Source organism: Bradyrhizobium sp. UFLA05-153 (assembly GCF_054185185.1).
Window position 1 is genome coordinate 1 of the sequence record NZ_JBBIAM010000033.1, and the last position, 55,334, is coordinate 55,334.

General features: G+C 64.8%; 56 protein-coding genes (1 of these 56 running past the window's edge). 21 read left to right on the plus strand and 35 right to left on the minus strand.

What is annotated here, in order from left to right; all coding sequences use genetic code 11:
- Positions 1-297 precede the first annotated feature (297 nt).
- The 5 genes from Q2941_RS20660 to Q2941_RS20680 form a co-directional block, all read right to left on the minus strand.
- Entirely contained in the window at positions 298-1,200 is a 903-nt protein-coding gene (locus Q2941_RS20660; protein ID WP_254110887.1) for an alpha/beta fold hydrolase, read from the minus strand.
- Between the two features lie 151 nt (positions 1,201-1,351).
- Positions 1,352-2,635 (minus strand): phosphoribosylamine--glycine ligase, encoded by a 1,284-nt coding sequence (gene purD, locus Q2941_RS20665; RefSeq protein ID WP_458193569.1) that lies wholly within the window; start codon positions 2,633-2,635, stop codon positions 1,352-1,354.
- A gap of 125 nt (positions 2,636-2,760) precedes the next feature.
- Positions 2,761-3,060, minus strand: coding sequence for a winged helix-turn-helix domain-containing protein (locus Q2941_RS20670; protein WP_027523040.1), 300 nt, complete (start codon positions 3,058-3,060; stop codon positions 2,761-2,763).
- Between the two features lie 4 nt (positions 3,061-3,064).
- Positions 3,065-3,616 carry a hypothetical protein gene (locus Q2941_RS20675; RefSeq protein WP_458193570.1) on the minus strand — a complete coding sequence of 184 codons (552 nt, stop codon included), beginning with the start codon at positions 3,614-3,616 and terminating at the stop codon, positions 3,065-3,067.
- Positions 3,613-4,623, minus strand: a complete 1,011-nt coding sequence (locus tag Q2941_RS20680; RefSeq protein ID WP_458193571.1) for an alpha/beta hydrolase — start codon at positions 4,621-4,623, stop codon at positions 3,613-3,615. The genes Q2941_RS20675 and Q2941_RS20680 overlap by 4 nt, the downstream gene beginning before the upstream one ends.
- Before the next feature lie 139 nt (positions 4,624-4,762).
- Between Q2941_RS20680 and xseA the strand changes: the two genes are divergently transcribed.
- The gene (gene xseA, locus Q2941_RS20685) at positions 4,763-6,376 is read left to right on the plus strand and encodes an exodeoxyribonuclease VII large subunit (RefSeq protein ID WP_458193572.1); all 1,614 of its coding nucleotides are present in this window, start codon (positions 4,763-4,765) and stop codon (positions 6,374-6,376) included.
- Between the two features lie 226 nt (positions 6,377-6,602).
- Here xseA and Q2941_RS20690 read toward each other — a convergent pair whose 3' ends face one another.
- Both Q2941_RS20690 and Q2941_RS20695 read right to left on the minus strand, forming a co-directional pair.
- Complete coding sequence (locus Q2941_RS20690; RefSeq protein WP_458193573.1) at positions 6,603-6,752, minus strand: hypothetical protein; 150 nt, start codon at positions 6,750-6,752, stop codon at positions 6,603-6,605.
- Positions 6,753-6,971: 219 nt separating this feature from the next.
- A complete protein-coding gene (locus tag Q2941_RS20695) occupies positions 6,972-7,796 on the minus strand; it encodes a dienelactone hydrolase family protein (RefSeq protein ID WP_458193574.1) in 825 nt (274 codons plus the stop codon).
- A gap of 184 nt (positions 7,797-7,980) precedes the next feature.
- On the opposite strand from Q2941_RS20695, the gene Q2941_RS20700 reads away from it, so the two are divergent.
- Positions 7,981-8,208 (plus strand): DUF2093 domain-containing protein, encoded by a 228-nt coding sequence (locus Q2941_RS20700; protein ID WP_027525049.1) that lies wholly within the window; start codon positions 7,981-7,983, stop codon positions 8,206-8,208.
- A gap of 16 nt (positions 8,209-8,224) precedes the next feature.
- Here Q2941_RS20700 and Q2941_RS20705 read toward each other — a convergent pair whose 3' ends face one another.
- From Q2941_RS20705 to Q2941_RS20735, 7 genes are all read right to left on the minus strand, one after another.
- Positions 8,225-8,542 (minus strand): hypothetical protein, encoded by a 318-nt coding sequence (locus tag Q2941_RS20705; protein ID WP_458193575.1) that lies wholly within the window; start codon positions 8,540-8,542, stop codon positions 8,225-8,227.
- 161 nt (positions 8,543-8,703) lie between these two features.
- Positions 8,704-9,720, minus strand: coding sequence for a tetraacyldisaccharide 4'-kinase (gene lpxK, locus Q2941_RS20710; protein ID WP_458193576.1), 1,017 nt, complete (start codon positions 9,718-9,720; stop codon positions 8,704-8,706).
- Positions 9,713-11,047 (minus strand): 3-deoxy-D-manno-octulosonic acid transferase, encoded by a 1,335-nt coding sequence (locus Q2941_RS20715; RefSeq protein WP_458193577.1) that lies wholly within the window; start codon positions 11,045-11,047, stop codon positions 9,713-9,715. The genes lpxK and Q2941_RS20715 overlap by 8 nt, the downstream gene beginning before the upstream one ends.
- Complete coding sequence (locus tag Q2941_RS20720) at positions 11,010-11,723, minus strand: lysophospholipid acyltransferase family protein (RefSeq protein WP_458193578.1); 714 nt, start codon at positions 11,721-11,723, stop codon at positions 11,010-11,012. Before Q2941_RS20720 ends, Q2941_RS20715 begins: the two co-directional genes overlap by 38 nt.
- Positions 11,720-11,968, minus strand: a complete 249-nt coding sequence (locus Q2941_RS20725) for a DUF4170 domain-containing protein (RefSeq protein WP_027525044.1) — start codon at positions 11,966-11,968, stop codon at positions 11,720-11,722. The genes Q2941_RS20720 and Q2941_RS20725 overlap by 4 nt, the downstream gene beginning before the upstream one ends.
- Before the next feature lie 59 nt (positions 11,969-12,027).
- The gene (locus Q2941_RS20730) at positions 12,028-12,846 is read right to left on the minus strand and encodes a 3'(2'),5'-bisphosphate nucleotidase CysQ (protein WP_458193579.1); all 819 of its coding nucleotides are present in this window, start codon (positions 12,844-12,846) and stop codon (positions 12,028-12,030) included.
- Complete coding sequence (locus Q2941_RS20735) at positions 12,833-14,230, minus strand: TldD/PmbA family protein (RefSeq protein ID WP_458193580.1); 1,398 nt, start codon at positions 14,228-14,230, stop codon at positions 12,833-12,835. Before Q2941_RS20735 ends, Q2941_RS20730 begins: the two co-directional genes overlap by 14 nt.
- Positions 14,231-14,508: 278 nt before the next feature.
- Here Q2941_RS20735 and Q2941_RS20740 point away from each other — a divergent pair, with 278 nt between their 5' ends.
- On the plus strand, positions 14,509-15,027 hold the full coding sequence (locus Q2941_RS20740; RefSeq protein WP_458193581.1) for a DUF6101 family protein: 519 nt from the start codon (positions 14,509-14,511) through the stop codon (positions 15,025-15,027).
- Between the two features lie 78 nt (positions 15,028-15,105).
- Here the strand turns inward: Q2941_RS20740 and Q2941_RS20745 are convergent, their stop codons facing one another.
- From Q2941_RS20745 to Q2941_RS20755, 3 genes are all read right to left on the minus strand, one after another.
- Positions 15,106-17,325, minus strand: coding sequence for an outer membrane protein (locus Q2941_RS20745; protein ID WP_458193582.1), 2,220 nt, complete (start codon positions 17,323-17,325; stop codon positions 15,106-15,108).
- 314 nt (positions 17,326-17,639) lie between these two features.
- On the minus strand, positions 17,640-18,569 hold the full coding sequence (ubiA, locus tag Q2941_RS20750; protein WP_458193583.1) for a 4-hydroxybenzoate octaprenyltransferase: 930 nt from the start codon (positions 18,567-18,569) through the stop codon (positions 17,640-17,642).
- Positions 18,566-19,234, minus strand: a complete 669-nt coding sequence (locus Q2941_RS20755) for a hypothetical protein (protein ID WP_458193584.1) — start codon at positions 19,232-19,234, stop codon at positions 18,566-18,568. Before Q2941_RS20755 ends, ubiA begins: the two co-directional genes overlap by 4 nt.
- Positions 19,235-19,445: 211 nt before the next feature.
- Between Q2941_RS20755 and Q2941_RS20760 the strand changes: the two genes are divergently transcribed.
- The 6 genes from Q2941_RS20760 (at position 19,446) to Q2941_RS20785 (ending at position 25,387) form a co-directional block, all read left to right on the plus strand.
- Positions 19,446-20,201: a 16S rRNA (uracil(1498)-N(3))-methyltransferase gene (locus tag Q2941_RS20760; protein ID WP_254110863.1), complete on the plus strand. Its 756-nt coding sequence runs from the start codon at positions 19,446-19,448 to the stop codon at positions 20,199-20,201.
- Positions 20,202-20,315: 114 nt separating this feature from the next.
- Positions 20,316-21,470 (plus strand): ATP phosphoribosyltransferase regulatory subunit, encoded by a 1,155-nt coding sequence (locus Q2941_RS20765; RefSeq protein WP_027525035.1) that lies wholly within the window; start codon positions 20,316-20,318, stop codon positions 21,468-21,470.
- Complete coding sequence (gene hisG, locus Q2941_RS20770; protein ID WP_458193585.1) at positions 21,467-22,444, plus strand: ATP phosphoribosyltransferase; 978 nt, start codon at positions 21,467-21,469, stop codon at positions 22,442-22,444. Before Q2941_RS20765 ends, hisG begins: the two co-directional genes overlap by 4 nt.
- Before the next feature lie 120 nt (positions 22,445-22,564).
- Positions 22,565-23,611, plus strand: a complete 1,047-nt coding sequence (locus tag Q2941_RS20775; RefSeq protein ID WP_458193586.1) for a glycosyltransferase family 2 protein — start codon at positions 22,565-22,567, stop codon at positions 23,609-23,611.
- Positions 23,608-24,456: a ChbG/HpnK family deacetylase gene (locus Q2941_RS20780; RefSeq protein ID WP_458193587.1), complete on the plus strand. Its 849-nt coding sequence runs from the start codon at positions 23,608-23,610 to the stop codon at positions 24,454-24,456. Before Q2941_RS20775 ends, Q2941_RS20780 begins: the two co-directional genes overlap by 4 nt.
- A 124-nt stretch (positions 24,457-24,580) precedes the next feature.
- Entirely contained in the window at positions 24,581-25,387 is an 807-nt protein-coding gene (locus Q2941_RS20785; protein ID WP_027525031.1) for a DUF2076 domain-containing protein, read from the plus strand.
- A gap of 71 nt (positions 25,388-25,458) precedes the next feature.
- Here the strand turns inward: Q2941_RS20785 and Q2941_RS20790 are convergent, their stop codons facing one another.
- A complete protein-coding gene (locus Q2941_RS20790; RefSeq protein ID WP_458193588.1) occupies positions 25,459-26,259 on the minus strand; it encodes a L,D-transpeptidase in 801 nt (266 codons plus the stop codon).
- A 312-nt stretch (positions 26,260-26,571) separates the two neighbouring features.
- Between Q2941_RS20790 and Q2941_RS20795 the strand changes: the two genes are divergently transcribed.
- Positions 26,572-27,345 (plus strand): protein phosphatase CheZ, encoded by a 774-nt coding sequence (locus Q2941_RS20795; RefSeq protein WP_027525029.1) that lies wholly within the window; start codon positions 26,572-26,574, stop codon positions 27,343-27,345.
- Positions 27,346-27,506: 161 nt separating this feature from the next.
- Here the strand turns inward: Q2941_RS20795 and Q2941_RS20800 are convergent, their stop codons facing one another.
- Positions 27,507-28,028: a hypothetical protein gene (locus Q2941_RS20800; RefSeq protein WP_027525028.1), complete on the minus strand. Its 522-nt coding sequence runs from the start codon at positions 28,026-28,028 to the stop codon at positions 27,507-27,509.
- 341 nt (positions 28,029-28,369) lie between these two features.
- Here Q2941_RS20800 and Q2941_RS20805 point away from each other — a divergent pair, with 341 nt between their 5' ends.
- The 3 genes from Q2941_RS20805 (at position 28,370) to Q2941_RS20815 (ending at position 31,939) form a co-directional block, all read left to right on the plus strand.
- Positions 28,370-28,666 (plus strand): co-chaperone GroES, encoded by a 297-nt coding sequence (locus Q2941_RS20805; RefSeq protein ID WP_027525027.1) that lies wholly within the window; start codon positions 28,370-28,372, stop codon positions 28,664-28,666.
- Positions 28,667-28,854: 188 nt separating this feature from the next.
- Entirely contained in the window at positions 28,855-30,486 is a 1,632-nt protein-coding gene (gene groL / locus Q2941_RS20810) for a chaperonin GroEL (protein ID WP_458193589.1), read from the plus strand.
- 241 nt (positions 30,487-30,727) lie between these two features.
- The gene (locus Q2941_RS20815; RefSeq protein WP_458193590.1) at positions 30,728-31,939 is read left to right on the plus strand and encodes a hypothetical protein; all 1,212 of its coding nucleotides are present in this window, start codon (positions 30,728-30,730) and stop codon (positions 31,937-31,939) included.
- Positions 31,940-32,070: 131 nt separating this feature from the next.
- Here Q2941_RS20815 and Q2941_RS20820 read toward each other — a convergent pair whose 3' ends face one another.
- Positions 32,071-32,469, minus strand: coding sequence for an META domain-containing protein (locus tag Q2941_RS20820; protein ID WP_027525024.1), 399 nt, complete (start codon positions 32,467-32,469; stop codon positions 32,071-32,073).
- Positions 32,470-32,604: 135 nt separating this feature from the next.
- Positions 32,605-34,269, minus strand: coding sequence for an L-lactate permease (locus Q2941_RS20825; protein WP_254110852.1), 1,665 nt, complete (start codon positions 34,267-34,269; stop codon positions 32,605-32,607).
- A 296-nt stretch (positions 34,270-34,565) separates the two neighbouring features.
- On the opposite strand from Q2941_RS20825, the gene Q2941_RS20830 reads away from it, so the two are divergent.
- Entirely contained in the window at positions 34,566-36,329 is a 1,764-nt protein-coding gene (locus Q2941_RS20830; protein ID WP_458193591.1) for an ABC transporter ATP-binding protein/permease, read from the plus strand.
- 321 nt (positions 36,330-36,650) lie between these two features.
- On the opposite strand, the gene Q2941_RS20835 is transcribed toward Q2941_RS20830, so the two are convergent.
- From Q2941_RS20835 to Q2941_RS20850, 4 genes are all read right to left on the minus strand, one after another.
- Complete coding sequence (locus Q2941_RS20835; RefSeq protein WP_027525021.1) at positions 36,651-37,661, minus strand: TorF family putative porin; 1,011 nt, start codon at positions 37,659-37,661, stop codon at positions 36,651-36,653.
- Positions 37,662-38,044: 383 nt separating this feature from the next.
- Positions 38,045-38,410, minus strand: a complete 366-nt coding sequence (locus Q2941_RS20840) for a hypothetical protein (protein WP_035663387.1) — start codon at positions 38,408-38,410, stop codon at positions 38,045-38,047.
- Positions 38,411-38,500: 90 nt separating this feature from the next.
- On the minus strand, positions 38,501-39,814 hold the full coding sequence (gene glcF, locus Q2941_RS20845; protein ID WP_027525020.1) for a glycolate oxidase subunit GlcF: 1,314 nt from the start codon (positions 39,812-39,814) through the stop codon (positions 38,501-38,503).
- Entirely contained in the window at positions 39,811-41,046 is a 1,236-nt protein-coding gene (locus tag Q2941_RS20850; RefSeq protein ID WP_027525019.1) for an FAD-binding protein, read from the minus strand. Before Q2941_RS20850 ends, glcF begins: the two co-directional genes overlap by 4 nt.
- A 270-nt stretch (positions 41,047-41,316) precedes the next feature.
- On the opposite strand from Q2941_RS20850, the gene Q2941_RS20855 reads away from it, so the two are divergent.
- Positions 41,317-41,655 (plus strand): putative quinol monooxygenase, encoded by a 339-nt coding sequence (locus Q2941_RS20855; RefSeq protein ID WP_458193592.1) that lies wholly within the window; start codon positions 41,317-41,319, stop codon positions 41,653-41,655.
- A 269-nt stretch (positions 41,656-41,924) separates the two neighbouring features.
- On the opposite strand, the gene Q2941_RS20860 is transcribed toward Q2941_RS20855, so the two are convergent.
- Both Q2941_RS20860 and Q2941_RS20865 read right to left on the minus strand, forming a co-directional pair.
- Positions 41,925-44,114, minus strand: a complete 2,190-nt coding sequence (locus Q2941_RS20860) for a glycosyltransferase family 2 protein (RefSeq protein ID WP_458193593.1) — start codon at positions 44,112-44,114, stop codon at positions 41,925-41,927.
- A gap of 13 nt (positions 44,115-44,127) precedes the next feature.
- Positions 44,128-45,408 carry an HlyD family secretion protein gene (locus tag Q2941_RS20865; protein WP_458193594.1) on the minus strand — a complete coding sequence of 427 codons (1,281 nt, stop codon included), beginning with the start codon at positions 45,406-45,408 and terminating at the stop codon, positions 44,128-44,130.
- Positions 45,409-45,514: 106 nt separating this feature from the next.
- Between Q2941_RS20865 and Q2941_RS20870 the strand changes: the two genes are divergently transcribed.
- Entirely contained in the window at positions 45,515-45,826 is a 312-nt protein-coding gene (locus Q2941_RS20870) for a hypothetical protein (RefSeq protein WP_458193595.1), read from the plus strand.
- On the opposite strand, the gene Q2941_RS20875 is transcribed toward Q2941_RS20870, so the two are convergent.
- Positions 45,819-46,982 (minus strand): acyltransferase family protein, encoded by a 1,164-nt coding sequence (locus Q2941_RS20875; RefSeq protein ID WP_458193596.1) that lies wholly within the window; start codon positions 46,980-46,982, stop codon positions 45,819-45,821. The genes Q2941_RS20870 and Q2941_RS20875 overlap by 8 nt on opposite strands.
- Positions 46,983-47,010: 28 nt before the next feature.
- Positions 47,011-48,504, minus strand: a complete 1,494-nt coding sequence (locus Q2941_RS20880; RefSeq protein WP_458193597.1) for an FAD-linked oxidase C-terminal domain-containing protein — start codon at positions 48,502-48,504, stop codon at positions 47,011-47,013.
- Positions 48,505-48,733: 229 nt separating this feature from the next.
- Here Q2941_RS20880 and cycA point away from each other — a divergent pair, with 229 nt between their 5' ends.
- A complete protein-coding gene (gene cycA, locus Q2941_RS20885) occupies positions 48,734-49,144 on the plus strand; it encodes a cytochrome c-550 CycA (RefSeq protein WP_027525013.1) in 411 nt (136 codons plus the stop codon).
- Positions 49,145-49,180: 36 nt separating this feature from the next.
- Here the strand turns inward: cycA and Q2941_RS20890 are convergent, their stop codons facing one another.
- Positions 49,181-50,137 (minus strand): alpha/beta fold hydrolase, encoded by a 957-nt coding sequence (locus tag Q2941_RS20890; protein ID WP_027525012.1) that lies wholly within the window; start codon positions 50,135-50,137, stop codon positions 49,181-49,183.
- A 329-nt stretch (positions 50,138-50,466) separates the two neighbouring features.
- On the opposite strand from Q2941_RS20890, the gene Q2941_RS20895 reads away from it, so the two are divergent.
- Positions 50,467-50,649, plus strand: coding sequence for a hypothetical protein (locus tag Q2941_RS20895; protein ID WP_027525011.1), 183 nt, complete (start codon positions 50,467-50,469; stop codon positions 50,647-50,649).
- 6 nt (positions 50,650-50,655) lie between these two features.
- Here Q2941_RS20895 and Q2941_RS20900 read toward each other — a convergent pair whose 3' ends face one another.
- From Q2941_RS20900 to ykgO, 3 genes are all read right to left on the minus strand, one after another.
- Positions 50,656-50,910, minus strand: coding sequence for a hypothetical protein (locus tag Q2941_RS20900; protein ID WP_458193598.1), 255 nt, complete (start codon positions 50,908-50,910; stop codon positions 50,656-50,658).
- Between the two features lie 133 nt (positions 50,911-51,043).
- Positions 51,044-51,685 carry a tetratricopeptide repeat protein gene (locus Q2941_RS20905; RefSeq protein ID WP_254110844.1) on the minus strand — a complete coding sequence of 214 codons (642 nt, stop codon included), beginning with the start codon at positions 51,683-51,685 and terminating at the stop codon, positions 51,044-51,046.
- A 105-nt stretch (positions 51,686-51,790) separates the two neighbouring features.
- Complete coding sequence (gene ykgO, locus Q2941_RS20910; RefSeq protein WP_006611362.1) at positions 51,791-51,916, minus strand: type B 50S ribosomal protein L36; 126 nt, start codon at positions 51,914-51,916, stop codon at positions 51,791-51,793.
- 317 nt (positions 51,917-52,233) lie between these two features.
- Between ykgO and Q2941_RS20915 the strand changes: the two genes are divergently transcribed.
- From Q2941_RS20915 to Q2941_RS20925, 3 genes are read left to right on the plus strand one after another with little or no spacing between them, the layout of a single operon-like run.
- Entirely contained in the window at positions 52,234-53,118 is an 885-nt protein-coding gene (locus Q2941_RS20915; RefSeq protein ID WP_027525008.1) for an amidohydrolase family protein, read from the plus strand.
- 13 nt (positions 53,119-53,131) lie between these two features.
- On the plus strand, positions 53,132-53,872 hold the full coding sequence (locus Q2941_RS20920; protein WP_027525007.1) for a haloacid dehalogenase type II: 741 nt from the start codon (positions 53,132-53,134) through the stop codon (positions 53,870-53,872).
- Positions 53,869-54,336 (plus strand): YbaK/EbsC family protein, encoded by a 468-nt coding sequence (locus Q2941_RS20925; protein ID WP_254110842.1) that lies wholly within the window; start codon positions 53,869-53,871, stop codon positions 54,334-54,336. The genes Q2941_RS20920 and Q2941_RS20925 overlap by 4 nt, the downstream gene beginning before the upstream one ends.
- Positions 54,337-54,358: 22 nt before the next feature.
- Here the strand turns inward: Q2941_RS20925 and Q2941_RS20930 are convergent, their stop codons facing one another.
- Positions 54,359-54,709 (minus strand): hypothetical protein, encoded by a 351-nt coding sequence (locus tag Q2941_RS20930; protein WP_458193599.1) that lies wholly within the window; start codon positions 54,707-54,709, stop codon positions 54,359-54,361.
- Between the two features lie 96 nt (positions 54,710-54,805).
- Positions 54,806-55,334, minus strand: the 3' portion of a protein-coding gene (locus Q2941_RS20935; protein WP_254110838.1) for a tripartite tricarboxylate transporter substrate binding protein. It continues 458 nt past the right edge of the window; the window shows 529 of its 987 coding nt (coding positions 459-987); its start codon lies beyond the right edge, outside the window; it ends in the stop codon at positions 54,806-54,808.

The window sequence follows — 55,334 nt, forward strand, 5'->3', positions numbered from 1 at the left end:
CCGACTGCGCGAGGTTCTTCCCATGCAAGCCATTCGCCATGGGACGATGCAGCCTTCTCTTCAACGGAACGAGATCGTCGTTTCGCAGCTCAATGCTTGGCCCGTGGTCTCCCCTGTGAACGCTTCACGTCGGCCCTTGCGGGACGCCGCGCATCACTCGGGGTCGGGGTGGATGGCTAGTCCTTACCCCATGGGGGACTTTCACCTCCTATTCTTTGCCAGCTTTCCTGGCGCACTCCGAACAGGTGTCAGCCATGTCCCCGGACTAAACATCAAGCCGGGCGATGACAGTGTGGCTCAAGCCGAGAAAAACTCGCGCAGCGCCTTTGCGGTGACATCGGGGTTTTCCTCAGTCAGGAAGTGCCCCGAGTCCACCGGCATGCCCTCGACGTTGGTTGCCCATTGCTTCCAGGTGTCGAGCGGCGTGGCGGCGGCCTGCGCGATGCCGGCGTTGCCCCAGAGCGCGAGCATCGGGATCGTGATCTTCTTGCCGGCCTCGAAATCCGCCTTGTCGAGCTCGTAGTCGAAATAGGCACCGGCACGATAGTCCTCGCACATCGCATGCACGCGGGCGGGGTCGCGGAACGGGACGATGTAGTGCGCGAGCGCGCGCTTGTCGATCGCAGCCAGCGTCTTCGACTTGGTCTGGCTGGCCATCTTGAAGCGCAGGAAAAACTCGCCGTTGCTCGCGATCAGCGTCTCCGGCAATGGCGCGGGCTGCGCCAGGAAGGTCCAATGATAGATCTTCAGCGCATACTGCCGGTTCATGCGCTCCCAGTAATCATAGGTCGGCAGGATATCGAGCACGGCAAGACGCGACAGCCGGCCGGGATGATCGAGCGCCAGGCGATAGGACACGCGCGCGCCGCGGTCGTGGCCGGCGAGCGCGAAGTGCACGTGGCCGAGTTGCTCCATCGCCTCGACCATGGCGTTCGCCATCGCGCGCTTGCTGTAGGGCGTATGCTCCGCATCGCTGCCCGGCATGTCCGACCAACCATAGCCCGGCAGGTCGGCGATGATCAGCGTGAAGCGGTCGGCAAGCTGTGGCGCGACGCGGTGCCACATCACATGCGTCTCGGAGAAGCCGTGCAGCAGCAGGAGCGGCGGCCCCTTGCCGCCGACGCGGGCAAAGATGCGGCCCGAAGAGGTGTTGATCCATTCGGAGGCAAAGCCGGGATAGAGGTCGGCGAGATCGGACATGAGTTTCCTTCCCTCAAATGTCTTTTCCGGCCCGCTTTAACGAGCGGCCACGGCGCCCCCTAACCAAAATGACGAAAACAACCCCATGCAAAGTAGCACGGCGGTTGCCGGCACGCGCGCGTCCGATGCGCGCGTGCCGGAAAAACGACAGTCAGATCTTGGCCTTCTCCGCTTCCACCGCCTGCCAGCCGATGTCACGGCGGCAAAAGCCGTCCGGCCAGCTGATACGGTCGACGGCCTGGTAGGCGCGCGCCTGCGCCTCGGTCACGGTCTTGCCGAGTGCACAGACGTTGAGCACGCGGCCGCCATTGGCGAGGATCGCGCCGTCCTTCGCCACCGTGCCGGCGTGGAAGATCTCGACGGTGTCGATCTCAGCGGCCTCGTCGAGCCCGTCGATGCGGGTGCCCTTCTGGTAGTCGCCGGGGTAACCCTTCGCCGCCATCACGACCGTGAGCGCGGATTCCGGATACCAGCGCAGATCAAAATGCTTCAACTCTCCGTCGCAGGAGGCGAGGAGCGCCGGCACGATGTCCGACATCATGCGCAGCATCAGCACCTGGCACTCGGGATCGCCGAAACGGACATTGAACTCGAACAGCTTTGGGCCCTGCGTCGTCAGCATGATCCCGGCATAGAGCACGCCGCGGAACGGCGTGCCGCGCTGCTTCATGCCGGCGACCGTCGGCAGGATGATCCTTGCCATGATCGCGTCATGGATCGCCGGCGTAACCAGCGGCGTCGGCGAATAGGCGCCCATGCCGCCGGTGTTCGGGCCGACGTCATGGTCGAACACGCGCTTGTGGTCCTGGGCGGAGGCCAGCGGAATGGCCGTCTCGCCGTCGCACAGCGCAAAGAAGCTGATCTCGCGGCCTGGCAGGAATTCCTCGATCACGACCTCGGCGCCGGCCTCGCCAAAGGCGCCGTCGAACATCATGGCGATGGCGTCTTCGGCCTCGCGAATGGTCTTGGCGACCACGACGCCCTTGCCGGCGGCAAGGCCATCGGCCTTGACCACGATCGGCGCGCCCTGGCTATGGATATAGGCGAGCGCATCCTCAGGCTTGGTGAAGCGCTTGTAGGCGCCGGTTGGAATGCCGAATTCGGTGCACAGCGCCTTGGTAAAGCCCTTGGAGCTTTCCAGCTGGGCAGCCGTCTTGCTCGGCCCGAACGCCTTGATGCCGGCAGCTGCAAGAGCATCGACGATGCCGGCCGCAAGCGGCGTTTCCGGGCCGACCACGACAAGCTCGACCGCATTCGTCTTGCAGAAGTCGATCACGGCGACGTGGTCGGCGACGTCGAGCGCGATGCATTCAGCTTCGCGGGCGATCCCGGCGTTGCCCGGTGCGCACCAGAATTTGGTCACCAGAGGAGACGCCGCGATCTTCCATGCGAGGGCATGTTCGCGGCCGCCGGAACCGAGCAGGAGAATGTGCATGCGAGTCTCGAAACGGGGGTGTGCTGGACGCGTCGGTCGCACGAATCCGCGCTGGCCTCAAGGGGGCCGGCAGTCATTCCGGGCTCGCGCCCAAGTGGGCGCGCCCCGGAATGACGGCGGGATGGCTAACCCTGCTTCCCCGCAATGATCTCCTGCAACGTCGCCACATGCCGCGCGAATGCGCCGCGGCCCGAGGCGGTCGCGGTGACGGTGGTCTGCGGCTTCTTGCCGACGAAGGCTTTCTCCACCGAGACGTAGCCAGCTTTGGCCAGCGTTTCGATATGCGCGCCCAAATTGCCGTCGGTGGCGCCGGTCAGCTTCTTGAGCCGGGAGAATTCAAGGCCCGTCGCCGCCGGCAGCGCGTTCAGCGCCGCCATGATCTTCAGGCGCAGCGGCTGGTGGATGATCTCGTCGAGCTCGGCCATGGCGCTAGCTCCGCCGCATCCAGAGGCCGCCGAGGATCAGCCCGCCGCCATTGACGAAGGCCATCCACAGCGGAAAGGCCTCGCCGATGTAGAAATAGCCGATCAGCGTCAGCGCGGTGATGCCGAGTCCGATCGCTACGAAGGCGTTGCCGAACCAGAGGCCCGCCAGCGCGTAGAACAGCATGAAATAGATGGTCCAGAATGCGCCCTGTTGGCGCGGCGTGAAGTGCCCGAGCACCAGCGCGCAAAAATAGCCGAAGGCAACGAGCAGTAGGAAAGCAATAAACGCCCTGATATCGAAGGTGCGGACGCCTGTCCTGGCTCTATTGGACGCGCTGACGGCAAACGATCCAGCGATGCCGAAAACATAGACCGCAAACCAGATGTAATAGCCCTGGCGCGGCCAGAGATAGGTTGCGACGTTCGCCGCGAATACAAGACCACCCCAGAGGATCATCATCAGGCTGGCGAGATCGTAGATGCGCGATTGCCGCACGCGCTGGACGATGTCATCGATCTCGGCCAGCGCTTCGGAGGCCTGCTTGCTGTCGATCATGACTGCCCTGCTCCCCGCGTTGCGACGTCTTCGGCGATCGCCGAGACGGCCTTCGGATTGGTGACGATGCCCATGTGGTTGATGCCTTCGATCATCTTGACGTCGACCGACGGCTTCACCGCCTGGACGGCCTCCGCATATTTGTCGGAAATCATTATCTCGTCGTCGGCGGCGCCGAAGATCGTCATCGGGCGCGTGACATTGGGCAGATCGACGCGATAGCCGCGGGTGGCGAAGTTGCGCATCAAGCGGTCGGAATAGGTGGAGACGAGGATCTTCTCGTAATTCGGTGGCACGGCGAAGGCGAGGACCGGAAGCTGCGAGCAGCAATCGATGCCGAGCTTGCGCAATGCCGCGAGGCCGAAGAAGCGCGGCCGGTCGGCATTGGCCCAGCCGCCGGAATTCGGCTTGTTGGTGGGTGCGTCATAGCCAAGATAGGGCGCGAGCAGCACGGTGCGCACGAACATGTCCTGCATGATCGGCGTCGCGGCAACACGCAGCGAGAAGCCGCCGCCGGCGGAATGACCGATCAAAGTGAGCGGCAGGTCCGGCGCGGTCTTGCGGACGAGTGCGACGAAATCGACGAGATCGTCCTCGAGCTGGCCAACATAGCCGATATCGCCGCGCGTGCCGGAGGCGCCGTGACCGCGCATGTCGAGCGCCCAGGTCTCCACCCCGCGCGCGGCGAACGCCGCCGTCAGCGCGTGATTGACGGTGCCGCTTGAGCCGGAGGAGCCGTGGATGAAAACCACGCCGCCACCGCTCGCCTGCCCTTTCGGGGCGTAATGCCGGTAGCCGAGCCAGGTGCCGTCGCGGGCCTGGAAGCGCTCGAGCGACGGAAGCGTGGACCAGTCGATGCCCTTGGCGGAATCCGAGACGGAGCGCATCTCGGCAGGCCGCTCCAGCGGAGTCGCGATCAGCGCGGTCAGCAGCAGCGCAACGGCGCCAACCGCACACAGGCCCCATTTCAGCAGGCTCAAAGCACCTCGCAGCAACCGGATCGCCATGGCTCAAGCTCCGTTAGACTCATCATCAATAGAGAACTCTATACTACAGAGTACTCTTTTGAGTCAATTACCCGATTGGCGCTTGGATGCGAAAATCCCTAGTTTGAGTTTCGATCCCCAAATGCCGAATCGTTTGCCGATGCCATCAGCGGAACCCCTGCTCAACACACCCGAATTCACCGTTTCCGAGCTCTCATTGTCCCTGAAGCGGACGGTCGAGGAGACCTATGGCCACGTCCGGGTCCGCGGCGAGATCTCCGGCTTTCGCGGCGCCCATTCCTCCGGGCATTGCTATTTCGCGCTCAAGGACGAGAGCGCCAAGATCGAGGCGGTGATCTGGAAGGGCGTGCACGGGCGGATGCGCTTCAAGCCGCAGGAGGGCCTCGAGGTCATCGCGACCGGCAAGCTCACCACCTACCCCGGCTCCTCGAAATACCAGATCGTGATCGAGGCGCTGGAGCCGGCCGGCATCGGCGCGCTGATGGCGCTGATGGAGGAGCGCAAGAAGAAGCTTGCCGCCGAAGGCCTGTTCGACGAGGCGCGCAAGCAAATCCTGCCCTGGCTGCCGGAGGTGATCGGCGTCGTGACATCGCCAACCGGCGCCGTCATCCGCGACATCCTGCATCGGCTCGAGGACCGCTTTCCCCGCCGCGTGCTGGTGTGGCCGGTCAAGGTGCAGGGCGAAGGCTCGGCCGAGCAGATCGCGGCCGCGATCCGCGGCTTCAATGCGCTGCCGGAGGGCGGCAAGATTCCGCGGCCCGACGTCTTGATCGTGGCGCGCGGCGGCGGTTCGCTGGAGGATCTCTGGTCGTTCAACGAGGAGATCGTGGTGCGGGCAGCGGCCGAGAGCATGATCCCGCTGATCTCGGCAGTCGGCCACGAGACCGACATCACGCTGATCGATTTCGCTGCCGACAAGCGCGCGCCGACGCCGACGGCGGCCGCCGAGATGGCGGTGCCGGTGCGCAGCGATCTGTTCGTCGAGGTCGCCGATCTCGCGCGGCGTACCCGCGCCTGCTGGCAGCGCGGCCAGGAGAGCCGCCGCAACGAGCTGCGCGCCGCTGCGCGCGCATTGCCTGCGGCAAGCGATCTCCTGGCGATCCCGCGGCAGCGGCTGGATTCGGCGGGCGCCGCCCTGCCCCGCGGGCTCAAGGCCAACACCCATGCGCATTTCCGCCGTTTCGCCGCGACCAGCGCGCGGCTGACGCTGCGGGTGCTGCACGGCCAGATCGCGCAGGCCGATCATCGCCTCACGGTGTGCGGCGAGCGACTTGGGCTGTCCGCGCGATCCTTGTTGCGACGGCGGCGCGACCGCTTTGCCGGGCTCGAGGTTCGCTTACGCGCCTCAAAGCTCTCCAATGCGCAGGCGCAGCGCAATACGATCGCCCGCCAGCGCGAGCGCACCCATCGCCTTTCCGAGCGCGCGAGCCGCGCGCTGACGACGCTGCTGCAGCGGCTCGATGCCCGCGTCGAGAACAGCGGAAAACTGCTCTCCGCGCTGTCCTATCGCGGCGTGCTCGCACGCGGCTTTGCGCTGGTGCGCGATGAGGCCGGACATCCCGTACATGCCGCGGTTGCGATCGGGCCGGGTGCGCGCGTCGAGATCGAGTTTGCGGATGGACGGGTCGGTGCGACGGCGGATGTGGATCGGCCGGCGCCTGAGGCACGCGCGCAGCCCAAGGCGGCATCACGCGAGGCGAAGCCGGCGCCGAAGCGCATGGCAAAGCCGGTGGATCAGGGCAGTTTGTTTTAGGAACGGCGGCGTCGCTCGGTTTTGCTGTGAACGGTGCCTCCCCGCCCACAGCTGTCATTCCCCGCGAAAGCGGAATCCAGTACGCCGCGGCCTCTCCGTATTCGTCACCGTCTCTGGGGTACTGGATCGCCCGGTCGAGCCGGGCGATGACGAGAGAGTGCGGATCGCGCCGGCCTCAAGCACACGCCTTAAGCCGCTCTGGTCATATTGGGGCGCGCAGCCGCCCCTACCGGCAGGACAATCCCGCGTCGATCGTGGTCCAGAAGCCGCAATGTTCCGGTGTGACCAGCGGCGCGCCGGCGTGGGCCTCGAACAGCAGGATCGCGATGGTGAAGACGACCAGCGCGGAGGAGAGCAGGAAGAAGCGGTTCATCATGATGAATGGCGTTTAGCGGATATCATGGTCGAACTATGACAGGTTGCCGCAGGATTTGCGCTGAAACCGGCGTCGCGCGCAATCCGTAGCTCTACGCTGTCGGCCATGACGACCTGTGCAGGGCGGTGGTCGATGCGGGGCTGTCCGCTACGACGTTGTTCCTCGGGGCGGCCCCGCTTGGGGAACCAGCGCGTAGCTTGTAGCCCCTACGCAGCTCCCTCACCTTGCCAGCCACTCCGCGACCTGCTTCTGCGAATCCGCGCGGGCCTCGTTGTCGGTGCCGACATGTCCGCGATCGGGCGTTGCCACGTCGGGGCTCGTGGCCGGCGCGTGCAGCGGGAGGTTGGCGAGGTCGAAATCGTGATAGGCGCCGGGGTAGACCACGATGCGCGCCAGCGCGCTGCGGCCATAGGCGCCGTCCACCATCTGGCGGCAGGCCGGCGGCGAGGAGATGTCGTCCTTGCCGCCGATCAGCAGCAGCGTCGGTACGCGCGTGCTCCAGCCGAGCCCCGCCGAGATGCGGCAGTCCGGATAGAACGCGATCGCGGCGCGAAAATCCGGCGCACCGTCACGGCCGGAGTTTTGCGGGCGCACGGCCCAGAGCAGTGCGCTGGCACCATTGGCCCAACCGATCAGGCTGACGCGGTCGCGCGCGACCCAGGGCTGCTTCATCAGCCAGCCGCGCGCCGCCGCGATATCGGCAACGCGCTCGCGCCGCGCCTTGACGCGCACTTCCTTGACACGGCATTGCGGCCCGAGCTCGCGCGAGCCGTAGCTGTCGGGCCACAGCACCGCATTGCCGGCCTTGAGCAGCTGCTCGGACCAGTCGCGGTAGCGCGGCAGCACGGGATCGGAATGGCCGCCGAGGCCGCCGCAGCCATGCAGCGCGATCACGGTCGGAAACGGGCCATCGCCGTCAGGCTTGTAGAGCTGCGCGTGCAGTGTTCCCGAGCCAAGCGGAATCTCGATCGCCTGCGGCGCGGGCGCGGCGCGCGCGGCCGACATCAGGAGCATTGCGAAGAGAACGGTGAACAGAAGGCGCATCGGAGACTGCCAGGTCATGAGCGGACCGGGACCAACGATCCTTCGCCGCAGAGTTATCATGCGGAAATGCCCGCAAAACATCACAAATCGGTGGGTTTGACGAGCGGACAAGCGACCCTATCTATGCTAGATCGAAATTCAGACATCACGCCCCTCACGCGGGCTTCCACGGAGACGATCGACCGTGCTGAACAAGTTCGGCCCCTCGGGCCATGGCGAAGCGCAGGTGCAATATCTGGACGGCGATTTCCGCGTCATCTCGCCGGGGACCTATGTGCGCTGCGCCGTGACCGACACGCGGATCCCGCTCGACGAGCTGAAATACTGGAGCGTCGACCTGCAAGAGGCCTACGCCCAACCGACCGCCGTGCTGCAACGGCATTTTCCGCGCGCGCTGAAGTCGCAGGAGTGATGGCCGCGGACCGCATCTACTGCTCCGCACTTTCCATCCCCACACAGCTCTTCACGAAATCCTTCCTGGGCTCGCCGACGACCTTCTGATCGATCGCCTGCTTGAGGCAGTCGAGGCGCGCCTGCGCCATGCAAAGCTGCATCTGGTCGCGCTTGTCCTGGCCCTTCAGGCTCTGCGTCGTGGCAAGGCACGTGACACGCTTGGTCGCGGGAACCGGCACCGTGCTCGTCTGGCTGCCCGGCGCAGCCGCCTGCGGCGATGACGTCTGCGCCGACACGGACGCAACGATCAGACATTCGAGACTGGCGGCAACGGCGATGGACGACAGCTTCACGCGAATACTCCTGTTCGAGCCTGCATCGATAGGAAGCATTCGATGAACGTCGCCTGAATGGGCGCTGCGTAGGGTGGGTTAGCGAAGCGTAACCCACCTCTTTGCTTTCCGCGCGTCAGGAAAAGCGGTGGGTTACGCCTTCGGCTAACCCACCCTACAAATCATCGTCCGCCGAACCGGCTCTCTCTTGCCTTGAACAGGCTGTCGTTGACGAAACGGCGCAGCCCTGGCGCGTCGCCGAATTCGAGCGTGACGGCGAACGGCACGATGTCGGCGGCAAGGCCCGCCATGCCGCGCAAACGCGCGAGGTCCTTCTCGGTGGTGACGAGCGTGAGCTGCTCGCGTCTTGCTTCATCCACCATCGCGTCGATCTCGGCCTTCGAAAACATGTGATGATCGGCGAAGGGACGCGTGCGCGCGACGTCGATGCCGCAGGCGCGCAAGCTGCGGAAGAAGCGCTCGGGATCGCCGATGCCGGCAAACGCAAGCACCGGTTTGCCGAACAGCTGCGCCACCGATGCAGCTTCCGGTTTCAGGCGCGCGCGCAGCACCGGTTTTCCGTGCGCGGCGATCTCGGCGGCGACGCCGTCCGCGCCCTCACCGTCGCCGATCAGAACAAGTGCGTCGGTGCGCGACATCTGCATTTTCAGCGGCGCGCGCAGCGGGCCTGCGGGAAACACCTTGCCGTTGCCGATGCCGCGTTCGCTGTCGATCACGATCAGCGAGGCATCCTTCTGCAGGCGCGGATTCTGAAAGCCGTCGTCCATCAGGATCACGGTCGCGCTTTGCGATTTCGCAAGCGCGACGCCACTGAGGCGATCGCGCGCCACGACAACCGGCACCTCGCGCACCATCATCAGCGGCTCGTCGCCGACATCCGCCGCGCTGTGCCTTGCAGCGTCGACCATCACGGGGCCCTGCAAGCGCCCGCCATAGCCGCGGCTCAGCACGACCGGAGTTTCGCCGAGCGCGCGCAGCAATTTGGTCAGCGCCAGCACCGTCGGCGTCTTGCCGGCGCCGCCGACATGATAGTTGCCGACGCAGAGCACGGGAATGCCGGCATCAAAGCCCTTGCGCATCATGCGGCGCTCCGCGACCGCGCCATAGAGCGCGCCGAGCGGCCGTAAGAAATGCGACTTGAACGAACGTGGCCGGTACCAGAAGGCCGGCTCACGCATTGGCGGCTCCCATCTCGAGCCGGAGCTGAAGCAGATAGGGCTCGAGGGCCACGAGCGTGCGATCCAGCGCGCCACCGAGCCGCTCGACCACGCCATGGCCTGCGCGCTGCATCTTGTCGCGTACGGCGGGATCGGCGAGCAGCTGGCCGAGCTGCTTCACCAGCGCCTCCTGCGTCTCGGCCGCGCGCGCACCGCCGCTTTGGTCGAGCGCCTCATAGACGTCGGTGAAGTTGAAGACATGCGGGCCGTGGACGATGGCGGCGCCGAGCTTGATCGCCTCGATCGGATTCTGGCCGCCATGCCGGATCAGCGATCCGCCCATGAACACGATCGGCGACAGGCGGTAGAACAGGCCGAGCTCGCCCATGGTGTCGGCGACATAGACGTCGGTCGCAGCCGTCGGCAGCTCCTCGCGCGAACGCTGGCCCGGCTTCAGGCCCGAGGCCGTGATCAACCCCGATATCGACGAGCCGCGATCCGGATGACGCGGCACGATCACTGTCAGCAGCGCGGGAAAGAAGCCGGCGAGCGTGCGATGCGCCGATATCAGCATCTCGTCCTCGCCCGGATGGGTCGAGGCCGCGACGATGATGGGACGTCCCCGCGTCACCGCCATCAGCCGCTCGAGTTTTGCGGGATCGGCGGGCGGGGCCGGCACGTCGAGCTTGAGGTTGCCCGTGGTCGCGACGTTCTGGCTGCCGAGCGCGGCAAAGCGCTCTGCGTCGGTCTTCGACTGCGCGAGGCAAATGTCGAACCTGGAGAGCAGCGCCGAGATCGTGCCCTGCACCCGCCGCCAGCGCGGGAAGGAGCGCGGCGACATCCGCCCGTTGATCAGGACCATCGGCACGCGCCGCGCGGCGCCCGCCAGGATCAGGTTAGGCCACAGATCGGACTCGATGAACAAAGCGAGCGACGGCTGCCAGTGGTCGAGGAAGCGGGCGACATAGCGTGGCGAATCATACGGCACGTATTGATGGATGACGTCGGGCGGAAAGCGCTTTGCCACCACCGCGGCCGAGGTCACCGTGCCTGAGGTCAGCAGGATGCGCAAATTGAGGTCGCGCAGCCGCTGGACGAGCGCGGCTGCGGCCAGCACCTCGCCGACGCTGGCGCCGTGAATCCAGACCAGCGGGCCGTGCGGCCGCACGTCGTCGCTGAGGCCGCGCCGCTCGCCGACGCGGGCCGGATCCTCCTTGCCCTGCTTGAGCCGGCGCTTGATCAGCGCAGGCGCGAGCGGCACCAGGCCGGTCGACAGCCGCTGGTACATCCGCAGCGTCATCGGCAGCGAATTAGGCATGGTCCGGTTCCGGGCGGCCGAGTTGGGCATAGGCGCGGCGGGTCGCTTCGTTCAACGTCTCCTCCAGCTCCTGCCGCAGCGCCTCCATGGTGGCGGCGTCGGCGTCCGGCGGGACGTTGATTTCCTTGATGCCCACCAATGCGCCTCGCCCAAATGGCAAATTGATGGTGGTACGATCCCAGTTCTTGAGCCGGATGAAGCGGCTGGTCGCCATCGCGAAAGGCATGATCGGCCGCCCCGATTCCCGTGCCAGCATGATGATGCCGAGTCCGGCTACGCGCGCGCGCTTCGGGACATCGGCGGTCAGTGCCACATTATAGTCGTCCTCGAGCGCCTGCACCATTTCCCTGAAGGCCCCGACGCCACCTTTGCGGTGGAAAGCGCCGCCATGGTCGCCGGAGCCGCGGATGGTGCCGATGCCGAGCCGCTCCACCGCGATGGCGTTGAACTCGCCGTCGCGATGCCGGGAGATCAGGACCTTGGCCCGGTAGGACTCCTTGTTCTTGATGAACGGCGTCAGGAAATGCTGGCCGTGCCAGAAGGCGAAGATCGCCGGGATCCGCGGCTCAACCTGGCCGTAGACGTCGGGCGGATCGAACGTGAACTTGTTGGTCAGCCAGACCAGACGCAGATATTCGGCCGCCAGGAAACCGGCGGCACGCTGAACGAAGCTGCTTCGCAGCGTATTGCGAAGCAGTCTCTTCAACGCGCCGGCTTCGGTTCTTGACCCGGGTCGAGCAGCCGGTGGAGATGGACGATGAAATAGCGCATCTGCGCGTTGTCGACCGTGCTTTGCGCCTTGGCCCGCCAGGCGGCGTGAGCGGTCGCATAGTTCGGATAGAGGCCGACGATCTCGACGTCGTCCAGGTTCTTGAATGTGTTGTGTTCGAGGTCGACGAGCTCGCCGCCGATGACGAGATGGAGCAGTTGTTGCGGGGCACTATCTGGCATGAGTTTTCTTCCTAAGGGGCTGCCCGGCAAGCAGTGATCGATAAGCACAACGGATGCGCTCAGGGCAAGGGGCGCTTTCGAAAATGCGCGACAATGTTTGCATGACGATCGCGGCCCGCGGCCACCAGCACCCCGTGCGCCACTTCCCGGCGATTATAGAGGAGGGGATCTCCGGAGAGGTCGCTCATCCTACCATCCGCTTCCTGCACGATCAAATCGGCCGCCGCAAGGTCCCAGTCATGGCTGTTGCCCCCCGCAAAAGCCGCATCGAGTGCGCCATGGGCGACCCGGCAGAGACGCAGCGCCAGCGAGCCGATTCGCGGATGCAGCGTGATCTCGCCCAATGACGGCTTGAGGCGCTCGACCAGCGGCTTCGGTCCGGCAACCCGGGAAAAATCGAGCTCGGCCCCTTTCGTCGCCCGCACCGGCACGTCGTTCAAGGTCGTGCCCTGTCCGCGCGCGGCGAAGAAGAACTCACCGGTCGTCGGCGCAAAGACCGCGGCGAGAACAGGCGATGCATTCTCGACCAGCGCCACGCTGACGCACCAGTCGTCATGGCCATTGAGATAGTTGCGCGTGCCGTCGATGGGATCGACGACCCAGACCAGGCGCCGCTTCAGCCGCACCTCGTCGTCGGCGCTCTCCTCCGAGAGCCAGCCATAGTCCGGTGTCGCGCCGCGCAGGCGCGCTTCGAGGAGATCGTTGACGGCGATGTCGGCTTCGGAGACCGGCGAGGATGCGCCCTTGATCCACTTCTTCAGCTCGGTGCGGAACATCGCATGAGCGAGGTGGCCTGCTTCCCGCACCGTATCCTTCAGCAGCGCCGCGTCGCGTGTCAGGATATTGTCGTCCAAAGTGTTCGCGTCAGCGTCCGCCAAGCGTCAAACCCTCGATGCGCACTGTCGGCGCATTGATGCCGTAGCGGAACTGGAGATCGTTGGCCGGCTGCATCGACTTGAAGATCTCGAACAGATGGCCCGCGATCGTGACCTCGCTGACGGGATAGGTCATCTTGCCGTTCTCGATCCAGAAGCCCGAAGCGCCGCGGCTGTAGTCACCGGTGACGCCATTGACGCCGGAGCCGATCAGGTCGGTGACGTAGAAGCCCTGGGCGATGTCGGAGATCAGCTCGGCCGGCGTCGGGGTTCCGGCTTCGAGATGCAGATTGTAGGGCCCGGGCGAAGGCGAGGAGGAGACGCCGCGATGGGCGTGACCGGTGGTCTGAAGCCCAAGCTCGCGCGCGGTTGCGCAATCGAGCAGCCACGTCGTCAGCACGCCCTCGTCGACCAGCGCCTGGCGCTTCACCGCGACGCCTTCGGCGTCGAAGGTCTGCGAGCGCAGGCCGCGCTTGCGCAGGGGATCGTCGATGATGCGGATGTTCCCGGCAAAGAGCTGCTGGCCGAGCTTGTCCTTCAAAAAGCTGGTCTTGCGCGCGATCGAGGCGCCGTTGATGGCGCCGACGAGATGGCCGACCAGCGAGCCCGCGACGCGCGGATCGAACACGACGGGCACCTTGCAGGTCTCGACCTTGCGCGGATTGAAGCGCGCCACGGTGCGTTCGCCCGCGGAACGGCCGACCGTTTCCGGCGACAACAGATCCGCGGCATGCGGCGCCGAGGTGAAATCGTAGTCGCGCTCCATGCTGGTGCCTTCGCCGGTAATCGCGGTCGCCGAGATGCCCTGGCTGGAGCGCAGGTAGGAGCCTTGGAAACCGGTGCTCGTCACCAGCACCATGCCGCCGATGCCGGCGGAGGCCGACGCGCCGCCGGATTTCGTCACGCCCTTCACGGCGAGCGCGGCGGCTTCAGCTTCCAGCGCGCGCCGCTCGAGCTCCGCGGTGGCGGGCACGTCGGGATCGAGCAGATCGAGATCCGGGAAGTCGCGCGCCAGCAGCGCGGGATCGGCCAGCCCGACATATTTGTCTGATGGGGCGACCTTCGCCATCGCAACCGCGCGTTCCGCAAGCTTGGTCACGGCATCGCCGCTGACATCATTGGTCGAAACCACCGCCTGGCGCTGGCCGACAAGCACGCGCAGGCCGACATCATCGCCCTCGGAGCGCTCGGATTCCTCGACGCGGCCGTCGCGGACCTCGACGCCCTGCGAGATGCCGCGCACGGCAACGGCATCGGCAGCGTCAGCGCCGGCACGCCTGGCTGCCTCGACCAGCCGCTGCGCGAGATCTGACAGCGCGGACTGATCGAACAGGTCGCGGTTGGCTTTGGACGAAAGCGTCGAGCTTGCGGATGGTGAAGCGTTCACGAACGAAATCCTGTCGGGATTGGCGGTTTCCAGGCCGGTTGCGGCCAAGCCAACCAGATGTGCCCAATTGGAGCGGACTTCAAGCACTTTCAGGGCGCCAAAAGCTCAGATTCGCAGCTTCTGCGCAACGTTCCGTCAATCATGCGTGCCAAGGTCTTGTCAATCATGCCGGGCGGTGACGCCTCCTTAACCAGCCTTTTTAAGCCGTTTCCGTAAAGCCTCGCGCTAAGGTCCTCGCATCGACCGGGAACATAATCCCGGCGGGGAGACTAAGAGCCGTGAGGCGTCAAACAGCAACAAGCGGGGCCAATCCCGCCGGGTCGAGCCGCTCCTTGCGGCTCGACCCTCTTTCGCTGCCGGTCCGTTTCGATGCGCATGATCCGCGCGCCGACGGCCATGTCAGGCAGATCGAGCTTCATCGCGAACGCGTCGTGCTGCGGCGTGCCGTGCGCGGCATGCAGATGGCCGTCAACGTCCGCGTCAGCGATTTTACCGGTATCGCGCTGCGCGGCATCGACGACACGCAAATGCTCGTCCTCGTGCATCGCGATCCCTCGCTTGCCGTTCCGCTTCTGGTCAGTGCCGACACTGATGAGATCGCGCAGGCGTGGACGATGTGGAGCGAGATCTTCGCCCTGCCCCAGCTCGACGAAAAGCGGCGCGATCCCGCAGCCCGGCGCCGCCGCCGCAACGCGATCCGCGATCGACGTCCGAAATTCCTGATGCGCCGGCGCGCCGGCGTCGCGCGGGAACTCACCGTTCATCGCGGCGAGCGCGAGATCATCGCAAGGAACTGAGCCCGAGCCTGGGTGCAGCAGACCAACGAAAAGGGCCGCCCCTCGGGACGGCCCTTAAACATAATCGCGCAAGCCGCGTTACTGTCCGAACTTGTAGCTGACCCTGAGCCGCGCGACATCGGTCGTCAGATGATTGCGGACGACGCAATTGGCCGCGGGATAGCTGCTGCCACAACCGTTAGCCCCGTTGGCGAGGACGATGTTCGCGTCACGATCCTGATACATCGTGTGCAGGAATTCACCACCAACAATCCAGTTCGGGCTCAGGGCATACTCCACGCCCGCGCCGATCACGCCGCCCCAGAGCACACCGCTGCGGTTGGCCGTGATTCCCGTGGCAGCACCGGGAGCAAACCCACCGAAGCAGGTCGTCGTCGTGTTGCAAAAATCGGTCCCGGTCTGCTGGACGTCGGCCCAGGCGGCGCCGCCGGTCACATAGGCCAGCGCATTGTTGACCACCACGCCGGCGCGGGCCCGGATCGTTCCGCTGACATCTGCCTTGGCTCCAACGGTCATCGCGGTGGTGTCAGCACCACCGATGACGGACTCTTTAAATCTGCTGTTGCCGTTCACATCAGCTTCGATACCGACCAGACCTCTGCCGAACTGATAATTGTAGCCGATCTGCGCGCCGCCGGTGAAGAAGCCGCCCGTGGGCGTCGCGGTGGAGCAATAAAAGCAGGGATCATCGAAGTGCGATGCCGCCATTCCACCGCCGGCGTTGCCACCGATGTAGAAGCCCGTCCAGTTGGTGAGCGCAGCGACCGGCACCGCCTTCACGGAGACCGGTGCCGGGTCCCCGAACTTGTAGCTGAGCCTGGCGCGCGCTACGTCGGTCGTCAGCTGGTTGCGGACGACGCAATTGGCCGCGGAGCGGCCGCCACAAATGCTAGCGCCATTGGCAAGGATGATGTTCGCGTCACGATCTTCATAGACAGTATGAAGGTATTCGGCGCCGAGGATCCAGTTCGAGTTCAGGGCGAACTCAACACCCGCTCCGATCACGCCGCCCCAGAGCGTGCCGCTGCGATTGGCGGTGACTCCGGTCGGAACGCCGAAGTTCGCGCTCAAAGGATCGTTGTTTCGCTCGACCCCGGTCTGCTGGACGTTTGCCCAGGCAGCGCCGCCGGTCACGTAAACCAAGGCATTGTCGATCACGACACCGCTGCGGGCCCGGATCGTTCCGCTGACATCGGCCTTGCTGGCAACAGACATTGCTCGCGTCCAGTCACCGCCAATGACGGACCCCTTGAAGTCGCTGTTGCCGTTCACGTCGGCTTCGATGCCGACCAAGCCGCTCCCGAACTGGTAGTTGTAGCCGATCTGCCCACCGCCGGTGAAAAAGCCGCCCGTGGGCATTGCGGACGAGCAATAGTAGCAGGGATCATCGAAGCGGGACGAGGCCATGCCTCCGCCGGCGTTGCCGCCGATATAGAAGCCCGTCCAGCTATAGACCGAAGCCACCGCCGGAGCCTTCGCATAGCGCGGGCCGGCGCCGGCATAGGCGTCGGTCGAGACCGGAACGGGATCGCCGAACTTGTAGCTGAGCCTGACGCGTGCGACGTCGGTCGTCAGTTGGTCGCGGATGACGCAGTTGGCCGCGGGGCTGCCTTGACATCCGTTGGCGCCAGCAGCAGTTACGATATTGGCGCCACGGTCCTGGTACACCGTGTGGAGGTATTCAGCGCCAACGATCCAGTTATTGGGCAAGGCGTATTCAACGCCCGCTCCGATCACGCCACCCCAGAGCACGCCACTGCGGTTGGCGGTAAATCCTGTCGGAGCACCGAAAGCAATTCCGCCGGAGCAGCCCAGCATCGAGTTGCAAAGTTCGGTCCCGGTCTGCTTGACGTCGGCCCAAGCGGCGCCGCCAGTCGCATAAACCAAAGCGTTGTCGATAACGAGGCCGGCGCGGGCCCGGATCGTTCCGCTGACATCTGCCTTGGTTGCAACATTCAAGGCGTAGGTGTCATAGCCACCGATGACGGACCCTTTAAACCTGCTGTTGCCGTTCACGTCAGCTTCGATGCCGACCAGGCCGCGACCGAATTGATAGTTGTAGCCGATCTGCGCGCCGCCGGTGAAAAAGCCGCGCGTGGGTGCCGCGGATGAAGAATAATAGTCGGGATCGTCGAAGTGCGACGAAGCCACGCCGCCGCCGAGATTGCCGCCGATGTAGAAGCCCGTCCAACTGTAAACTGCCGCTGGCGCCTTGGTGTGAACCGGGGCGAGATCCGCCGCAGAGCCTGCCACCGTGGTGGCGAAAAGAGCAGCCGCGGCCGCGAGGGTGGTTCTCATTGCAATACTTCACTTCCAATTGACGGAGCCAAATCAGCTCGACGTTGCAAGTATGCTGATACGGCACTCTCTCCACCCAGACTATTGCCGCTCAGACACAGCCATGGAGATGCAATTGGATCACAGCGTCATTCGTGCCGGCCTAAAACGACAGCCATGGCGTCGCTACCCATGTCGCTCAAAGGCCAACCGTTGAAAATTGCATCGCAATCAAACACTTCCACGCGCGCGCGGGCACGCCACAATTTTAAAGATGGGCTTACCATAAGCAGACGAAAGATGGTGGGCACGGCGCAAGCGCGCCTTTGCCCACCCTACGAAGCGCGCATCACTGCATCCGCGAGCAGCCCCGCGAAGAGCAGCAACCCCGCGTGCTTGTTCGACTTGAACAGGCGCAGGCAGAGCGCCCCGTCGCTGATGTTCAGCCGTCTGATCTGCCAGGCCAGGTGCGCGGCGAAAGCGGCAAGCCCGAGCCAGGCCGGCCAGTGCACGTCAGCGGAGGCGAGCGCGACACCGATCAGCATCACCGCGAGCCCGTAGAACATGATCAGCGCCTGATGCGTGTGCGCGCCGAACAGGCGCGCGGTGGACTTGACGCCGATCAGCGCGTCGTCCTCGGCGTCCTGATGCGCATAGATCGTGTCGTAGCCGATCACCCAGGCGATCGAACCTGCATAGAGCACGAGCGCAGTCAGATCGACGCGCGCGAAGGTGACGGCAAAGCCCATCAGCGCGCCCCAGGAGAAAGCGAGGCCGAGGAAGACCTGTGGCCACCAGGTGACGCGCTTCATGAAGGGATAGATGGCGACGATCACGAGCGAGGCGATGCCGGTCATGACGGCGAAGCGATTGAACTGGAGCAGCACGGCAAGGCCGACCAGCGCCTGCGCGACCAGGAAGGCCAGCGCCTGCTTCACGGTGATTTGCCCTGCTGGCAGCGGCCGCGAGCGCGTGCGCTCGACCTTCGCGTCGAGGTCGCGGTCGGTGATGTCGTTCCAGGCGCAGCCCGCGCCGCGCATGACGAAGGCACCGACGAAGAACAAGAGGACCGTGAGCGGCAGATGACGGATGTCGCGCGCCATGCCGGCGGCGAGCGCCGCCGACCACCAACACGGCATCAACAGCAGCCATGAGCCGATCGGACGATCGTAGCGGGACAGCCGTAAGTAGGGCTGCGCCCATCGGGGCGCGAGCGTATCGACCCAGTTGCCGGTGGAATCGGCAACGCGGGACGCATCACTCATCGGCTCAGGACGTTGCCGTTGAGCGTGTCGAAGGTGTTGCCGCCCTTCTTGGCGACATTGACTTCGGGCGCCGACCCGGAGCCCACCACATCGCTCAGGGACGGGCCGGCCGGCCCGCGCTGCTTCATCTGCTGCGCCACCTGGCAGACCTTGTTCTGCATGCCCTCGCTGTTCTTGTGCCCGGCCTTCAACTGCTCGTTGATCTGCGGAGGAATTCCGCACTTAGCGGAATTGGTCTCGACATATTTCATCATTTTCACTTCGGCCTGGACGAAATTGCGGATCAGGCCGCAGGCCTCATCTGGCGGCGCATGGCGATCGCTTGCGGCCTTGATCAGCTTGCCGCGCTTCTCCGTCTCGTCCCGCAGCGCCATGAAGGCCTTCATGCACTGCTCGGCGCCGGCGCTGGGCGCGCTCGGCGGCGCGGCGCTGAAGTTGCCGCCGCCGACCGGCGGGGCACCGTTGGTCGGGAACGAAGCCTGCGGCGGTGGCGCCCCGATGCTGGCGACCGGCGCGCGGCCGTTGACCGGCGGAAAGGCGGAATCGTTCGCGGGGGCCGCAGCCTGGCCGGGCAGCGGCGCGGGGAACGCGCTCTGCGCCTGGACGCTGGCCGCGCCCATCGCCACCAAGGCGGCAGTGATCGGAACCATCAAGCGACGGATCATCAAGGCTGTATCTCCGGCAGGATCCACAGGGGGGCGGCGCCTTCCCAATTTGAAGCGCAACCGGCATTTTCGCGCTTTTACGATTCCTGCCGGCCCTTAACAACCCGTCGAATAGGGCAAGAGCGCGGCGCGGGGAAGCACGCGAGGGGCAATATTTACCCCTAAATCCCCGCTTTCGGTTAAGAACGGCCGCAAACCGGACCCTGAACGCATGCCTTCCCACGACTTCCGCGCCCCCCGCCTGTTCGTCGAGGCCGACCTTATCCAGGACACCAAGGTCGCGCTCGACCGTGACCAGAGCAACTATCTCGGCAACGTGCTGCGGCTTGGTGCCGGCGATGCCATCCTGGCGTTCAACGGCCGCGACGGCGAATGGCAGGCCGCTATCGAGGGCCGCAAGCGCCCCGATGCCCTGGTGATCCTCAAGCAGACCCGCGCGCAGGACGGACTGCCCGACCTCGTCTACGTCTTCGCGCCGCTCAAGCACGCACGGCTGGATTACGTCGTCCAGAAGGCGGTGGAGATGGGCGCCTCGACCCTTCAGCCGGTGCTGACCCGCTTCACCCAGGCATCACGCGTCAATGGCGAGCGGATGCGCGCCAATGCCATCGAAGCGGCCGAGCAATGCGGCATCCTGAGCCTTGCAATCGTGGCCGATCCGGTTCCGCTGGAGCGCTTTCTCAGCCAGCGCGCCGCGCAGCGGCTCCTGGTGTTTTGCGACGAGGCGGCGGAGACCGAAAGCCCGATCGAGGCCCTGAAAGCGGCGCGCGATGCGGCGCAGGGCATCGACGTGCTGATCGGTCCCGAGGGCGGCTTTGCCGAGGAGGAGCGCGCCCTGCTCCTGCGCCAGCCCCATATCCTGCGCCTGGCTCTGGGTCCGCGGATCCTGCGGGCCGACACGGCGGCGGTAGCGGCCCTTGCGCTGGTCCAGTCCGTACTCGGCGATTGGGGCGGCCAGCCGGGCTAGGTGACCATTAAGCCATTGGTCCATTGGAGGTCGAAACCGTCATCGGGCCATGCTAAGGGGCTGCGCCAACTGACCTCCCCTTACCCCGGTTTCACCGGGAAACCGGACCTCGCTATGACCGCGACTGCCACCTCAAATGCTGCCGGCTCCGCCGCCTGGGCGGATACGCTGCTGTTGTCGTTCGCGCAGGCCGGTTACGTCCACGCCGAGCCCGCGATTCTCCAGCCGGCCGAGCCGTTCCTCGACCTCTCCGGCGAGGACATCCGCAAGAGCCTCTACCTGACCACCGATGCGACTGGTGAAGAGCTCTGCCTGCGCCCGGACCTGACCATTCCCGTGGCCCGCGACTACCTCGCCTCGGGGCGCGCCGGCGAGCCCGCCGGCTTCAGCTATCTCGGCCCGGTGTTTCGTTACCGGAGCGGCCGCCCGAGCGAGTTCCTGCAAGCCGGCATCGAATCCTTCGGCCGCCAGGACCGCGCTGCGGCCGACGCCGAGATGCTGGCACTGGCCCTGGAGGCGACCGCGGCCTTCGGCGTCCGCGACGTCGAGATCCGCACCGGCGACGTGGCGCTGTTCAATGCCGTGATCGACGCGCTCGACCTGTTCCCGGTCTGGCGGCGCCGGCTGATCAAGGATTTCAACCGCAAGATCAGCCTCGAGCAGGATCTGGAACGACTCTCGATCGCAACCGCCACCGCCCGCAACGAGTATGAGGGCGTGCTGGCGGCGCTCGCAGGCTCCGACCGCAAGGCGGCGCTCGCACTCGTCACCGACCTGATGTCGATTGCAGGCACCACCAATGTCGGGGGCCGCACCACGGCCGAAATCGCCGACCGCTTCCTCGAGCAATCCACCCTGAAGAGCGGCGCCCTGCCGCGCGAGGCGCTGACCGTGCTCAAGCGCTTCCTATCGATCGCGGGCAATCCGGATCAGGCGGTTGCCGAGCTGCGTGCGCTCGCGGCGGATACCAGGCTGGATATTTCGGCGGCGATCGACCTGTTCGAGAACCGCGTCGGCTTCATGGCCGCGCGCGGCATCGACGTGAAGGAGACGCGCTTCTCGACCTCGTTCGGGCGCGGTCTCGACTACTACACCGGCTTCGAGTTCGAAGTGCATCACAGGGGCAACGGCGTCGAGCCGCTGGTCGCAGGCGGCCGCTATGACGGCCTGATGACCCAGCTCGGATCGCAGACGCCAATCCCCGCAGTCGGCTTCTCGGTCTGGGTCGATGCGCTCGCCAAGATCGGCCGCAAGGAGCTTAAGTCATGAGCGCGCCGTTCGTTCTGGCCGTTCCGTCCAAGGGCCGCCTGCAGGAAAACGCCGAAGCCTTCTTCGCGCGTGCCGGACTCAAGCTGTCCAAGGCCGGCGGCGCGCGCGATTATCGCGGCACGATCGTCGGGCTCGACAATGTCGAGATCGCCTATCTCTCCGCGAGCGAGATCGCCTCGCAGCTGGCCCGTGGCACGGTGCATCTCGGCGTCACCGGCGAGGATCTCGTGCGGGACAGCATTCCGGACGCTGATGGTCGCGTCCTGCTGATCGAAGGGCTGGGCTTCGGTTACGCCGATGTAGTCGTTGCCGTGCCGCAGGCCTGGATCGATGTCCGCACCATGGCCGATCTCGACGACGTCACCACCGGTTTTCGCGAGCAGCACCACCGGCGGATGCGGGTCGCGACCAAATTCATCAATCTCACGCGGGCCTTCTTTTCGAGCCACGGCATCGTCGACTACCGGATCGTCGAGAGCACCGGCGCGACCGAAGGCGCGCCCGCGGCCGGCACCGCCGAGCTGATCGTCGACATCACCACGACCGGCGCCACGCTCGCCGCCAACGGCCTGAAGATCCTCGACGACGGTGTCATCCTGCGCAGCCAGGCCAATCTGGTCGCCTCCAAGGACGCCGACTGGTCGCCGGAGGCGCGCGAGACGGCGCGCGTGATCCTCGATCACATCGCGGCCCGGGCGCGGGCAAACCAATACCGCGAGGTCCGCACCCGCTTCCGGCAGTGCGATGCGGCATTGCTGAGCGAGGCGCACCGGAATTTCGGCGTGGAGGCGCCGTTCGGCGGCCCGACCTCGTCGGGCATGTTGACGCTGCACTGCCCGCCCGCAAAACTCTATGCGCTGGCGAGCTTCCTGCGCGATCATGGCGCCGAGACGGTCTCGGTGGTCTCGCTCGACTACGTCTTCGACCGGGAGAACCCGCTGTTCGCCAAGCTCGAAGCGTTCCTGCGGCGGTGAGGCGCAAGAACTCTGGGGAATCTCCGGGGCATCCGCATGGCGCGTTCAGCGTAGCGACAGGTAACGACAGCTACCATATGCTGTTCGAACGAATTTTGAGTGCCTCTGGAACCTTGATCGATGACGCTGGGCTCTGACGTTTCCGCCCTGACCACCACCGCGACGAGCGCCGCGGCCAAAGGGCTGTCGATTGTCGTGCCGGTCTATAACGAAGCGGCGGGGCTTGCCTCGCTGCACCAGCGGCTCTGCGATCTCGCCAGGACGCTGCGGGACCGCTATCGCCTCGCCTGCGAGGTCGTCTATGTCGACGACGGCAGCGCGGATTCGACGCTTGCGATCGCCCGCGCGCTGCCGGCCGATGCGATCGACGTGCAGGTGGTGTCGCTGTCGCGCAATTTCGGCAAGGAGGCCGCGCTGATGGCCGGCCTCGACCACGCAAGGCGCGGTGCCGTGATGTTCATGGACGGCGACGGCCAGCACCCGCCGGCGCTGGTGGAACAGCTCGTCGGGCACTGGATCGATGACGGCTACGACGTCGTCTATACCGCCAAGGCGCATCGCGACAACGAGCCGTTCCTGCGGCGGCTCGCCGTGCACGGCTTCTACGCGCTGATCAATTGGGGGGCGCGGCAGAAGATCCCCGAAGACGCCGGCGACTTCCGCCTGCTCTCGCCGCGCGCGGTCGCAGCGCTGCGGCAATTGCCGGAGCGCAACCGCTTCTTCAAGGGGCTGGCGAGCTGGATCGGCTTCCGCCAGATCCGCGTCGACTACGAGCCCGCGGCACGCGCCCATGGCGTGACCACCTTCAACGCGGCGCGGCTGCTCGGCCTCTCGATCGAGGGCCTGACCTCGTTCTCGGTGGCCCCCTTGCGTTTTGCCAGCCTGCTCGGCGTGGTGCTCGCGGGCGGCGCCTTCCTGTTCGGTCTGTCCATCCTCTGGGAAGTCTGGACCACCGGCAAGCAGGTGCCCGGCTATCCCTCGCTCGTCGTCGGCCTGATGACGATCGGCGGCGTGCAGCTCATCATGATCGGCATCGTCGGCGAATATATCGGCAAGATCCTGTCCGAGCTGAAAGCGCGGCCGATCTACTTCGTCGCCGAGCACACTGAGAAGCTTGTCGAGACTGACAAGGCCGACCAGGCCCCGAGCCGGACGGCGGCGGAATGAATGAAGCGGCGAAGCCGCGGCGTATCTGGCTCTGCGCCGACGATTACGGGATCAGCGCGGGCGTCAATCGCGCAATCCGCGACCTCGTCGAACGCGGCCGTCTCAATGCGACGTCGGTGATGATGCCAGGGCCTGCGATCGGCCGCGGCGAGGTCGACGCGCTGGAGGCGTCCCGGACAAACAGCCCGCGCTGCGCGATCGGATTGCATGTCACGCTGTCGGCGCCGTTCCGCCCGCTGACCATGCATTTCCGTCCGCTCGAAGGCGACATGTTCTTAGCCTTTCCAAAGCTGCTGCGTGCGGGACTGCTGCGGCGGCTCGACCGCGAGATCATTTACGCAGAGGTGAAGGCGCAGCTTGCGGCCTTCGCGCAGGCGTTCGGCCGCGCGCCTGATTTCGTCGACGGTCATCAGCATGTGCAGCTCTATCCGCAGGTGCGCGACGCCTTCGTCGCCGCCGTCAGCGAGGCCGCGCCAAATGCCTGGGTGCGCCAGGGCGGCCGCGAACTGCCGCTGATGCAGCGGCTCGCCTCGCCGAAGGCGCTGGTGCTGGATGTCCTGAGCGCACAATTCCGCCGCCGCGCGCGGCAGGCCAGCCTCGCCTTCAATCCTGCCTTCGCAGGCGCCTATGACTTCATGCGGGACGAGGCCGATTTCGGCAAGCTGATGGCCGGGTTCATCGCGGGCCTGCCGGACGGCGGACTCGTGATGTGCCATCCCGGCTTCGTCGACGACACCCTGCGTAGCCTCGATCCGATGACTGATGTCCGCGAGCGCGAGCACACATATCTCGCAAGCGAGGCCTTCCCTCAGCTCCTGGCCGCGAACAACGTGACATTAGCGTGAAACCGCCGGGCGCAAGGGACCGGGCAGCTTGTCGCATACGGAAATTTAATCCGCACCCCACTGTTGGCGCCACAATGGAACCCTACATCTTCGGCGCGCTTGGTTTGCGCAAGGGAGATCGATCATGACGCCGCAAGAACGCCAGCTCGTCGACGAGCTTTTCGACCGGCTTTCCAAGCTTGAGAATGCACCGCGCGATCCGAACGCGATCGCCGCCATCAATGACGGCCTGAACAAGGCGCCCAACGCCATGTATGCGCTGGTCCAGACCGTGCTTTTGCAGGACGAGGCTCTGAAGCGTGCCAATGCCCGCATCCAGGAACTGGAGGCGAGCCATACCCCCGAACCGGCTCAATCCGGCGGCTTCCTCGATTCCATGCGCGATACCCTGTTCGGCGGCAGCCAATCGCGCGGCTCGGTGCCGAACGTGCCGCCGCGTGACCAGCGGCCGGTCTGGAACTCCGGCCAGACAATGCAGCAGGCGCAACCGCCCGGCTACGGCCAGCCGCCTTATGCACAGCAGCAGGGTTATGGCGCCCCGCCCTTCGGCGGTGGCGGCGGCTCCTTCCTCGGCACGGCGGCCGCAGCTGCAGCCGGCGTCGTCGGCGGCTCGATGCTGCTCTCCGGCATCCGCAACATGATGGGCGGGATGGGCGGATCGCATCAGGCTTTTGGCGACACCACGACCGAGCGCGGTGGCGGCAGCCCGTGGGGCGGCAGCGACCAGTCCGGCGGCTCGCTCGCGCGCGACGCGGGCGTCAACGACATCGGCTCCAACCGCGGCCGCGATGAGTCCCACCAGGGCTTCCTCGACCAGGCGTCGAACGATCGGAACGACGATCAGCAGGACTATGACGATACCGAAAACATCGACATGGCCGACGACAGCGATTTCGACGGCGGTGACGACGGCGGCAGCGATTACGCGTAAGCAGCATCACCCTCAAATGCAAAACGGCCGCCCTTCCGGCGGCCGTTTTCGTTTCGCGGCTCTCGCCGCGTTCACATCACCACGACCCTGGTGCCGACATTGACGCGGCCGTAGAGGTCGATGACGTCCTCGTTGCGCATGCGGATGCAGCCGGAGGAAACGTTGGTGCCGATGGTCCAGGGCTCGTTGGAGCCGTGGATGCGATACAGCGAAGAGCCCAGATACATCGCGCGCGCACCGAGCGGATTTTCAGGGCCGCCTTCCATGTGCCGCGGCAGGTCGGGACGGCGTGCGATCATTTCCGCCGGCGGCGTCCAGTCCGGCCATTCGCGCTTGGCCGTGATCGCCTTCACGCCCGACCAGGTGAAGCCGGGACGGCCGACGCCGATGCCGTAGCGCAGTGCCCTGCCGTTGCCCTCGACCAGATAGAGGAACTTGTTGGGCGTATCGACGACAATGGTGCCGGCGCCCTCCCTGCCCTCGTACGCGACGAGTTGCTTCTCGAACCTCGGATCAAAGGGTCGCGAGCGCGGATCGGCGACCTCCTGCTGCGGCACTGCGCCCTGCATCTGCGGCTCGCCCATCGGCGGCAAACGGCGCTGGTCGTAATAGGCCGGCTGCTGCTGATACGTCGGCTGCTGCTGCGGATAATAGCGCTGGCCGCGCTCCTCGCCGCCGAACAGGAATTCGATGAAGCCGCCGCCCATGTTGCCATTGGAGGCGACGCGCACCGGCTGCGGCGGCACCTGGGGCGCATAGAGCACGGCGGGCGGATCGGATGGCACGGTGTTGTCGAAGGCGGCGGCGCGATCGGCGCCGGCGATAAAGGAGCAGGCGCTGCCGAGCAGCGCGACAGACATTTTCTTGAACATCGACGTACTCTGTACTGTTTCGTCTGGTGCGTTCATCGCGGCGGGCGCAGACCTGCCCTTCGCGATGCGGCCCACTTAAAATCAAAAGCCGTTTGGTTTGGTAAACGGAAACGGCGTCTTGATTCACCACGTCGCGAACGACTGCGCCTTTTGTCCGCTAGCGTTTATTTTCGGTGAACGGCTGACACGCATGGTTAATCGACGGTGAGCACGCGAATTGCCCGCAATCGCAAAGCAGTTCCCGCCGTGAACGTCGTGTTAAATCCCTTCTGTCTACAAAGACCGCGTGAGTGAGGTGGGGGGAGTTTCAATATGGCTGTTCACCGCAAACGTTTTCGCGCCGAGGAAGCTATCGTCGGCGAGATGCCTATTTCCGAGATGATTGACGAGACCGCTCCGATGCACAGCGAGATCATGGCCGAGCTGCGCGCGATCCGCGCGCAAATGGCGCGCAACAGCCAGGCCGCGAACGCCGCGCCGCCCTCGACCGAGGCCGTCGTCGCGCAGGAAGTCGCCGACACGCGCGCGATGCTGGAGACCTACCGCGCCCAAATCGAGCAGTGCGAGAAACTGAAGGTCGAGCTCGACCTCATTCATGACGCCATCGATCGCACCAAGCGCGAGATCGCGACGCTGCACGGCAAGAGCTTCGACGGCGGCGAAATGGCCAAGGTCAATGGCGAGCTCGGCGCGGTGGTCGGCGGCACCGAGCAGGCGACCCAGCAGATCCTCGAAGCGGCCGAGTCGATCGACCAGGCCGCGAGCGCGCTCTCCAAGGTGGATTCGGTCGACCAGCAGAAGCGGCTCGCCGACGACATCCAGGAACGCGTCATCTCGATCTTCGAGGCCTGCAACTTCCAGGACCTGACCGGTCAGCGCATCAACAAGGTGATGGGCACGATGAAGTTCATCGAGCAGCACATCAATGCGATGATGGAGATCTGGGGTGGCGTCGACGCGATCAAGGCCCACGCGCAGCCGATCATCGACACCCGCGACGAGGACGCCAAGCTCCTCAACGGCCCGAAGCTCGCCGGCGACGTCGGCCACGCCTCGCAGGACGACATCGACGCCCTGTTCGACTGAACGCACGGGACACGAAGAGAAACAAGACGCCGGCGGGAAGCCGGCGTTTTTGTTTGGCCGTCATTGCGAGCGAAGCGAAGCAATCCAGAGCGGCTTCCGCGCCGGCAGTCTGGATTGCTTCGTCGCTTTGCTCCTCGCAATGACGAGTGGCTAGGTCTCGCTTACGCCCTCGGCGCGCAGCGGACGTAAACCATGTTGCCGTAGCGGGTGGCGGCGTCCTTGTCGATGAAGCGGGTGACCATGACGCGGCCGTCGAAGGAGACGATCTCGCGGTCCTGCTCGCTGGGGGTCGGGCCGGCCGGTCCGATATAGTTCTTGCCGCTCGGTGAACCCTTCAGCCGCAGCTCCTGCGGCGTCGCCTGGTCGGCCAGATGCATGATCACGCCGCCGCTCGAGCCGGCGCCGATCACATAGGGATTCTTGCACTGGGCGCGGGCCGCAGCCTCGGTGCGGGCGCGGTCAGCCGGGTTCTGGAACGAGGCAAGGCCCCAGCGGCCGACGATCTCGTCGGCGCGGATCGAGGCCGGCATCTCCGGCCCGGTGCCCGGCTCGGCCTCCGGCGCCGGCGAGGACGACGAGAACGACGGCAGGCTCATACCGCCGCCACATGCACCCAGCAGCAGCGCCAAGGCTGCGGCGGCGCCCAGCTTGGCAACCGTCCGCGCGTGAGCTGAACTGATCATGGCATTCCCCCGAGCAAAGCGCCCCCCAAACACGAGCCTGGCAGCCCCCTCCCGCAGCCAAGCGCAAAACCGCTGTCGGGGCAATGACGTCGTAGATTACGCCAGCGTCCCCAATTCGTTTCGATCGTCAACATCCTATATCCGTCTCACCAATGGCTTAACCACCTTTGCTTGACAGGATCGCGGCCAAGCCATATTTCCGGGCGCACTATTAGCACTCGGGAAGCCCGATTGCTAAAGCGCGCCGTTCGATCCTGGCATTCGATCCAGAGGTCGGACGGGGGCGCAGGCCCCTCATCTACTTCCGCTGCTTCCGAAGCGAGCTTCCAAAGGGAAACGTCATGGCTAAGTCCAAATTTCGTCCGCTGCATGACCGTGTCGTGGTCAAACGTATCGATGCCGAGGAAAAGACCAAGGGCGGCATCATCATTCCCGACACCGCCAAGGAGAAGCCGTCCCAGGGCGAGATCGTCGCCGTCGGCCCCGGCGGCCGCGACGAGGCGGGCAAGCTGATCCCGATCGACCTCAAGGTCGGCGACCGCGTGCTGTTCGGCAAGTGGTCGGGCACCGAGGTCAAGATCGACAATGAAGATCTCCTGATCATGAAGGAGTCGGACATCATGGGCGTCCTGGCCTAAGGCCGACCGCCCCCAACCCCGCCGCACGCACCATTGTCATGCCCGGGCAGAAGCGCGAAGCGCGTCTTCGCGCCAGATGACCCGGGCATCCATCCTTCCTCGCAAGACGATGGATTGCCGGGCCTCCATCCGGCAATGACGACGGAAACGTGCGGCTCCCATCCAGTTTAGGTTCCCAGGAGCAAAAAATGGCTGCCAAAGACGTCAAGTTTTCCGGAGACGCGCGCGAACGCATGCTGCGCGGCGTCGACATTCTCGCCAACGCCGTCAAGGTGACGCTCGGCCCGAAGGGCCGCAACGTCGTCATCGAGAAGAGCTTCGGCGCGCCCCGCATCACCAAGGACGGCGTCACCGTCGCCAAGGAGATCGAGCTCGAGGACAAGTTCGAGAACATGGGCGCCCAGATGGTCCGTGAGGTCGCCTCCAAGACCAACGACCTCGCCGGCGACGGCACCACCACCGCGACCGTGCTGGCCCAGGCCATCGTGCGCGAAGGCGCCAAGGCGGTTGCGGCCGGCATGAATCCGATGGACCTCAAGCGCGGTATCGACACCGCGGTTTCGGCTGTCATCAAGGACATCGAGAAGCGCGCCAAGCCGGTCGCCGCCTCCTCCGAGGTCGCCCAGGTCGGCACCATCTCGGCCAACGGCGATGCCGCCATCGGCAAGATGATCGCGCAGGCGATGCAGAAGGTCGGCAACGAGGGCGTCATCACCGTCGAGGAGAACAAGTCGCTCGACACCGAAGTCGACATCGTCGAGGGCATGAAGTTCGACCGCGGCTATCTGTCGCCCTATTTCGTGACCAACGCCGAGAAGATGACCGCCGAGCTCGAGGACGCCTACATCCTCCTGCACGAGAAGAAGCTCTCGGGCCTGCAGGCCATGCTGCCGGTGCTGGAAGCCGTGGTGCAGTCCGGCAAGCCGCTCGTGATCGTCGCCGAGGACGTCGAGGGCGAGGCGCTGGCCACCCTGGTCGTCAACCGCCTGCGCGGCGGCCTCAAGGTCGCGGCCGTCAAGGCGCCGGGCTTCGGTGATCGCCGCAAGGCCATGCTCGAGGATCTCGCGATCCTCACCGGCGGCCAGCTGATCTCCGAAGAGCTCGGCATCAAGCTCGAGAACGTCACGGTGAAGATGCTCGGTCGCGCCAAGAAGGTCGTGATCGACAAGGAGAACACCACGATCGTCAACGGCGCCGGCAAGAAGCCGGACATCGAGGCCCGCGTCGGCCAGATCAAGGCCCAGATCGAGGAGACCACCTCGGACTACGATCGTGAGAAGCTCCAGGAGCGTCTGGCCAAGCTCGCCGGCGGCGTCGCGGTGATCCGCGTCGGCGGCGCGACCGAGATCGAGGTCAAGGAGAAGAAGGACCGCGTCGAGGACGCGCTCAACGCCACCCGCGCAGCCGTGCAGGAAGGCATCGTCCCCGGCGGCGGCGTCGCGCTGCTCCGCGCCAAGAAGGCGGTCGGCCGTCTCACCAACGCCAATGCCGACGTGCAGGCCGGCATCAACATCGTGCTGAAGGCGCTGGAAGCTCCGGTCCGCCAGATCTCCGAGAACGCCGGCCTCGAAGGCTCGGTCGTCGTCGGCAAGATCCTGGAGAACAAGTCCGAGACCTTCGGCTTCGACGCTCAGACCGAGCAGTATGTCGACCTGGTCGAGAAGGGCATCATCGACCCCGCCAAGGTGGTCCGCACCGCGCTGCAGGACGCCTCCTCCGTGGCCGGCCTGCTGGTGACCACCGAAGCGATGGTCGCCGAGCTGCCGAAGAAGGAAGCAGCGCCGGCGATGCCGGCCGGCGGCGGCGGCATGGGCTTCTGAGTCCGTCGCAACCAGCCAAAAAATGACGCGAAGGCCGCCTCCGGGCGGCCTTCTTTTTTGCCGACCATATCCGGCGCTTTCCGATTCAACCGCCGGCCAAAACCCACTACGGTGGCGCCGATTCTAAAGCGCTGATCGGGATGAATCGTCATCGCGCTTTAGGCTATTGTTTGAGCATGATCTTTTCGGAAAACCGCTTCACACTTTTCCGGATCATGCTCCATCTCTGAGGGTTTCATCGATGCGCGCGCTTTCGTTCTGCTCGATTGGTTTTTTGGCGGCACTGCTTGCAGTTTCGCCTGACGTCGCGTCCGCCCAGATGAAGCTGTCGCCAAAGGCCACGGCGCCCGGCGGAACCGAGACGCGCTATTTCACCTCGATCGACGGGCTGATGGATGGCAATGCCGACGTCATCCTGAAGGAGACCCGCCAGGGCAAGACGGTCACCTCGGCCGTGCTGGACGTCTGCTACCCGGCCGCGAAAAATTCCGACCGCAAGGACCGCTTCGTCGTCAACCTCACAGTCGCCGGCCAGCTCCTGTCGGGCACGACCCAGAGCCTCGGCGACAAGGCGCCGGTCACCGTCAAGCTGACGCGCAAGCAGACCAACGACACCTTCGAATTCCGCGGCCAGATCTCGATCGGCGGCAACGTGACCGAGGTCGCCTCCCCCGACAATTCCGACCTCAGCGAGAAGGAGTTTCTGGACAACCAGACCTCGGACGACGGCATCACGCCACAGCCGAAGGATTTCACCGAGGTCTCGCCGGAGGCGATCGCGGTCAAGGTCAAGTTAGAGGCGGCGACCGACTTCCTGAAGAGCCTGAAGGGCCAGGATGTCGAGGTGACGCTGGCAAGCCTGTCGGTCGGCTGCGACGCGCTGCGCGCCGGCGAGCAGACCATCAACATGTCGGTCGACCCGGAGCGGGCGAGCGCACTGCTCGCCAAGTTCAAGGCGATGCCGGGCGTTACCGCGGCGGGCTGGACCGCCGGCATGATGGAGATGGATCGCACCATCCGCTTCTCCGCCGCCGACTGGCGCGACGGCGACAAGATCAGCCGGGACCGCCTCGTCGGCACCGTCGCGAACGTGCTGGCGCGCACGCTGGCGGCAAAAACCGTCTCGCAAAGCTTCAACCCCGTCACCGGCAAGCTCAAGGTCCTCTTGAAGCGGCCGAACCAGGATTTCCCTGCGCTCGAGCTCACCGACACGATCGAAGTCGCTGGCCTCGTCTCGACCGACAAGCCCGGCAGCAGCGACCGCCTCCTGCTCTGGGTCGGCAGCCCCGCCATCACCACGGCCGACGAGAGCACCGGAGCCAAGCTCAATCTGTCGGATGAAGCGAGCGCCGACGAAGAGGGCGATCAGACCGACGACAACGGCGCGATCGAGGCGCTGGCGAAGGAGCTGAAGGGCCAGCGCTGGGACGCCGACAAGTCGGTGTGGAAATAGTCCGCACGCCAACGCTTGGTCATCGCCCGGCTTGACCGGGCGATTCAGTACGCCGAGGCGGTCGTGATTGAGTCGATGGGCCGCGGCGTACTGGGTGCCCCGGTCGAGCCGGGGCACGACAGCGAGTTGGTTTAATTCCCGTTCGTCCGGAAACGCAGCGGCTTCGGGCCGATCAGCGTGAGAAAGTCGCCCTGGCGCTTCCAGGTCTCGACACTGGCGAGCGCCGCGACAAGGTCGTCATCGGCCTGGGCCTTGGCTGGCGGGCAGGAACGGTCCTGAATCTGGCCGGGAACGAAGATCACGGTGTTGCCGGCGACCGAGAACTGGCCCTTGCCGCCCTTGCACCAGAGTTCCAGCACCACCTCGCCATTGTCGCCGATCTCGATGTTGGGAATGCGCTTCGAACCAGGCTGCGGCAGGGCCTCGAGCGTCATCTCGGTCCCGAAGGGAAAGCCTTCCTCGGCATGGGCCGCGCCCGCCATCAGCACCACCGCGGCAGCCGCGCACACCATCTGCTTGACCGAAACCATGAGACCTCTCGACCGTCCTTGAACAAGCCGCACCTTCTATAAGACGGAGACGACGTTGAGAAGGTTCGCCGCACGCGCAAAATCCCCGCGGGATCGCTCCCGCGGGGATTTTCCTTTGCCACCAGATCCGCGGCGCTACTTCAACACGAGCTCCGTGAACGGCCAGACATAGGCCTGGAGCGTCACCAGCACGCCGACCAAGCAGGCCAGCACGATCGAATGCCAGAACACGAAGCGCAGGATCGTGCCTTCATGGCCGTACCACCGCGTGGCGGTGGAGGCGACCACGATCGATTGCGCGTCGATCATCTTGCCCATCACGCCGCCGGAGGAGTTCGCCGCCGCCATCAGGATCGGCGACAGGCCGATCTGCTGGGACGTGATCTTCTGGAGGTTGCCGAACAGGATGTTCGATGCGGTGTCCGATCCCGTCAGTGCCACGCCCAGCCAGCCGAGCAGCGTGCCGAAGAAGGGATAGAGCACGCCAGTTGCCGCGAAGGCGAGACCGAGCGTGGCGTCGACACCGGAGAGGCGGGTCAGCGTGCCGATCGCCAGCATCGCCGAGATCGTGATCAGCGAGATCGCGCACAGCCGGATCGTGCGGCCATATTCGACCAGCAAGCGACCCGGCCCGACCCCCATCAGGAAGCCGGAGATGATCGCCGCGATCAGCATGCCCGTGCCGGTGAAGGACAGGTAGGTGAACGCGAACACCGCGCCTTCCGGCGTCGGCTTCGCCGCCACCGGCGGCATCTTGTTGATCATCTGGTGCAGCTCGGGAACGGCGTAGTTCCAGGTGAATATCCCGTTCGCCCAGGTCTTGAACCAGCCACTGCCCCAGATCAGCATCACGATACAGACGATGATCCACGGCAACAGCGCGCTCCACAGCTCAGCCTGCGTTAGCGGCGTCTTGTCGAGCGGTGCGGTCTTGCCCATTTCCGACACTGATACATCGCGGCCGCGCAGCGCCGGCGACAGCCAGAGCTGCTTCGGTTGCCACACCTTCAGGAACAGGATCAGCGCGCCCATCGAGATCAGCGACGCCCCGATGTCGACGATCCAGGGATTGATGTAGTTGGAGATCACGAATTGCGGGATTGCGAAGGACACGCCGGTGACCAGGATCGCCGGCCACACATCTTTCATGCCGCGCCAGCCCGCGAAGGCCCAGACCACCCAGAACGGCACGATCAGCGAGAAGAACGGCAATTGCCGTCCGACCATCGCGCCGAGGATATAGGGATCAAGCCCGGTGACGGAGGCAAGGCCCTGGATCGGCGTGCCGAGCGCGCCATAGGCGACCGGCGCGGTGTTGGCGATCAGCGACAGGCCAGAGGCGGCGAGCGGCGAGAAGCCGAGACCGATCAGCACGGCGCCGGTGATCGCGACCGGCGTGCCGAAGCCCGAAGCGCCTTCGAAGAAGGCGCCGAACGAGAACGCGACCAGCAGCAGCTGCAGGCGCCGGTCCTCGGTGACGCCGCCGACCGCGCGCTTCAACAGTTCGAAGCGTCCGGTCGTGACCGTCACCTGGTAGAGGAAGATAACGTTGAGGACGATCCATCCGATCGGGAAGAAGCCGGTGACGATACCGAGCACAGAGGCGCGGGCCGACATGTTCACCGGCATCCTGAAGATCATGATTGTGATCAGATTGGTCACGATCACGGCAATCACCGCAGCTATATGCGCCTTGACGCGACCGCTTGCGATCAGGACTAGAAGGGTAACGACGGGTACGGCTGCCGCGATGGTCGACAACACCACGTTGTTGAGCGGGTCGTAGACTTGATTCCACATGGTCTTTCTCCCCCACGCGTTGGTGTGGCAGGGCGGCCAGCGTGGACAGCCGAACCTGCTTGACGTGGGGCGCGATAACTTTTCATCCTGAAGCGGTCATGTCGCGAAATGCGGCGGTTCCCATCCGCTCACAAGCTCGCGAAGTCCCGGCGGCCCCCACCCCGCGGCCGTTGCGCCCATGCTAGGATCGCCGGCCCGGACAACGCAAATCGCCGGATTTGCAACTTTAGTCTAAGCGCGCTTATTTGCGCCGTTGCATCAGGCGCTTGCGCCTACCCCGCAGGAGACCCCTATCTGTGAAGAACATCCGCGCGACGCTCGCGACCGTTTGGCGAATCGCCATGCCCTACTTCCGGTCCGAGGACAAATGGGCCGGCCGCGGCCTGCTCGCCGCCGTCATCGCAATCGAGCTGGCGCTGGTCGCAATCGACGTGCTCGTGAACCAGTGGCAGAACCGCTTCTACAGTGCGCTCCAGGCCTATGATCTCGACACCTTCGTGCGCGAGATCTGGATCTTCATCGGCCTTGCCTCGGCTTTCGTCGCGCTTGCGGTCTATCAGCTCTATCTCAACCAGTGGCTCCAGATCCGCTGGCGGCAATGGCTGACGCGTCACTATCTCGGCGAATGGCTCGAGGGCGCCACGCACTACCGCATGCAGCTCAAGGGCGATGCCGCTGACAACCCCGACCAGCGCATCACCGAGGACGTCAAGACCTTCGTCGAGCAGACGCTCAGCATCGGCATCGGCCTGCTCTCCTCGATCGTGACGCTGTTCTCCTTCGTGATCATCCTGTGGGGCCTCTCCAACGCCGCGCCGCTGCATATCTCCGGCCTCGATTTCGCGATCCCCGGCTATCTGGTGTGGGGCGCGCTGGTCTATGCCATCCTCGGCACCGCACTGACGCACTGGATCGGCATGCCGCTGGTCAACCTCAATTTCGAGCAGCAGCGCTATGAAGCCGACTTCCGTTTTAACCTGGTGCGGGTGCGCGAGAACTCGGAGCAGATCGCGCTGCTGAAGGGAGAGAGCGCCGAGCGCGGCCGCCTGTTGCACCGCTTCGGCTTCGTGGTTGGCAACTGGTACGCGATCATGAGCCGCACCAAACGCCTTACCGCGTTCACGGCGAGCTATCAGCAGGCCGCTGTGATCTTTCCCTACGTGCTGGTGGCGCCGGCCTATTTCGCCAAGAAGATCCAGCTCGGCGACATGATGCAGACCGGCTCGGCCTTCTCGAGCGTGCAGCGCGCGCTGTCGTTCTTCGTGACGACCTACCGCTCGCTCGCCGAATGGCGCGCGGTGGTCGCCCGTCTCGACGGTTTCGAGATGTCGGTCAGCTCGGCCGCCCATCTTCCCGTGCACGAGCCCACCATCGGCGTCACGCCATCCACGGGCAGCGAGGCCATCGCGCTCGAGCAGCTGCTGGTGAAGCTTCCCAACGGCAAACCGCTGGTCGCAGCCAACGCCTTTGCGATCCAGCACCCCGAGCGCGTGCTGGTGACCGGACCGTCGGGCTCGGGCAAGTCGACGCTGTTCCGCGCCATCGCCGGGATCTGGCCGTTCGGCACCGGCAAGATCGCCATCCCCGGGAAGTCCAGCCTGATGATGCTACCGCAGCGGCCGTATTTCCCCATTGGCCCGCTCGGCGACGCCGTGATCTACCCGGCCGAGCACGGCACGATCGCGCCGGACAAGATCAAGGAGGCGCTGAGAGCGGTCGGCATGCCGAGGCTGTCCGAGCAGCTCGACGAGGAAGCGCACTGGAACAGGACGCTGTCGCTCGGCGAGCAGCAACGCCTGGGGGTTGCCCGCGCACTGCTGCATGCGCCGGATTACCTGTTCCTCGACGAGGCGACCGCCTCGCTCGACGAGCCGTCCGAGGCCCTGCTCTACCGGCTCATGGAGGAGAGGCTGCCATCGACCACGATCGTGTCGATCGGCCACCGCTCGACGCTCGATGCCTTCCACACCCGCAATGTCAGGCTGGTCCAGGACGGCGAGATCCACGTGCTCGGCGGCGCCGGCGCACCAGCCCGGGCGGAGCCGAGCGAGGCGCGCTGATCGCATCGACAGTGACGCTGCGCTCCCTCTTCCGCTTGCGGGAGAGGGCAGAATATCCGTCGTCCCGGAGCGCGCGAAGCGCGAGCCCTTACGACCCATAATCCCAGGGTCGTGTTTGGCGAAGATTGGTAACCCATATCTCGCGCCACAGCGGCAGCCCGCGGGTAGGGGTCCCCGCCCCCGTGCGCAATTGCGCACTAGGCGGGACGACACCGAACTTTGTTGAAGCGGTGATGCCCCCCTCTCCCCATCACGTTCCCCCCAAAAGCAAAAGGGCGGCAGGTTGCCCTGCCGCCCTTTCAGTCAGTCTCGGGATAGAACTTACTTCAGGTTGGTCATCGCCGTCAGGTCGAACGACAGCTTGGCGATACCGGCAGCACCGCACCAGTTGGAGCCGACGCCCGACGGATTGATCGGGGTCACGAAGGTACCGGAGGAGGCGGTGATGTTGCCGCGCGCCGAGAAGTCGCTGGTGAAGGCGTTACAGTCACCCTTGGAGAGGTTGGTGTCGGAGTAGCGCAGGTCCAGCGTGAACACCTTGTAGGTGAAGCCGATGCCGACGTTCCAGGTGTTGTAGTCGGCATATTTGATGCCGTTCGGGAACGCAGCCACACCGTAGAAGCTGTCGGAGGTGCCGAGCCACTGACGGCCGAACTCACCCGACACGTACATGCCGACGCCGCTCGAGCCGAAGATGGTGCTGGGCGCGGTGTACTTGCCGGTGATCGAGGTGTAGTTGCCCCAGGCGCCCGAGTTCAGGTAGCTCGGGGTGTAGTACTCGGTGACGCCGAACGCCCAGTTATCGTTCACCGTGTAGGTCATCTTGCCGTAGACTTCGAAGAAGCTCAGGTCCTTCTTGATGACGTTGCCATTGATCAGGGCCTGCGAGGCGCACTCGGCGCCCTGGAAGTTGCCGGCGAAGTCGATGCCGGGCGCGCCGAAGAAGCAGCTGCCACCCGGATACAGGTAGCCCCAGACGCCGATGTCGAAGGCGAATGCGCCGAAGGTCGGGCGGATACCGCCGTAGACGTCGATCTCGGCCGCGGCGCGGTTCGGGAAGGAGATGCTCTCACCGGACACGCCGACATAGAGCTGCAGGTCCTTGGTGACGTTGTAGCGCGGCTCGAAATAGGCCGTGACCGACGGCTTGTGGTTCGACTGGGTGATGCCGCGGAAGATGTAGTCGCTCATGATGCCGCCGCCGAAGGCGACATCCCAGGGGTCAAAGGCGGGCGGCGGAGGAGCCTTCACAGCCTTCACCGGCATGTCTGCCGCCAGAGCCGAACCCGTCACCATTGCCAGCGCCGTTGCCAACAAAGCCACTTTTTTCATTTCGTTCCCCATCACCTTCTTAAGGCCAGTCCGATCCCGGCGCCCCCGGGGGCATGCGACCCTGACTGAAAAACTCGTAACCGCCGCAATCTGGAGCGTGGAGATCGGCCGGTGAAGCAAAAAACACGAGCATCTGCCGACTTTTTGGGCGTTATGGCGATTTCGCGAAAGGTTGTCGGCGTGTGTTGCATCTCGAACACAATTATTCGCACCCGAGTGCACCTGACGTCCGTGATGCTACGGGGAGATTGCCCGGCTGAGGCTTGGCCGCCACGAATAGGCTTCCCGGCGATTCGGCTCGGCTTCGGTCGATGCAAAAAGGCCGCAGCGTCGCCGCCGCGGCCTTCCGGATTGCTGATCGTCTTGGAGGACGAAAGTGGGAGCTAGCCCTGCCCTTCGGCCGAAGCCGACGAGCTGTCGCCGGTGGACGACGGGGTCGCCCAGCTCGCCTCCGGTGCGGGCTCGGGAGCGGGAGCTTCCACGGGGGCCGCTGGCTTGGGGGCCGGCGCCGCCTTCTTCGCGCTCTTCTTGGGAGCCGCCTTCTTCGCGGATTTCTTTGCGGCCGTCTTGGCTGCCTTCTTCGGTGCGGCCTTCTTTGCCGATTTCTTCGCTACCTTCTTGGCGGATTTCTTCGCCGACCTCTTGGCCGATTTCTTCTTGCCGGCCTTCTTCGCGGTCTTCTTCTTCGCCGCTACGGCCTTCTTGGCCTTTTTGGCCTTCTTGCTTTTCTTCTTCTTCGCTTTCGCCATCGTGATCCTCCTGTTGCCGCCGAACCAATGGTCGATCGGGCCTTCAGTCGTCCACCTCCGGGCGCGGCGCAGTCGGCTAGCTTAATTCGACTAGTTCAATGCCGGCTGCGCACCGCCCGTCGCCCAATCGAGAAGCTCAATCGTGTGCACGACCGGCACTGATGTGCCGCTGGCAATCTGCACCATGCAGCCGATATTGCCTGCGGCAATCATGTCCGGCTTGACGCTCGCGATGTTGGCGACCTTGCGATCGCGCAACCTGCCCGCAAGGTCGGGCTGGAGAATGTTGTAGGTCCCCGCCGAACCGCAACACAAATGGCTCTCGGGGATATCTTTCACCACGAATCCGTTCTTGGAAAGCAATTCTTTCGGAAGCGCAGTGATTTTCTGCCCGTGCTGCAGTGAACAAGCCGAATGATAGGCGACGACGATGTCGTCGTGTCGCCTCAACGGCTGAAGCGCAAGGCCCGCGACATACTCCGTGATGTCCTTGGCGAGCGCGGAGACATTGGCCGCATCGCTCGCGAAGTCGCGGTCCTCGCGCAGGAGATAGCCGTAGTCCTTGATGACCGTGCCGCAGCCGGACGTCGTCACCAGGATGGCATCGAGACCATCCTTTGCCGCCTCGCGACGCCAGGCCGCGACGTTCGCCCGCGCCCGCGCGAGCGCGTCGTCGTCACGACCGAGGTGATGGGTCAGAGCGCCGCAGCATTGTTCGTCCCGGACCAGCACGACCTCGATGCCGTGGCGGGTCAGGAGGTTGATGGCAGCCTGGTTGATCCGCGGCGCCAGCACCTGCTGGGCGCAGCCCTGGAGCAGGGCGACCCGCCCCCGGCGCTTGCCGAGCGGCGCAAAGACGCTGCCAGCAGCGGGCCCTGGCGCCGGCAGCCGGTCCGGCGCAAGCGCCAGCATCGCCTTGATCCGCTGCGTGAGGCCAGGGGTGGCCGACGGCCGCGGCGTCGGCAGCAAAGCCGTGAACGGCCGGGCAAGCCGCGCCAGCGACATGCTGACGCGAAAGCGCTGCGGGTCGGGCAGGACGAACGCCAGCACGGTGCGCAGCAGCCGCTCGGCAAGCGGCCGCTCGTAACGCTGTTCGATCCGGACCCGGGCCTGGTCGACGAGGTGCATGTAGTTCACCCCGGACGGGCACGTGGTCATGCAGGCAAGGCAGGACAGGCAGCGGTCGACATGCTTGACGACCTCTGAGGTCGGCGCCTGGTCCTTCTCCAGCATCTCCTTGATCAGGTAGATGCGGCCGCGCGGGCTATCGAGCTCGTCGCCAAGCAGCACGTAGGTCGGACAGGTCGCGGTGCAGAAGCCGCAATGCACGCAGGCGCGCAGGATCTTGTCGGCTTCCGCGATGTCGGGATCGGCGAGCTGGGTGAGCGAGAATTCGGTCTTCATGCCTCGCCCCGCATCAAGCGCCCGCGATTGAGGATGGTCTTCGGATCGAAGCTGACGCGAACCCGCTCGCTGAGCGCGGCCACACCAGGCGCTTGCGGATGGAACACGTCCACATTGCGCCGCACCACTTCGGGCGCCCGGACCAGCATGGCGTGCCCGCCGACGGCCTCCGCGCGCTGGCGCACGATGGCGGCTTGCGCATCGCCCTTCGGCGGCATCGCCGCCCAGATCAGCCCGCCGCCCCAGTCGTAGATCACGTCGCCGCCGGTGTCCCGCGCGAGCTGCCGGCCAACCGCGGCGCCAGAGGCCGGCGGACAGACGATCCGCCACACGGGCCAGGCGCCAAGCGCGCCATCGGCCGCGAACGGCAGCACGTCCCGGATCGCAGTCCACAATGCGGCCGAGGCGGCATCCTCCACGATGGAGGCGGTTCCGAATGGCGCGAGCGCCTCGCGCAGCGAAACGGCGCGGTGGGTGGCCGAGGCGGTGATGCCCTCCAGCCGCAGCACGGTGAGTGCCTCGCCCTGAGTGGCGATGTCGCCGAGCCCTTCGGTTCTCTCCCGGAAAGCGGATTTCGGCAGATGCGCCCCGCCCGATACGTCGAAGGGCGAGCCGAGCGCCGCGGTCATGGCCTTGTTGGCGGTCGCATCGTCTAGCCCCCGCAGCAGCAGCGTCCGCTCGCTCTCCGGTTTCGGCATGACCTTCAGCGTCACCTCGGTCATGACCGAGAGCGTGCCCCAGGAACCGGCGAGCAGCTTGCAGAGATCGTAGCCGGTGACGTTCTTCACCACCTTGCCGCCGGTCTTGAAACTGTCGCCGAAGCCGGAGACGGCGTGCGCGCCGAGCAGATGGTCGCGGGCACCGCCGGCCTTGATGCGGCGCGGCCCGGCGAGACCCGCCGCGATCATGCCGCCGATGGTGCCGAGCCCGGGCGTCCCCAGCAGGGGCGCAGTGTTCATCGGCTCGAAGGCGAATTGCTGGTTCTTGGCATCGATCAGCGACAGCACGTCAGCCAGCGGTGCGCCGGCCTGGAGCGTGATGATCAGCTCGTTGGGCTCATAGGAAGTGACCGCGTTCAGCGCGGAGACGTCGAGCACGGCGTTGGTCGCCATCACATGGCCGATGCTGCGCCTCGTGCCATGGCCGATGATCTCGAGCGGCTGCTCATTGGCAATTGCCGCGCGCACCACCTCTTCGACGTCTTTGGCGTCTCTGACCTTGAGCGTATCCACGGGAAGAGGCGGTAGCGAAATTCGCGTCGGAAATCAAATTTGGCATGGCGAGGTCGCGAGGCAGTTCGGGCCTCGACGCGTTGCGGCAGGTGACGACGCTCCTGCTCCCGACCCGCGAAAAGCAGCTTGCCCGGCCATTCCGCGCAGCATCCTTACTTCGGTCTATATCGAATCATCTCCGTACAAATTTCGCTATCTGTCGAATTGTCCCCTCGCAGGGTCGCAAAATGACGCGTGCGACCGGGAGCTTGCAAAACAAGGAGTTCCAACATGAACCAGCGAGCAATGAACGAGCGATCGATCGGCGAAGCGACCCGCGGCGGCGGCCTTCTGGTCGTGGCGCAATGGGAAGCCAAGGAGGGGCAGGCCGACACGATTGCCGGGATCCTGCGCGACTTTCTCCCCGCTGCGCAAAGCGAGCCCGGCGTCAAACTGTTCCTGATCAGCCGCGCGACCGACGATCCGGCGCAGTTCCTGTTCTATGAGCTGTTCCGCGACGAGGCGGCGTTCAAGGCGCACCAGGAGAGCGCGCATTTCAAGGCCCATATCGCAGGCCAGGCGCTGCCACTGTTGGCGAAGCGCGAACGCAAGCAGTACGCGCTGATGTGAGCGCGCGATGTTCGGGGCGCCGCATTTCGGCACGGGATCGAACCGCGGCGCCCCGCGAGTTGATCGCGCGGAGGGCGTCTGTCGCGCCCCAATAGCACCGCGCTCAAGTTGCCATTCAAGCCCGTATCGAGCCGGTCCACGCGATCACTTGCCCTGACATCACAAGGCGATTGCGCCCGCTTTGGCGAAGATCGCTGCGGTGATCAGTCAAGAGAGGCTTCCTCCCCCGGAACCCCTGCACGTTCGAACAGCAGGGAACGGTCACAGCATCAAGTCAGCTCGATGGCCTCGAGCGCCGTGCCGGCCACTCGGCCCATCCCGGGTTCGGCGAAACCTGTCGGATGCACGCTTCGAACTCCGGCAAGACGTCCCCAATCGTCGGCCGGCGGTCGGGGTCGAATGACCAGACTCTCTGCCGGCAGGCGCTCGGCCGGCGGCACCGGTTTCGCGCCGCCTGCGATCAGGCTCGGCAACGGCGTGTGCATGAGCCAGATGTTCTTCAGCATCGCCCTGTTCACCGAACAGGCGACGGCATTGTTCTTCCTCAGAAAGGCACCGGTAAACAGCTTCCGGATCAGCAGGTCCCGCTCGAGCGACGGTGGCAAGGCGAACTGCACCCCGACGAATTGTCCCCTTTGCTGCATGACGCTCGCGTCGATCCAGCCTACTTGTGCGACATGGACGTGCAGCGATGCTCCAAGGCCAGGAAGAGAGTTGGCATCGCAATCGAGAAGAATGCCGGCGCCGGACAAAGAGACATCCTTGACCCGACCAGACAGCCGCTCCCCGGTCGCGGTCCTGATCAAGATCGGCTCGTCGATCACGAAGCGTTCCTCGCCCCGCGGCATGCGCGCCTGGAGAGAGGTCATGCAAACGAAAAAGAGCACCACAACGTTGACCACGGACCAGAAGGCGACCATCGGCAATGCAGCCGGGTGATCGATCACCCGCCATTCGGGGATCGTGTTCAGGACAAGTCCGACAACCGTCAGCGCCATGAGGATTGCCGCCGGCCAGAATATTTCGCTGGCGTAGCTCAGGCGCCGCGCGGCAGTCCCCTTAGGGGTTACCTTGAACACATGTCCTTTCGGCTTGAGCAGCGTCGCGAGCACAACCGGGAGAAGCTTGAAGCTCTGGATAGTCGCCGAGACCTGGGCGGCGAGCGGGAAATGTTCGTGTGGCGCAAAGCAGGAGATGCCTCCGTTCAGCGCCAGGATCGCGGGGAACAGATAGTAGAAGACTGACTCTGGCGTAACGTCGATGACGGGCGTGATGCCAGTCCACATGAACACGATGGGAACCACCACGACCATCAGCGCCCGCAGGCCCATCGAGAGCCAATGGGTCGGAAAGAACAGCAGCCGATGCATCAAGCTTAGACCAGGGCCAAGGGGGCCGTCGCCGAGATACAAGGTCTGGATTGCACCACGGGCCCACCGTTTCCGTTGCACGAAGAAGGCTGTGAGGCTTTCCGGCGCCAATCCAATCGCAAGCGGTTCGCTGAGATACCGTGTGATATACCCTTTGCGCAGCAGCACCATCGTCAGCAGAATGTCTTCTGTGATGGACTGGGTCGGCAACGCATCGCCCACGGAGCGCAGCGCCGCACGACGCGTGACGGAGTTGGAACCGCAACAGAAGGCACCATCCCAGCCGTCGCGGGCCGGCATGATGGAATCGAAGAAGAACCGCTGCTCGTCCGGCAATCCCCTGTGCAGGCCGAGATTCGCCTGCATCGGATCCTCGTTGTAGAAGGTGTGAGGGATCTGAACGATCCCGATCCTTGGATCGGCAAAGAAGCCAATCGTGCGCATGAGGAAATTGCGCAGCGGAACGAAGTCCGCATCGAAGATCACGAAAAACTCGCCATTCGATTTCGTCAGCGCGTGATTGATATTACCGGCCTTGGCATTGGCTTGGTCGGCGCGCGTGAGGTAGCCTGCACCCTTGTGCTCGCAGAGTTGCCTGAGCCAGGGCCTGCGGCCGTCATCCAGAACCCAGACCTGGAAGTTTGGATAATCCAGGCACAGTGCACCCGTGATGGTCTTCTCCAGCACCTCGAGTGGCTCGTCGTAGGTGGGAATGAAGACATCGACCGAGGGCAGCGCGTCGTTCGGCAGACCACGCAGTCGACGTTCGTGCTGATCGGCTTCGCCGCGGCGATCGGTTCTGCGAAGGAACGTCAGGTAGAGAATAAACTGGTCAGTGAAGGTCAAGAGCTCGACGAAGAGACAGAACCATATCCAGCCAACCTCGTACCATTCCCCGCTTGCCGGCAGCACCGTGGCGAAGATGCGCCATTCGAGGTAACGGGCAACGACGAGCCAGACCGTGACAAAGATCGCAACGCGCGCCCAGGCGCGACCGAGCGGCAAAGTCGGCGCCAGGAAGTACATCACCGCGAACAGGCACAGCGTCGGTGCGAACAACTGAAAGAGCGGCAGGGTTGTGGCGTGCACGGCGATCAGTCGTTCAAAGGAATGGCTGGTCAGGCTCGAGGCCGGCGGTCAGCCATTTCAGCTTCCCGCTGACCAATCGAAGCAGGCCGTCGGCTCTCCGCTCGAAGCGCACCTCGGCTAACCGCCCGATATCGCAGGAGCCACTGCGGCCGGCCGACGTCTCATCGCGCGGAAGCGATATTTCGACGGTAATACTGCCCGGATCGGGTCGCGGCACCCGCGCCGCCAGCAGCCGATCATCGGCGTGCGCTGCCGAACCGCGGACTTGCCGGACCTGGCCTGTCTTCCACTCCCGGCCGCCAATCAGGCGAACGGCGGCCGCCTCTCCGGCCTTGATTTTCTCGAAGTCGCGCTCGGGTAGTTCGACCGCGATGAATCGGTGCTCGCAGTCTGCAAAATCGAATACCGGTTGCCCTTCCGTAACCATCGAGCCGGGGCTGGCTGCGACCGACCAGACCACGTGAGCTGCGGGCAAGGTCAGATCGTAATGATCGAGACGCTCAAGTCGCGCGCGTTCCTCTGCGACTTCGCCGGCCAGCTGCGCCGAACGTGAGCTGTTTTGCAGCAGCTCTGTCTCGAGTTCCTGGCGGCGGAGAACAAGCCGCTCGCGCTGTTGCTGGGAATAGGGGACGTCATTGGCATCGCCACGAAGATAAATGCCCTTCTCGGCCGACTCCAGTTCGGTCTTGAGGCGCTGGAGGCGTTCATCGGCCATCTGGCACCGCGTTGTGGTCGCTTCCTGCGAAGCCTGCGCCTCGGCGGAGCGGATCTGCGAGCTGATGCCGAGCCTGACGAGCCTCTCCATCCGGCCAGCGACGTCGTTGCGTTGCCGGGCTTCGGCGAGGCAGCCGCCCTTTTCAGCTTCCGTTTCGCCGATCTCGTGGCGAAGGCGCGCGACCACTCCGAAACGATAGACCTCGCTGCGCTCGCCGAGCTTGCGATCGAGCTCGGCGATTTCCTCCAATTGCCGACGCGCGAGCTCGGCGCGCTTGCTGGACACGGCCAGCTGCTGATCGAGGTCCATGAGGTGCCGTCGATCCGGCGAACGCGCCTCCACCAGCGGCAGCAACCGGGCGCGCTGGAAATACTCACCTTTGCGCGGAAGATCGGCCGAGAGCTGACCCGCGATCGGCGCCGTCACCCGCACGAGTTCGGCATTGACGAATGCGGAGGGAGCGATTCGATAGGTCACGTACGGCAACAGCGCCCATCCGCTCAGGGCAATGATCCCGAGCGCCAGCGCGCGGCGCACAATCCGGCTACGAATGAAACGTTCGATCTGCAAGCGAAACACGACTGGATCTCCAATGCGCCTTGATCGCCGAGTCTGAGCCGACGAACGTTTCACGGCTGTTCGCCGAGGCCCTTAGCTTTTTGCGAACTGCGTCCTGAGGCACGGAGTGACCGACAACCTTGGCAGCGAGGGTTGCCGCATCGACGAATCCGCATTCGCAACTGAGAGAAGGTCTCCCGAGCTTTCACCACATTGGATTGAGCGCTGTCAAAACCGGAAGAGTACGGTCCCGGAAAAGGAGATCGAGATGGACTCTCGCCACTCAAAATCGCGGAAGATACGGGAACGCCAGCCTGCCGGCATGTACGTGCATGCGACCACGCTCGGCGCAGCGGTGCAGGAGCAGGTCCTGCGCGTCGAAAGCGCATCTCAGCCGCTGATGTCAGAATCTCCTCGCACGGTGCGCGCGCCTAGATGATCGCGCGCAGCGGCGACTTCCGCAGGATCAGCGCGGAGACGGCGAAGCTGCCGACCGCTGCCAGCATCGTCAGCAGGAGCGCCTTCGTGAGTGCGAAGAGCGGTAGCCCGTGCAGGAGCATGGCGAAGCCGATCAGGATCGGCGGGTGGATCAGGTAGACGCCGAACGCGTTGTCCGAGAGCCATTTGGCGACCGGCCCCTGCACGTCGAAACGGCGGCGATAGACGGCCAGCATGAGGAGGCCCATGCCCACACAGACGAGCGCCTCCCAGAGGCACTTCCCGGCACTGACGAGATTGAAGCCGCCAGAATAGAGCGCAGTCTCGCCCTCGAGGCCGCCGCCAAACAGCACCAGTGCCGCGAACAGCGGAACGGACAGTGCGAGCGCCAGCGCTCCCCAGCGCAGACAGGCCCCCTCGGCGAGCCCCGTCATCCAGTTACCGCGATAGCCATAGGCTCCGGCCACGAACATCAGGAGATATTGCGGCAGGTCGCCGGGATGAACATTGAGCACCGAGGTGCCGGCCTGCACGACGATGCGCACGGCAAAGGTGGCCCCCGCCATGACCATCACGAAGGCGATGACCATCGGCCAACGTCGCGCGACTGTCCGCTCTTGCCAGCCCGACAGGCGGATCAGGCCGTAGGCAAGCGTGAACAGGAGCAGGACGGCGCAGAACCACATCGGACCCGTCTCGGACAGCCACTCGCCATCCCCGAGATGAACCAGCCACTGATGGCCGAAGCCACCACGTCCCCAGGTCCGTGACAGGAAGTACTGCGTGAGCGGGCCGATCACGAACATGTAGAGCAGGGTCGGCAGGCCCAGCCGGACGAAGCGGTCGCGAGCGAAAGTCAGAAATCCCTTCCGGTCGCAGGATGCGGCGGCGAAATAACCGGCGATGAAGAACAGCACCGCCATGAAGAAGGCCTGGAGGAAGCTCTGGTAGATGCCGAAGAACAGTGCCGTGCCAAAGCCGGTTGCCTGCCGATCGACATAGTACCAATTGCCGAACGGGCTGTAGGTGTCCGCCGCGTGCATGCTCAGCACGAGCAGGATCATCGACCAGCGGATGTTGTCGATGAACAGGAGCCGCGAAGGGGCGTACGCCCCCGCAGCTGCAGTCGTTGCCGTGCCTACCGGAATGTCCGTCATGCCGCCACCTGGACCGACATGCCGGGCCTCAGAACCGCGGAATGTCCCGAAACGCCAGCTTGCCCGCATGCACATGCATGCGGCCGAGTTCGGCGCAGCGGTGGAGGGTCGGGAACACCTTTCCGGGGTTGAGCAGGCCCTGCGCGTCGAAGGCGCATTTCAGCCGCTGCTGCTGGTTGAGGTCGATCTCGGTGAACATGTCACCCATCAGATCGCGCTTCTCGATGCCGACGCCGTGCTCGCCGGTGAGCACGCCGCCGAACTCGACGCAGGCGCGCAGGATGTCGGCGCCGAACGCCTCGGCGCGCTCGATCTCGCCGGGCTTGTTGGCATCGTAGAGAATGAGGGGATGCAGATTGCCGTCGCCAGCGTGGAACACGTTGGCGCAGCCGAGCCGGTACTTTTCCGAGAGCTCGCGGATGCGGGCCAGCGCCTTCGGCAGCGCGCCGCGCGGAATCGTCCCGTCCATGCAGAGATAGTCGGGCGAGATGCGCCCCACGGCGGGGAACGCCGCCTTGCGGCCGGCCCAGAACAGGTTGCGCTCGGCTTCCGAAGTCGAGATCTGGCAGGTGGTCGAGCCGCAGCCCTGCGCGATGGTCTCGACGCGCTTGATCAGCTCGTCGACCTCGACGCCGGGACCGTCGAGCTCGATGATCAGGAGCGCTTCCACGTCGAGTGGATAGCCGGCATGGACGAAGGCTTCCGCGGCGTGGATCGCGGGCTTGTCCATCATCTCCATGCCGCCGGGGATGATGCCGGCGCCGATGATCCGCGCCACGCATTCGCCGGCCGCCTCGACTTGCGCAAACCCGACCATCAGCGCGCGCGCCGTCTCCGGCTTTTGCAGGATGCGCACCGTGATCTCGGTGATGACGCCGAGCAGGCCTTCCGAGCCCGTGATGACGCCCATCAGGTCGTAGCCCGGATTCTCCGCCGCCTTGCCGCCGATGCGCAAGACCTCGCCGCTCATCAGCACGATCTCGCAGCCGAGCACGTTGTTGGTGGTCATGCCGTATTTCAGGCAGTGCACGCCGCCGGAATTTTCCGCGACGTTGCCGCCGATCGAGCAGGCAATCTGCGACGAGGGATCGGGCGCGTAGTAGAAGCCCGCATGCGCGACCGCCTGGCTGATTGCGAGGTTGGTGACGCCGGGCTCCGTGACGACGACGCGGTTGTCGAAATCGATCTCGCGGATGCGCTTGAACTTGCCCAGCCCCAAGAGCACGCCGTCTTCCAGCGGCAGCGCGCCGCCCGACAGCGAGGTGCCGGAGCCGCGCGGCACCACCTTGATACCGTGCTCGGCACAATATTTCAGGACAAGCGAGACCTGCTCGGTGGTGTCGGGAAGCACCACGACCATCGGCGGCTGCCGGTAGGCGGTCAGCCCGTCGGACTCATAGACCCGCATCTCGGCGGCATTGTCGATCACACCTTCACCGGGAACGATCGCGCGCAAGGCGGCGACGATCTCGCTGCGACGCGCCAGCACCGCCTGGTCGGATGCGGGCATCATGATGGCCATGTTACGAAACCTTCGTCCGACGGAGAAAATTGTCCCGCCAAATCAATCATGTCTTGCTGTCTTTGGGTAGGTCCTCCGAAGGTCGCATTGCTTTGTTGCAGCGCAAGTTCTCTCTGGGGCAAGTCTGCTATCGCGAAACCTGTCAAACTTTCGCGGCTTGTCCACCTGCACCGGACCTGCCAAAACCACGACACTCAATCTGACCCCGGGAAGAGACGAAGAGCATCCTATGACAAAACTGACTTTCGGCGCGCTGGTTGCCCTCGCCATGACTGCCGCAGCATCCAACGCCATATCTTCCAAAGCGATGGCTCAGGACGCCGCAGCCGGCAAGACGTCGTTCAACAAGTGCCTGGCCTGCCACGCAATCGGCGAAGGCGCGAAGAACAAGGTCGGACCGGAGCTCAACGGCCTCGACGGCCGCAAGTCCGGCACCGCGCCGGACTACAGCTATTCGGACGCCAACAAGAATTCCGGCATCACCTGGGGCGAGGCGGTGTTCAAGGAATACATCAAGGATCCGAAGGCCAAGATCCCCGGCACCAAGATGGCGTTCGCCGGCATCAAGAACGAGAAGGAGATCAACGATCTCTGGGCCTTCGTCTCCCAGTTCGACAAGGACGGGAAGATCAAGCAGTAGCGGGACGAGGCATAACGCAGCCAGATTTGGCGGCCGCTAATCGGCGGCCGCCTTCTCGGACGTGATCGCGGCGATCAGCGCCTCGATCTCGGTCCTTACCAGGTCCGGCACCGCATTCTGCACCATGTGGCCGAGATCGGGCCGCACGATCAGCTTCGCATTCGGCACGGTCGCGGCGAACGGGCGGGCGTGGATATTGGTGGACACCGTTTTGTCGGGCTCGCCGGCGATGATCACGGTCGGCACTGAAATCTCGCCATAGCGCGCGACTTGCGCGGCCACCGACGCCTTCAGCGTCACCAGATCATAGGCATTGGCGATGAACTCGCGCGGGCGGAGCAGCAGCGGCGTCGCGGAATGCTGCACGAAGCCGTCCGGCATCATCTGCGGCAGGAAGACGTTCCGCGCGCCGGGCGTTGCAAGCAAATAGCCGAGCGGCAGCGTGATGGTGTAGGCGAGCAGCGGGCCGATCACGGGCGTTGCGATGATCTCATTGTAGCGCCCGACGCCGCCGCGCCAGGGATGGGTAACCGGTGCCAGCATGACGAGACCTGCGACACGATCGGCATGATCGAGCGCAAGCCGCGCACCGAGTGCCCCGCTCCAGGAATGCACCACGAAGACCGCGCGATCGATGCCGAGCCTGGCAAGCGCCTCGTCGACCATCCGCGCCTGCACCTCGGCCGTCGAATCCTTAAGCCGCGCCCGCGTGCTCCAGCCATGGCCGGGACGATCGATCAGGATCACGCGATGCTTTTCGGCGAGAAGGTCGCCGAGCGGACGCCGCATCACCTCCAGATTCGAGCTCGCGCCATGCAGCATGACGATCGGCAACGCAGCATCGCGTGGGCCGAGATCGACGACGTGCAGCGTTGCACCGGCGACCTCGATCATCTCGCCCTTTGGCGGGAAGGCGCGCTCGACGGCCCAAACACCGGCCAGCGTGACGGCGACAAGCGCAACGAGCGCCGTCACGACGAAAACTACGATCATGGAGATGGTCCGGGCGATCCAGGGCACATGGCAGTTACGGTCTCAAGGTCCGGCGGTTTCTTTTCGGGGCGCGGGCTTTGGGTCCCGCTGACGGTCCCGGCCTGTGGATATCAATAGAATTCAACTTTGGAAAATATCAATAAAATCAATGGCCGCCTGAAAGCATGCGGCCAACCGCGACAGTTCATGCGGCCGTCATCGCCACGTCCATATAATCGCCACGGTCGGTTCCACCTCTTAAGCGCGGGTGGGCGCCGATCCTCCACGCAATCCACAGGAACGCGGGAAAGACCGGCAGATTGTTCTGTTTTGGATTGGAGGTTTTTTCGATGAGTCTGCGATCAAAAGATGCTGCGATCGACGAGATCGTTGCGAGCTGCAGTGGTGATCTGCGCGGCGCGGTACGCGCGCTGCTCCTGATCAACGAGCATCTCGAAGCCGAGCTTGCAAAACTCTATGCCGCTGCCGCGGACCGGAGCATCGTCGAACGCGGCGACCACATCCTGCACTAGGCGAACCTAGTCCGCGTTGCCGCCGTCTTCGTCGGGGTCGGGCTTCGGACAGGCACGGATCGTCGACCTCGCAAGCTTGGCGTCGGCCCTGGACTTGTAGGGACCGTCGCCGAACCAGATGTCGCCGATGATGACGGGATTGCTGGTCACGATCTCGCATTTGCCGGTGGCACGGTTGCCCACCACCCAGAACAGTCCGTCAGCAAGACAGGCCGTTGCGGACGCCAGCAACAACACCCCCGCAAGGATCACGCGTTTCATCGCACAGCTCCGATTGTAGCTGCCATGCAGCTAATCCCGGCGGCGTGGGAAAAACATCCCCTCGCCGCGAGGCTGCTCGACGCGTGGTTAACGGCCACGCTCCGCAGTCGCTCAAAACAACATCGAGTTGAGGCTAGATATCCCGCCCTTCGACCTTCTCGGTCAGAGACTTGACCTGATCCGGGATCTTATCGAGGTGCGGGTTGATGGCGAGCGCCTTGCGATAGGCATCGAGCGCGCGCTTCTCGTCGCCGATCTCCTGCATGATCATGCCGAGACCTGCGAGTGCGCCGAAATGGCGCGGCTCCCGGATCAACACCTCGCGAATGTCAGCGAGCGACCGGCCGTAATCGTTCTGCATGTAATAGAGCGTGGCGCGCCGGTTCCAGGCCTCGACATAGTCGGGGCGGAGCTTGATGACGGCATCGAGCAGCTTGATCGCGACGTCGACCTTCTGAGCGTCCACGGCCGCCTTGGCCCGTGTCATCAGCAGTGCCGCCGTATCGCTGGGGGTCTGCAGCCAGATCGCCCAGATCCGCGCCTCGACATGCTTGGCGCTGACATCATCGGGCGCGGCCTTCAGCGCACCGAACAGGAAATCGAGATTCTTGGTGCGGTCGACCTTGGGCAGCTTGGCCGGCGCCTCGGGAAGCTTCTTCTGCTTCACGGGCGGACCGGTTGGATCATCCTGCGCGAAAGCGGGGGTGACGACCGTCAGCGCGACCAGCAAGGCGGCCAGACGGAGGAAATGCGCGGACAAGAATCTCACTGCCATGGTGAAAGTGTAAACGCGCAAAGCCGCCCTTGCATAGCAAGGACGGCGTCAAAGTCGTGTGAAACCGTGGTCTTGCGGGGAGCGCGAAGGCCCTCGGCAGGGAACTCAGCCCTGACGAGCCTTGAAGCGGCGCTGCACCTTGTTGATCACATAGACCCGGCCCTTGCGGCGGACCAGGCGGTTGGCACGGTGGCGACCGCGCAGCGATTTCAGCGAGTTACGGACCTTCATGGCAGAATCCTGAACGTTCGAAAGGCCGTGTTCGGCACTACCGTTTCGGCACGCGCGAATGTGGCAAAATGAGATTTTTCCCGCTGGCGGACCGACCGCCCGGGACGGGGCGGTTCTTAAGGCATGGGAGGAGGTGATGTCAATGTTAACTGCCCCGTTCCGAACCACCAAATTCTTGAAAACAACCCCATGCAAAGTAGGAAAGCGGCCGGATCGGCCCGATCTGTCCAATTTGCCGGCTGCGGCTCGTTTCGGCCGAGCCTTGCCAAATTCGTTATATGATATAATCAATTTGGCAACCCGTCGGGAGGAAACCAATGCCCAAGCTGAAGCTGCCCAATATCGACGACGTCGTCGCGATCGACATCCACACCCACGCCGAGGAACCCTGCGGCTGCCACCCCGACGACGGCTATGACGATTTCCAGGCGCAGATGGCGGAATACTTCAAGTCGCCGAACAAGCATCCGCCGACCGTGCCGGAGACCGCGGCGTACTACCGCTCCAAGAACATCGCCGCCGTGATCTTCCCGGTCGATGCCGAGCGCGAGACCGGCTTCCGCCGCTACAACAATTACGAGATGCTCGAGGTCGCCTCCGAGCATCTCGACGTCCTCATTCCCTTCGTCTCGATCGACCCGCACAAGGGCAAGCTGGGCGCGCGCGAGGCGCGCAAGCTGATCGAGGAATACGGCGTCCGCGGCTTCAAATTCCACCCGACCATGCAGGGCTTCTACGCCAACGACCGAATGGCATACCCGCTCTACGAAGAGATCAACAATGGCGGCGCGATCGCGCTGTTCCACACCGGCCAAACCGGCGTCGGCTCAGGCATGCCCGGCGGCATGGGCATGCGGCTGAAATATTCCAACCCGATGTACATGGATGACGTGGCGGCGGATTTCCCCGACCTCAAGATCATCCTCGCCCACCCGTCCTTCCCCTGGCAGGAGGAGGCGCTGTCGGTCGCGACCCACAAGCCCAACGTCTATATCGACCTGTCCGGCTGGTCGCCGAAATACTTCCCACCGATCCTGGTGCGCTATATCAACTCGATCCTTCAGGATAAGATGCTGTTCGGCTCGGACTGGCCGGTGATCACACCGGACCGGTGGCTGGCCGATTTCGCCAAGATCGACATCCGCGACGAGATCCGGCCGAAAGTGCTCAAGGCCAACGCGCGCAAGCTGTTGGGGATCTAGCCAAGAGGTCAGCGTGACGATCAAAGCCGTCGTCTTCGACGCCTACGGAACGCTCTACGACATCCAGTCGGTCGCGGAGATCACCGAAGATGCGTTCCCGGGCTACGGCGAGATCATCACGCAAGTCTGGCGGATCAAGCAGCTCGAATACACCTGGTTGCGCTCACTGATGGGGCGCTACCAGGATTTCGCCGCAGTCACGCGCGACTCGCTCGCCTATACGCTGCGTGTGCTTGGGCTCGCTTACGAGCGCGAGGCGTTCGAGCGCGTGACCGAGAAATATCTGCATCTCGACCTCTATCCGGATGCGGCCGACGCGCTTGCAGCGCTGAAGCCGCGAAAACTGGCCATCCTCTCCAATGGCAGCCCGGACATGCTCAATGCGCTCGTACACAATTCGGGCCTTGATCATCTGCTCGATGCCACGATCAGCGTCGATGCGAAGAAGGTCTTCAAGCCGAGCCCGCAAGCCTATGCGCTGATCGGCGAGGTGCTCGGCACGCGGCCCGACGAGGTGCTGTTCATCTCCTCAAATCCGTGGGACGTCGCGGGCGCCAAGGCGTTCGGACTGAACGTCGCCTGGATCGAGCGGGTGACACCGGAAGCCATGGCACTGGCTTGCGTCGAGAGCGATCTCGTGGCACCGCTGACGATGTTCAAGGCGATCCGGACCCAGATCGACGAGCTGGGCCTTGCGCCGGATCACCGCGTCCGCTCACTTTCCGAACTGCCCGAGATTGCCACCCGCCTATGAGCATTCAATCCGTTCGCGACTTCTTCGCCGAGAAAGCTCCCGACATCACCGTCATCGAATCGCCGATCAGCTCCGCGACGGTGCCGCTTGCCGCCGAGGCCTATGGCGTCGAGCCCGGCCGCATCGCCAAGACGCTGTCCTTGCGGATCGGCGAGCGCGTCATCCTGATCGTCGCGAGCGGCACCTCGCGCATGGACAACAAGAAGGTGAAGGCGCAGTTCGGCGGCAAGCCGAAGATGCTGGGGCTCGAAGAGGTCGCCGACATCACCGGCCACGAGGTCGGCGGCGTCTGCCCGTTCGGGCTGAAGGCACCGCTGCCGATCTATTGCGACGTGTCGCTGAAGGCATTCGACATCGTGGTGCCGGCCGCGGGCTCAACCCACAGCGCGGTGCGCATCGCACCCGACCGGATGGCCGAGCTGGTCAGTGCCGAATGGGTCGACGTCTGCGAGCACCGACCTTAAGCCGCGCTATTCGTCAGACGCGCTAGTAGTCGTCATCGTAATAAGGCCGCGGCGGGGGCGCCGCAGGAGCCGGCGGCACGTTGTTGTAGCGCGGCGGCGCGGTCCTGCCACGCGGCACTTGCGGCGGCGGCGCCTGGTTGTTGGCTTCGAACACTGCGCGGCATCCGCTCGAAAGCTGCGGCGTGTTCTGCCGCAGGCAGGCGACGATGCGGTTCACGTCGGGGATCTGGTCGCTGCACAGGCGCCAGACATCCGGCGTGCAGGCCATCTGTTGTTCCATGGTGCCGCGATATTCCTCGGCAGAGACGGCGCTCGCGGCGACCGTACCGCCGATCGCAAGCGCCACACCGAGCGCAATCGGCCCTGTTCGCATGTCCCGATCCTTCTCATTTTCTCTCAAACGCTCCTCAATCAATGAGGCGCGCGAAGGTTCTGGACCAACAACAAAATGTGAAAGCAGCAACGGAACCTATTCCACCCTGCCGATCTTCCTGACCGCCGCGATCAGCCGCGCGCTGTCGGTCGCGACGAACTGCGAAAACTCCGGCGCGTCCTGATAGGCGACGAGACTGCCCGCGGCTTCGAATGTCTTGAGGACATCCGGGCTCTTCATCACCTGCCCCATCGCCTCGCGCAAACGGCCGACGATCGGTGCCGGAAGCGCGCTCTGCCCGAACAGGCCTGCCCAGATATACATCTCGACGTCCTTGTAGCCGAGCTCCTGGAAAGTCGGCACGTCGGGGAAGCTTGCGATGCGTTGCGCGCCGCAATTGCCGAGAACGCGCAGCTTGCCGTCGTCGACCTGCGGCTTCAGCGTGCCGGGCGCCGCCGCGATCGCCTGCACGGTACCACTGAGGATCGCGGTCAGTGCGGGACCTGCGCCGCGGAATGGCACATGCAGCAGCTTGATGTCGGCGCTGACGGCAAACATCTCCATCGCAACGTGCAGCGTGCCGTAAGGCCCCGACGAGCCGTAGGTGATCTGCCCGGGATGCTTC

What these genes read in the sequence shown, in the direction of transcription:
- Q2941_RS20660 (WP_254110887.1), bottom strand. Translation starts at nt 1,200, where the DNA reads ATGTCCGATCTCGCCGACCTCTATCCCGGCTTTGCCTCCGAATGGATC.
- purD (WP_458193569.1), bottom strand. Translation starts at nt 2,635, where the DNA reads ATGCACATTCTCCTGCTCGGTTCCGGCGGCCGCGAACATGCCCTCGCA.
- Q2941_RS20670 (WP_027523040.1), bottom strand. Translation starts at nt 3,060, where the DNA reads ATGGCCGAGCTCGACGAGATCATCCACCAGCCGCTGCGCCTGAAGATC.
- Q2941_RS20675 (WP_458193570.1), bottom strand. Translation starts at nt 3,616, where the DNA reads ATGATCGACAGCAAGCAGGCCTCCGAAGCGCTGGCCGAGATCGATGAC.
- Q2941_RS20680 (WP_458193571.1), bottom strand. Translation starts at nt 4,623, where the DNA reads ATGGCGATCCGGTTGCTGCGAGGTGCTTTGAGCCTGCTGAAATGGGGC.
- xseA (WP_458193572.1), top strand. Translation starts at nt 4,763, where the DNA reads ATGCCATCAGCGGAACCCCTGCTCAACACACCCGAATTCACCGTTTCC.
- Q2941_RS20690 (WP_458193573.1), bottom strand. Translation starts at nt 6,752, where the DNA reads ATGATGAACCGCTTCTTCCTGCTCTCCTCCGCGCTGGTCGTCTTCACC.
- Q2941_RS20695 (WP_458193574.1), bottom strand. Translation starts at nt 7,796, where the DNA reads ATGCGCCTTCTGTTCACCGTTCTCTTCGCAATGCTCCTGATGTCGGCC.
- lpxK (WP_458193576.1), bottom strand. Translation starts at nt 9,720, where the DNA reads ATGCGTGAGCCGGCCTTCTGGTACCGGCCACGTTCGTTCAAGTCGCAT.
- Q2941_RS20715 (WP_458193577.1), bottom strand. Translation starts at nt 11,047, where the DNA reads ATGCCCAACTCGGCCGCCCGGAACCGGACCATGCCTAATTCGCTGCCG.
- Q2941_RS20725 (WP_027525044.1), bottom strand. Translation starts at nt 11,968, where the DNA reads ATGCCAGATAGTGCCCCGCAACAACTGCTCCATCTCGTCATCGGCGGC.
- Q2941_RS20745 (WP_458193582.1), bottom strand. Translation starts at nt 17,325, where the DNA reads ATGAGAACCACCCTCGCGGCCGCGGCTGCTCTTTTCGCCACCACGGTG.
- ubiA (WP_458193583.1), bottom strand. Translation starts at nt 18,569, where the DNA reads ATGAGTGATGCGTCCCGCGTTGCCGATTCCACCGGCAACTGGGTCGAT.
- Q2941_RS20755 (WP_458193584.1), bottom strand. Translation starts at nt 19,234, where the DNA reads ATGATCCGTCGCTTGATGGTTCCGATCACTGCCGCCTTGGTGGCGATG.
- Q2941_RS20760 (WP_254110863.1), top strand. Translation starts at nt 19,446, where the DNA reads ATGCCTTCCCACGACTTCCGCGCCCCCCGCCTGTTCGTCGAGGCCGAC.
- Q2941_RS20765 (WP_027525035.1), top strand. Translation starts at nt 20,316, where the DNA reads ATGACCGCGACTGCCACCTCAAATGCTGCCGGCTCCGCCGCCTGGGCG.
- hisG (WP_458193585.1), top strand. Translation starts at nt 21,467, where the DNA reads ATGAGCGCGCCGTTCGTTCTGGCCGTTCCGTCCAAGGGCCGCCTGCAG.
- Q2941_RS20775 (WP_458193586.1), top strand. Translation starts at nt 22,565, where the DNA reads ATGACGCTGGGCTCTGACGTTTCCGCCCTGACCACCACCGCGACGAGC.
- Q2941_RS20780 (WP_458193587.1), top strand. Translation starts at nt 23,608, where the DNA reads ATGAATGAAGCGGCGAAGCCGCGGCGTATCTGGCTCTGCGCCGACGAT.
- Q2941_RS20785 (WP_027525031.1), top strand. Translation starts at nt 24,581, where the DNA reads ATGACGCCGCAAGAACGCCAGCTCGTCGACGAGCTTTTCGACCGGCTT.
- Q2941_RS20790 (WP_458193588.1), bottom strand. Translation starts at nt 26,259, where the DNA reads ATGTTCAAGAAAATGTCTGTCGCGCTGCTCGGCAGCGCCTGCTCCTTT.
- Q2941_RS20795 (WP_027525029.1), top strand. Translation starts at nt 26,572, where the DNA reads ATGGCTGTTCACCGCAAACGTTTTCGCGCCGAGGAAGCTATCGTCGGC.
- Q2941_RS20800 (WP_027525028.1), bottom strand. Translation starts at nt 28,028, where the DNA reads ATGATCAGTTCAGCTCACGCGCGGACGGTTGCCAAGCTGGGCGCCGCC.
- Q2941_RS20805 (WP_027525027.1), top strand. Translation starts at nt 28,370, where the DNA reads ATGGCTAAGTCCAAATTTCGTCCGCTGCATGACCGTGTCGTGGTCAAA.
- groL (WP_458193589.1), top strand. Translation starts at nt 28,855, where the DNA reads ATGGCTGCCAAAGACGTCAAGTTTTCCGGAGACGCGCGCGAACGCATG.
- Q2941_RS20815 (WP_458193590.1), top strand. Translation starts at nt 30,728, where the DNA reads ATGCGCGCGCTTTCGTTCTGCTCGATTGGTTTTTTGGCGGCACTGCTT.
- Q2941_RS20820 (WP_027525024.1), bottom strand. Translation starts at nt 32,469, where the DNA reads ATGGTTTCGGTCAAGCAGATGGTGTGCGCGGCTGCCGCGGTGGTGCTG.
- Q2941_RS20825 (WP_254110852.1), bottom strand. Translation starts at nt 34,269, where the DNA reads ATGTGGAATCAAGTCTACGACCCGCTCAACAACGTGGTGTTGTCGACC.
- Q2941_RS20835 (WP_027525021.1), bottom strand. Translation starts at nt 37,661, where the DNA reads ATGAAAAAAGTGGCTTTGTTGGCAACGGCGCTGGCAATGGTGACGGGT.
- Q2941_RS20840 (WP_035663387.1), bottom strand. Translation starts at nt 38,410, where the DNA reads ATGGCGAAAGCGAAGAAGAAGAAAAGCAAGAAGGCCAAAAAGGCCAAG.
- glcF (WP_027525020.1), bottom strand. Translation starts at nt 39,814, where the DNA reads ATGAAGACCGAATTCTCGCTCACCCAGCTCGCCGATCCCGACATCGCG.
- Q2941_RS20855 (WP_458193592.1), top strand. Translation starts at nt 41,317, where the DNA reads ATGAACCAGCGAGCAATGAACGAGCGATCGATCGGCGAAGCGACCCGC.
- Q2941_RS20875 (WP_458193596.1), bottom strand. Translation starts at nt 46,982, where the DNA reads ATGACGGACATTCCGGTAGGCACGGCAACGACTGCAGCTGCGGGGGCG.
- Q2941_RS20880 (WP_458193597.1), bottom strand. Translation starts at nt 48,504, where the DNA reads ATGGCCATCATGATGCCCGCATCCGACCAGGCGGTGCTGGCGCGTCGC.
- cycA (WP_027525013.1), top strand. Translation starts at nt 48,734, where the DNA reads ATGACAAAACTGACTTTCGGCGCGCTGGTTGCCCTCGCCATGACTGCC.
- Q2941_RS20890 (WP_027525012.1), bottom strand. Translation starts at nt 50,137, where the DNA reads ATGATCGTAGTTTTCGTCGTGACGGCGCTCGTTGCGCTTGTCGCCGTC.
- Q2941_RS20895 (WP_027525011.1), top strand. Translation starts at nt 50,467, where the DNA reads ATGAGTCTGCGATCAAAAGATGCTGCGATCGACGAGATCGTTGCGAGC.
- Q2941_RS20900 (WP_458193598.1), bottom strand. Translation starts at nt 50,910, where the DNA reads ATGAAACGCGTGATCCTTGCGGGGGTGTTGTTGCTGGCGTCCGCAACG.
- Q2941_RS20905 (WP_254110844.1), bottom strand. Translation starts at nt 51,685, where the DNA reads ATGGCAGTGAGATTCTTGTCCGCGCATTTCCTCCGTCTGGCCGCCTTG.
- ykgO (WP_006611362.1), bottom strand. Translation starts at nt 51,916, where the DNA reads ATGAAGGTCCGTAACTCGCTGAAATCGCTGCGCGGTCGCCACCGTGCC.
- Q2941_RS20915 (WP_027525008.1), top strand. Translation starts at nt 52,234, where the DNA reads ATGCCCAAGCTGAAGCTGCCCAATATCGACGACGTCGTCGCGATCGAC.
- Q2941_RS20925 (WP_254110842.1), top strand. Translation starts at nt 53,869, where the DNA reads ATGAGCATTCAATCCGTTCGCGACTTCTTCGCCGAGAAAGCTCCCGAC.
- Q2941_RS20930 (WP_458193599.1), bottom strand. Translation starts at nt 54,709, where the DNA reads ATGCGAACAGGGCCGATTGCGCTCGGTGTGGCGCTTGCGATCGGCGGT.